Annotated in this window: 35 protein-coding genes, 2 tRNA genes, 1 pseudogene and 1 riboswitch (1 of these 39 running past the window's edge); of the genes and pseudogenes, 19 read left to right on the forward strand and 19 right to left on the reverse strand. The window is 74.3% G+C overall.

All coding sequences use genetic code 11. The features are described from left to right. Positions 1 to 153: 153 nt before the first annotated feature. Positions 154 to 714 carry a MarR family transcriptional regulator gene (locus ACMA1D_RS27430; protein WP_349996772.1) on the reverse strand — a complete coding sequence of 187 codons (561 nt, stop codon included), beginning with the start codon at positions 712 to 714 and terminating at the stop codon, positions 154 to 156. 172 nt (positions 715 to 886) lie between these two features. On the opposite strand from ACMA1D_RS27430, the gene ACMA1D_RS27435 reads away from it, so the two are divergent. After that, complete coding sequence (locus ACMA1D_RS27435; RefSeq protein ID WP_414726752.1) at positions 887 to 2,215, forward strand: MFS transporter; 1,329 nt, start codon at positions 887 to 889, stop codon at positions 2,213 to 2,215. 44 nt (positions 2,216 to 2,259) lie between these two features. Here the strand turns inward: ACMA1D_RS27435 and ACMA1D_RS27440 are convergent, their stop codons facing one another. Together ACMA1D_RS27440 and ACMA1D_RS27445 are read right to left on the reverse strand one after the other, a co-directional pair. After that, positions 2,260 to 5,622 carry a SpoIIE family protein phosphatase gene (locus tag ACMA1D_RS27440; RefSeq protein ID WP_414726692.1) on the reverse strand — a complete coding sequence of 1,121 codons (3,363 nt, stop codon included), beginning with the start codon at positions 5,620 to 5,622 and terminating at the stop codon, positions 2,260 to 2,262. Between the two features lie 239 nt (positions 5,623 to 5,861). Beyond that, positions 5,862 to 7,205 carry an NAD(P)/FAD-dependent oxidoreductase gene (locus ACMA1D_RS27445; protein WP_414726693.1) on the reverse strand — a complete coding sequence of 448 codons (1,344 nt, stop codon included), beginning with the start codon at positions 7,203 to 7,205 and terminating at the stop codon, positions 5,862 to 5,864. Between the two features lie 323 nt (positions 7,206 to 7,528). On the opposite strand from ACMA1D_RS27445, the gene ACMA1D_RS27450 reads away from it, so the two are divergent. Together ACMA1D_RS27450 and ACMA1D_RS27455 are read left to right on the forward strand one after the other, a co-directional pair. Beyond that, positions 7,529 to 8,365: a TetR/AcrR family transcriptional regulator gene (locus ACMA1D_RS27450; protein WP_414726694.1), complete on the forward strand. Its 837-nt coding sequence runs from the start codon at positions 7,529 to 7,531 to the stop codon at positions 8,363 to 8,365. Positions 8,366 to 10,812: 2,447 nt separating this feature from the next. Continuing rightward, complete coding sequence (locus tag ACMA1D_RS27455) at positions 10,813 to 12,645, forward strand: sigma-70 family RNA polymerase sigma factor (protein WP_414726695.1); 1,833 nt, start codon at positions 10,813 to 10,815, stop codon at positions 12,643 to 12,645. Positions 12,646 to 12,965: 320 nt separating this feature from the next. Here the strand turns inward: ACMA1D_RS27455 and ACMA1D_RS27460 are convergent, their stop codons facing one another. Beyond that, positions 12,966 to 13,340 carry a MerR family transcriptional regulator gene (locus tag ACMA1D_RS27460; protein ID WP_414726696.1) on the reverse strand — a complete coding sequence of 125 codons (375 nt, stop codon included), beginning with the start codon at positions 13,338 to 13,340 and terminating at the stop codon, positions 12,966 to 12,968. Positions 13,341 to 13,400: 60 nt separating this feature from the next. Between ACMA1D_RS27460 and ACMA1D_RS27465 the strand changes: the two genes are divergently transcribed. Further along, the gene (locus ACMA1D_RS27465; RefSeq protein ID WP_414726697.1) at positions 13,401 to 14,360 is read left to right on the forward strand and encodes an aldo/keto reductase; all 960 of its coding nucleotides are present in this window, start codon (positions 13,401 to 13,403) and stop codon (positions 14,358 to 14,360) included. Between the two features lie 71 nt (positions 14,361 to 14,431). Here ACMA1D_RS27465 and ACMA1D_RS27470 read toward each other — a convergent pair whose 3' ends face one another. Beyond that, positions 14,432 to 19,276, reverse strand: coding sequence for an AfsR/SARP family transcriptional regulator (locus ACMA1D_RS27470; RefSeq protein WP_414726698.1), 4,845 nt, complete (start codon positions 19,274 to 19,276; stop codon positions 14,432 to 14,434). 432 nt (positions 19,277 to 19,708) lie between these two features. After that, positions 19,709 to 22,042, reverse strand: a complete 2,334-nt coding sequence (locus ACMA1D_RS27475) for an asparagine synthase-related protein (protein ID WP_414726699.1) — start codon at positions 22,040 to 22,042, stop codon at positions 19,709 to 19,711. A 1,283-nt stretch (positions 22,043 to 23,325) separates the two neighbouring features. Between ACMA1D_RS27475 and ACMA1D_RS27480 the strand changes: the two genes are divergently transcribed. Further along, a complete protein-coding gene (locus tag ACMA1D_RS27480) occupies positions 23,326 to 24,786 on the forward strand; it encodes an MFS transporter (protein WP_414726700.1) in 1,461 nt (486 codons plus the stop codon). Positions 24,787 to 25,323: 537 nt separating this feature from the next. Then, positions 25,324 to 26,529, forward strand: a complete 1,206-nt coding sequence (gene lhgO, locus ACMA1D_RS27485) for an L-2-hydroxyglutarate oxidase (protein ID WP_414726701.1) — start codon at positions 25,324 to 25,326, stop codon at positions 26,527 to 26,529. Between the two features lie 419 nt (positions 26,530 to 26,948). Here lhgO and ACMA1D_RS27490 read toward each other — a convergent pair whose 3' ends face one another. Then, entirely contained in the window at positions 26,949 to 27,344 is a 396-nt protein-coding gene (locus ACMA1D_RS27490; protein WP_414726702.1) for a hypothetical protein, read from the reverse strand. A 489-nt stretch (positions 27,345 to 27,833) separates the two neighbouring features. Between ACMA1D_RS27490 and trmB the strand changes: the two are divergent. The 3 genes and pseudogenes from trmB to ACMA1D_RS27505 all read left to right on the forward strand — a co-directional run. After that, positions 27,834 to 28,763, forward strand: a pseudogene (gene trmB / locus ACMA1D_RS27495) (tRNA (guanosine(46)-N7)-methyltransferase TrmB); the annotation flags it as partial. Positions 28,764 to 29,027: 264 nt separating this feature from the next. Next, positions 29,028 to 31,328: a PrsW family glutamic-type intramembrane protease gene (locus ACMA1D_RS27500; RefSeq protein ID WP_414726703.1), complete on the forward strand. Its 2,301-nt coding sequence runs from the start codon at positions 29,028 to 29,030 to the stop codon at positions 31,326 to 31,328. A gap of 128 nt (positions 31,329 to 31,456) precedes the next feature. Next, on the forward strand, positions 31,457 to 32,071 hold the full coding sequence (locus tag ACMA1D_RS27505; RefSeq protein WP_414726704.1) for a dihydrofolate reductase family protein: 615 nt from the start codon (positions 31,457 to 31,459) through the stop codon (positions 32,069 to 32,071). Between the two features lie 125 nt (positions 32,072 to 32,196). Here the strand turns inward: ACMA1D_RS27505 and ACMA1D_RS27510 are convergent, their stop codons facing one another. Both ACMA1D_RS27510 and ACMA1D_RS27515 read right to left on the reverse strand, forming a co-directional pair. Beyond that, a complete protein-coding gene (locus ACMA1D_RS27510) occupies positions 32,197 to 32,667 on the reverse strand; it encodes an NUDIX hydrolase (RefSeq protein ID WP_414726705.1) in 471 nt (156 codons plus the stop codon). Positions 32,668 to 32,669: 2 nt separating this feature from the next. Then, positions 32,670 to 33,416, reverse strand: coding sequence for an XRE family transcriptional regulator (locus ACMA1D_RS27515; protein ID WP_414726706.1), 747 nt, complete (start codon positions 33,414 to 33,416; stop codon positions 32,670 to 32,672). Positions 33,417 to 33,783: 367 nt separating this feature from the next. Between ACMA1D_RS27515 and ACMA1D_RS27520 the strand changes: the two genes are divergently transcribed. From ACMA1D_RS27520 to ACMA1D_RS27535, 4 genes are all read left to right on the forward strand, one after another. Then, a complete protein-coding gene (locus ACMA1D_RS27520) occupies positions 33,784 to 34,083 on the forward strand; it encodes a hypothetical protein (protein ID WP_414726707.1) in 300 nt (99 codons plus the stop codon). 713 nt (positions 34,084 to 34,796) lie between these two features. Further along, the gene (locus ACMA1D_RS27525) at positions 34,797 to 36,323 is read left to right on the forward strand and encodes an ATP-binding protein (protein WP_414726708.1); all 1,527 of its coding nucleotides are present in this window, start codon (positions 34,797 to 34,799) and stop codon (positions 36,321 to 36,323) included. Then, complete coding sequence (locus ACMA1D_RS27530) at positions 36,320 to 37,366, forward strand: PD-(D/E)XK motif protein (protein ID WP_414726709.1); 1,047 nt, start codon at positions 36,320 to 36,322, stop codon at positions 37,364 to 37,366. The genes ACMA1D_RS27525 and ACMA1D_RS27530 overlap by 4 nt, the downstream gene beginning before the upstream one ends. A gap of 2 nt (positions 37,367 to 37,368) precedes the next feature. Continuing rightward, positions 37,369 to 40,335: a Z1 domain-containing protein gene (locus ACMA1D_RS27535; RefSeq protein ID WP_414726710.1), complete on the forward strand. Its 2,967-nt coding sequence runs from the start codon at positions 37,369 to 37,371 to the stop codon at positions 40,333 to 40,335. Between the two features lie 116 nt (positions 40,336 to 40,451). Here the strand turns inward: ACMA1D_RS27535 and ACMA1D_RS27540 are convergent, their stop codons facing one another. The 6 genes from ACMA1D_RS27540 to ACMA1D_RS27565 all read right to left on the reverse strand — a co-directional run bounded on the left by ACMA1D_RS27540 (position 40,452) and on the right by ACMA1D_RS27565 (position 49,005). Continuing rightward, a complete protein-coding gene (locus ACMA1D_RS27540; protein ID WP_414726711.1) occupies positions 40,452 to 41,084 on the reverse strand; it encodes a helix-turn-helix transcriptional regulator in 633 nt (210 codons plus the stop codon). Between the two features lie 838 nt (positions 41,085 to 41,922). Then, a complete protein-coding gene (locus ACMA1D_RS27545) occupies positions 41,923 to 42,894 on the reverse strand; it encodes an aldo/keto reductase (protein WP_414726712.1) in 972 nt (323 codons plus the stop codon). 184 nt (positions 42,895 to 43,078) lie between these two features. Then, positions 43,079 to 44,449 carry a M23 family metallopeptidase gene (locus ACMA1D_RS27550; protein WP_414726713.1) on the reverse strand — a complete coding sequence of 457 codons (1,371 nt, stop codon included), beginning with the start codon at positions 44,447 to 44,449 and terminating at the stop codon, positions 43,079 to 43,081. 11 nt (positions 44,450 to 44,460) lie between these two features. Next, positions 44,461 to 44,629: riboswitch (cyclic di-AMP (ydaO/yuaA leader) on the reverse strand. A 159-nt stretch (positions 44,630 to 44,788) separates the two neighbouring features. Further along, positions 44,789 to 45,943, reverse strand: coding sequence for a PP2C family protein-serine/threonine phosphatase (locus ACMA1D_RS27555; RefSeq protein WP_414726714.1), 1,155 nt, complete (start codon positions 45,941 to 45,943; stop codon positions 44,789 to 44,791). A gap of 746 nt (positions 45,944 to 46,689) precedes the next feature. Beyond that, a complete protein-coding gene (locus ACMA1D_RS27560; RefSeq protein ID WP_414726715.1) occupies positions 46,690 to 47,601 on the reverse strand; it encodes a DUF6227 family protein in 912 nt (303 codons plus the stop codon). Positions 47,602 to 48,351: 750 nt separating this feature from the next. Continuing rightward, a complete protein-coding gene (locus ACMA1D_RS27565; RefSeq protein ID WP_414726716.1) occupies positions 48,352 to 49,005 on the reverse strand; it encodes a GNAT family N-acetyltransferase in 654 nt (217 codons plus the stop codon). A gap of 630 nt (positions 49,006 to 49,635) precedes the next feature. Between ACMA1D_RS27565 and ACMA1D_RS27570 the strand changes: the two genes are divergently transcribed. The 5 genes from ACMA1D_RS27570 to ACMA1D_RS27590 all read left to right on the forward strand — a co-directional run bounded on the left by ACMA1D_RS27570 (position 49,636) and on the right by ACMA1D_RS27590 (position 52,615). Beyond that, entirely contained in the window at positions 49,636 to 50,127 is a 492-nt protein-coding gene (locus ACMA1D_RS27570; RefSeq protein ID WP_414726717.1) for an Asp23/Gls24 family envelope stress response protein, read from the forward strand. Between the two features lie 359 nt (positions 50,128 to 50,486). Then, on the forward strand, positions 50,487 to 50,723 hold the full coding sequence (locus ACMA1D_RS27575) for a hypothetical protein (RefSeq protein ID WP_414726718.1): 237 nt from the start codon (positions 50,487 to 50,489) through the stop codon (positions 50,721 to 50,723). Next, positions 50,720 to 51,058: a hypothetical protein gene (locus tag ACMA1D_RS27580; RefSeq protein WP_414726719.1), complete on the forward strand. Its 339-nt coding sequence runs from the start codon at positions 50,720 to 50,722 to the stop codon at positions 51,056 to 51,058. Before ACMA1D_RS27575 ends, ACMA1D_RS27580 begins: the two co-directional genes overlap by 4 nt. Beyond that, positions 51,055 to 51,996 (forward strand): DUF6286 domain-containing protein, encoded by a 942-nt coding sequence (locus ACMA1D_RS27585; protein WP_414726720.1) that lies wholly within the window; start codon positions 51,055 to 51,057, stop codon positions 51,994 to 51,996. Before ACMA1D_RS27580 ends, ACMA1D_RS27585 begins: the two co-directional genes overlap by 4 nt. Next, positions 51,989 to 52,615, forward strand: a complete 627-nt coding sequence (locus tag ACMA1D_RS27590) for an alkaline shock response membrane anchor protein AmaP (protein WP_414726721.1) — start codon at positions 51,989 to 51,991, stop codon at positions 52,613 to 52,615. Before ACMA1D_RS27585 ends, ACMA1D_RS27590 begins: the two co-directional genes overlap by 8 nt. Positions 52,616 to 52,960: 345 nt before the next feature. Here ACMA1D_RS27590 and ACMA1D_RS27595 read toward each other — a convergent pair. The 4 genes from ACMA1D_RS27595 to ACMA1D_RS27610 form a co-directional block, all read right to left on the reverse strand. Further along, positions 52,961 to 53,036: transfer RNA gene (locus tag ACMA1D_RS27595), tRNA-Lys, on the reverse strand. A gap of 165 nt (positions 53,037 to 53,201) precedes the next feature. Beyond that, positions 53,202 to 55,766 (reverse strand): DEAD/DEAH box helicase, encoded by a 2,565-nt coding sequence (locus tag ACMA1D_RS27600; protein WP_414726722.1) that lies wholly within the window; start codon positions 55,764 to 55,766, stop codon positions 53,202 to 53,204. 346 nt (positions 55,767 to 56,112) lie between these two features. Beyond that, the gene (locus ACMA1D_RS27605) at positions 56,113 to 56,745 is read right to left on the reverse strand and encodes a hypothetical protein (protein ID WP_414726723.1); all 633 of its coding nucleotides are present in this window, start codon (positions 56,743 to 56,745) and stop codon (positions 56,113 to 56,115) included. 220 nt (positions 56,746 to 56,965) lie between these two features. Further along, on the reverse strand, positions 56,966 to 57,316 hold the full coding sequence (locus tag ACMA1D_RS27610) for a metallopeptidase family protein (protein ID WP_414726724.1): 351 nt from the start codon (positions 57,314 to 57,316) through the stop codon (positions 56,966 to 56,968). 334 nt (positions 57,317 to 57,650) lie between these two features. On the opposite strand from ACMA1D_RS27610, the gene ACMA1D_RS27615 reads away from it, so the two are divergent. Continuing rightward, positions 57,651 to 57,671, forward strand: a tRNA-Glu gene (locus tag ACMA1D_RS27615) (it continues 52 nt past the right edge of the window).

Consider the following 57,671-nt stretch of genomic DNA (forward strand, 5'->3'; position numbering starts at 1 on the left):
AACCGAATTCCGGCATGCCGAAATCCATCCCGATAAGGGGCCGTGCAGTAGTGGTGTGCCGCCGGTGCGGCTCGATGAGCTGCCACAGAACCGTTACAGCGCCGTGGCAACTCGGAGAACACTACGGACGGGCGCAGGAGGTGTCAACTTGCGTCAGTCGAGGTCGCTGAGTCGCCCGCCGGCGTCCGGCTGCGCCTCCTCCACCCGGCGCAACAGCCGGGTCAGCAGCTCGCCGAGGAGGTGGCGCTCGACGGTCGTGAGGTCCTGCAAGAGGTCCTCCTCGAAGACCGTCGCCATGCGCATGGCCTCCAGCCACTGCTCCCGCCCCCGGTCGGTGAGCTCGACGATCACGCGTACCCGGTTGCTCTCGTCGCGCTCCCGCGTCACCAGCCCCTCGGCCGCCATGCGGTCGATGCGGTGCGTCATGGCCGCCGGGGTGAGTCCGAGCCGCTTGGCCAGGTCGCCCGGGCCCAGGCGGTACGGGGCACCGGAGAGCACGAGGGCCTTCAGCACCTCCCACTCGGTGTTGCTGATGCCGAGGGTGGCGGTCTGGCGGCCGTACGCGACGTTCATCCGGCGGTTCAGGCGCTGTAGAGCGGAGACGACCTGCTCGACCTGGGGGTCGAGGTCGCGGAACTCGCGCTGGTAGGCCGCGATCTGTTCCTCAAGGGTCGGCTCGCTCGCGCTGCCGCTCGGCGTGGGTGTCTCGGGCATGCGGCGCAGTATGGCACGCATCTCATTGGCATCGAAGTCCTTCCATGTGTACTCTTAAGCGTCGAACTTTAGGGCTGAAGTCTTCAGGCTTCAGCTCTTCCCTCGCCTTCCCGGCGAACCCCGATGACCTCTTCGACCTCTACGACCTAGGCAGGTGAGTGTGACCACCGCGATGGGCGCCGCGCTGCGCCGGATCCAGTTGGGCAACGCGTTGAGCGCGTTCGGCAACGGCTTCACGGTTCCGTTCCTGTTCGTCTACGTGGCGCAGGTGCGCAATCTGGGGGCGAGCACCGCGGGCGTGGTGCTCGCGACGTTCGCCGTTGCCGCGCTCGTCGTGCTCCCCTTCACCGGTCGCGTCATCGACCGGCGGGGGCCGTTGCCCGTTGCCCTCGCGGGGTCGGTCGCTGCTGCCACGGGCTCCATAGGGCTCGGGCTCGCGTCCCGCGAGCCGGCGGTAATCGCGGCAGCGGGGCTGCTCGGCGCCGGTATAGCGGTGATCCAGCCTGCTCTCGCCACGATGATCGTCTGGTGCTCGACGCCGACGACGCGTTCGCGCGCCTTCGCCACCCAGTTCTTCCTCAACAACCTCGGCCTCGGCCTCGGTGGCCTGCTCGGCGGGCTGCTGGTGGACACCTCGCACCCGGCGAGCTTCGTGCGCCTGTTCGCGATCGAGTCCGTGATGTTCCTGGTGCTGGGAGCGGCGGTGGCCACGGTGCGGCTGCCTCACGTGCCGAAGGTGGAGGACTCCATACCTACGGGTGACAGCGCCAAGGGTGGCTGGCGCGTGCTACTGGCCGACCGGGCCATGGTGCAGCTGTGCGTCCTGGGCTTCGTGATGTTCTTCGCCTGCTACGGACAGTTCGAGTCGGGGCTCTCCGCCTTCGCGGTGGAGGTCACCCGGATCTCGCCCGCGACGCTGGGGGTGGCGCTGGCCGCCAACACGGCGGTCATCGTGGTGGCGCAGTTCGTGGTGTTGAAGCTGGTGGAGCAGCGGCGGCGTAGCCGGGTGATCGCGCTGGTCGGGCTCATATGGACCGTCGCCTGGGTGGCGGCCGGGGCCTCCGGTCTGATCCACGGCAGCCAGGCCATGGCGACGGCCGCGATCATCTCGACGTACGCGCTGTTCGGGCTCGGTGAGGCGATGTTGTCGCCGACCGTCGCGCCGCTGGTGGCCGATCTGGCCCCGGGGGCCAGGGTCGGGCAGTACAACTCGGCGTTTGCCCTGGTCAAGCAGCTCGCCCTGGCGGTGGGACCTGCGGTGGGTGGCCTGATGGCCGGTGCGGGGCTGTATACGGCGTACATCGTGATGCTCATCGGCTGCTCGCTCGGCATCTCGGTGCTGGCGCTGCGGATGGGGCGGCGGCTCACGCCGGCTCAGGACAGCCCGTACCGGGCCGCTCTGGCCCGGGCGACCGCGCCGGTGCCGGCTCCCCGTACGGGTGGCGCGTCCCACGAGGCGATAGCCGAGCCCGGGCAGGAGGCCGTGACCACGGCCGCGTAAGACGGTGGTGGTCACGGCCCCTGCTGGGGCGGGGTGGTCGGGGGCTAACTGCGGGGTAGGGCGAATTCGCACCAGACGGCCTTGCCGCCGTCGGGGGTGCGGCGGGAGCCCCAGGACGAGGCGATGGTGGCCACGATCGAGATGCCACGGCCCGCCTCGTCCGCGGGCTCGGCGCGGCGGCGACGGGGCAGGTGGTCGTCGCCGTCCGTCACCTCGATGATCAGTCGACGGTCGGTGCGCCGGAGGCGCAGGCGCATGGGGGGTGTGCCGTGTTGGAGCGAGTTGGCGACGAGTTCGCTGGCGGCGAGGACGCCGAGGTCACGGAGTTGTGCGGGGAAGCGCCAGCTTGCGAGGACTCCGGAGGCGAAGGCGCGGGCGCGGGGCGCGGCCTCGATGCCGCCGAGCAGTTCGAGTGCGGCGTTGTGGAAGAGCTCCGCCTCGTGGCCGGTACGGGCCGGGTGCTGGAGTACCAGTACGGCGACGTCGTCGTCGTGGTCCGCGGTGATGCCGAGCGACCTGATCAGCCGGTCGCACATCACCTGGGGCGAGCCGGCGGCGCCCTGGAAGGCCCGTTCCAGATCGGCCACGCCTTCGTCGATGTCCCGGTCACGCCGTTCCACCAGCCCGTCGGTGTACAGCACAGCGCTGGAGCCGGGGCCGAGCGGTACCGAGCCCGAGGCGTGCAGCCAGCCGCCGGTGCCGAGCGGTGGTCCGGTGGGTTCGGCGGCGCGGCGCACCGTGCCGTCGGGGTCGCGGACCAGGATGGGCAGGTGCCCGGCGGAGGCGTAGATGAGGCGGCCTTCGTTGGGGTCGTGCACGGCGTAGACGCAGGTGGCGATCTGGCTGGCGTCGATCTCGGCGGCCAGGCCGTCGAGCAGTTGCAGCACCTCGTGCGGCGGCAGGTCGAGGCGGGCGTAGGCGCGTACGGCGGTACGGAGCTGGCCCATGACGGCCGCTGCACGCAGGCCCCGGCCCATCACGTCGCCGATGACCAGGGCCGTTCGGCCGGCGCCGAGGGTGATGACGTCGTACCAGTCGCCGCCGACCGCGGCGTCGGTGCCACCGGGCTGATAGGTGGCGGCCACGCGCAGGTCGTCGGGTTGTTCGAGTTCCTGCGGGAGCAGGCTGCGCTGGAGGGTGACGGCTGCCTCGCGCTGGCGGCGTTCGCTGACCCGCAGCCGTTCGACGGCCTCGACCTGGTCGGTGACGTCGGCGGCGTAGACGAGGACACCCCGGTGGAGCGTGGCGGGCGCGGGGGCCGGTGGGGCCGGTGCCGGGGTGACGGTTTCGGGGGTGGTCGCGGCTGCGGTGGGGTGGTGGCGGGCGGCGGCGGGGGCGGGGACGTCGGTCTGGTGGCCGTCGTGGTTCGCCGGGCGGTGGCCGTCGGCGGGGTCGCTGATGACCGTGGTGGGGAGTGCCGTGGGCGTGGCGGCGGGGGCGACTGTGGTGGTCGTCCCCGGTGGGCGGGGGTGCGGGCCGTCCGGGGCTGCGGTGACCTGGGGTGGTGCGTCCGCGGCTGGCCTAGGGACGGGTTCGGACTGGCTCGGTTCCGGCTGGCCCGGTGCGGTGGGTGCGGGGGCGGCCGGTACGGGTGTGGTGGGCGTCCCCGAGTGGGACGTCGGGTCGGCGGGCAGGGCCGCGGGGGTCTCCGGGGTGAGGTGGGGCGTCGAGGGGCCTGCCGGTGCCGGGGCGGGCTGGTGAGGTGGCGCTACCTGGATGGGGGTGCAGGTGAAGGTGTAGTAGCTGTCGCGGGTGCGGGGGCCGGGTGGAAGCGCGAGGGCGGTGGCGGCGCGCAGGTCGTGGCGGGACGTCCAGGGCCAGTGGGAGACCGCTGCGCGGGGGCCGGCGGTGCGCTCGTCGGTGGGTTGTGCGGGGTTGGCCGGCTCGGCGTGGTGGCCGAGGGCGGCGGCGAGCGCGATGTGGGGGTCGGTGGTCGCTTCCCCGGCCGCTCCCCCGATCGGGCCGACCGTGGGGTCGGGGTGTGCGGGGGCCGCGGGTTGGTCGACGGTGCCGGTGGGGTTGCCGTGGGCTGGGTGGGCCGCGGGCGGTGGCGTTGCTCCGTACGGCGTGGCCCCGTACGGGTCCGTGGCCGGGTTGGCCGGGGCCGGGTGGGGTGTGGCGTTGCCGGTTGTGGGGTGGACTGCGGTGGCTGGGGGCTCGGTGGGGCGGCCCGTGGTCGTGGGGCCGCTCGGGGTGGGGTGGCCTGCGGTGGGGTGGGCCGGGTGATGGCCGGTGGTGGGTTGGTTGGGGTGGGGGGTGTGGTCTGCGCCAGGTTTGGTTGGGGCCTGGTCGGCTGGGGCTGTGGCCCGGGCCGGGGTGGGCTGGCCTGGGGTGGGCCGGCCCGGGGTGGTCGGAGCCTGGGCGGCCGAGCCCTCGGTGGCCTGGGCTTGGGCGGCCGGGTTCTCTGCGGCCGGGCTCGCTTCGGTGGGGTTCTGGGTGGCCGGGTTATGGGTGGCTGCGGCCTGGGTGGTGGTGCTGGTGGGGGCTTCGGCAGTGGTGCGTACGGGGCTGCCCGTTGGGATCGGGGCGAGCGTCGGACCGGGTGCCGGGGTGGCGGAGGTTGTGGTGGCGGGGCGTGGGGTGGCGCCGAGGGGTGCGGGGTGGGTGGCGGCCTGGGTCAGGAGTGGTGTCGCGGGCGCGCCGGTGGGTGGGTTGGTGCGGGCGTTCGGCTCTGCTGGCGTGGCGGACGGCGGCTCGGGGGTGACGACCGGGGTGGCCGCGGCCGTGGCCGGGGTGGGTGCCCCCGTCGCCTGGGCTGGTGCTCCCGGGGTGTGAGCTGGCGCGCCCGGGGTGGGGGTCGATGGTCCCGGGGTGTGGGTGGTGGTGCCATCGAGGGTTGCTTGGGTGGCGGCCTGGGGTGCCGGTGCGGCGGTCGGGTGTGGCGTCTGTGCGGCGTCGGGGTGCATCGGCGGGTGGCCGGGGGCGCACGGTTCGCCGTGCGCGGGGTCGGCGGCGGGCGCGCCGGGGAGGGAGGGTGTGACGCCCCGTGGGATGCGGCGTGACTTCACCGTGCGGGGCTTGCCGCTCCGTAGCACCTGGTCCATCAGTGGGAGCAGGCCCACTTCGACGAGTTCGGGCAGCGCTTCGCGGGCGGGCAGGCCCGGGGTGCGGGTGCCGAAGAGGGCGGCGTAGGCGTCGTTGACGTACGCGATGCGGTGGTCGGGGCCGTAGACCACCGCCACCGGGGCCGGTACCTGGGTGACCAGGGCCTGCGCCGAGAGCGCTTCGAGGCTCGGGATCTCGCCGGGGTCGGGCGGGGTGCTCGGCGTGTCGGTGCCGGGGTCGCCGTCGCCGCGGGCTGCCGGCACCGCATGGGTGCTGGTGGGGGCCGAGCGTGCGGCGCGGTCGCCACGGGCCGTACGGCGCTGGTATCCGGGGAGTCGAACGCTCCAACGCGTGAAGTTCACAGAGGGTTACCTCGCGGAGTCGTGACAGAACGGCGCGCCGACGCGGGGCGGCGGGCAGCAGAGCGGGGGCCGGGCTCCTGGGGAATGCAGCAAACGTCCAAATCCTCGCGCTTGTCACTCTTCGTAGATACGAGTCCACCCATGGTCACACGTCCAGTGTGACCGACCGGACTGACATCCGTCAGACGCCAGTCGCGCCGGGGGAGTTCCCGGCTCCGCCGGAAGGGCGGCGGCAGGGGTCAACTGGCCCCGGGATGGCGGCCGGTGCCGGCTGCGAGTTCGAACTCGCCGCGCGGGTTCTCCAACGAGCCCAGGGAGACGATCTCCCGCTTGAACAGACCGGCCAAGGTCCACTCGGCCAACACCCGCGCCTTGCGGTTGACGGTGGGTACGCGGCTGAGGTGGTAGGCGCGGTGCATGAACCATGCGGGGTACCCCTTGAGCTTGCGGCCGTAGACGTGCGCCACGCCCTTGTGGAGTCCGAGGGAGGCCACGGAGCCGACGTAGCGGTGCGCGTAGTCGGTGAGCGGCTGGTCGCGCAGGGCGGCCAGGACGTTGCCGGCGAGCACCTTGGCCTGCCGTACGGCGTGTTGGGCGTTGGGCGCGCACAGCGCGTCGGGCGTGTCCGCCGTGGTGTCGGGCACGGCCGCCGCGTCACCCGCCGACCAGGCGTGTTCGACGCCTTCCACGCGCAGCGCCGCGGTGCACGGCAGGCGGCCGTGGTCGTCGGTGGGCAGGTCGGTCGCGGCGAGGACCGGGTGCGGCTTGACGCCCGCGGTCCACACCAGGGTGCGGGCGGGCAGCCGCGAGCCGTCGTTGAGGACGGCGACGCGCTTCTCGCACGATTCGAGCCGCGTCTCCAGGCGTACGTCGATGTTGCGGCTGCGCAGCTCGCGCACCGCGTACTGGCCCATCTCCGTGCCGACCTCGGGGAGGATGCGGTCGGTGGCCTCGACGAGCACCCATTTCAAGTCATCCGGCGAGATGTTGTGGTAATAGCGCACCGCGTACCTGGCCATGTCCTCCAGCTCGCCGAGTGCTTCCACTCCCGCGTACCCGCCGCCCACGAATACGAAGGTGAGCGCGGCGTCCCTGACGTCCGGGTCGCGGGTGGACGAGGCGATGTCGAGTTGTTCCAGGACGTGATTACGGAGACCGATGGCCTCCTCGACGGTCTTGAAACCGATCCCAAATTCGGCCAATCCGGGGATCGGGAGGGTGCGGGAAACGGACCCGGGCGCGAGTACCAGCTCGTCGTAGTGAATCGCGATCGCGCCGGCGCCTTCCTCGGCGGTGGCGAGAGTGCGCACGGTGGCGGTGCGCTTGGCGTGCTCAATGGACGAGACCTCGCCAATCACGACCTGGCATCTGGGCAAGATCCGGCGCAGCGGCACCACCACGTGGCGCGGGGAGATCGAACCTGCCGCCGCCTCCGGCAGAAACGGCTGGTAGGTCATATACGGCTCGGGGTCGACCACGATGACCTGTGCCTCGCCGCGCTTCAGCTTCCGCTGGAGGCGCAGCGCGGTGTACATCCCGACGTAGCCACCGCCGACAACAAGAATGCGCGCGGGTTCCTTCACCCTCCCATGACGCACCGGCGACCGGCCTTTGTCCACAGCCCCGACGAAATGTGTGACTGGCGGGCGTACCGAAAGCGGAGCCATTGGTTCGGTCGTGTGCACGTAAGGACCGCAGGTCAGCGCATGGTCACGGGGGATTGGGCCGGCAGCGAATCGGGAGGGAACGGCCGCGTACTCCGATCGGGGGGCGCTCTGGACGGAACTACCCCTTCATTCTTGACCTGGGCTCAACTATGTTCGTACTTCGTCGGGGTGTCGACACAGCCCCGGCAGCCAGGGCGGGGAGTCTCCGGGGGGAGACGTTCATTACCGGGGGATCGGTTATGCACATTCAGAGTTCGCATTGGTCATCCAACGTCGCCACGACGGACGGGGGCAATGGCCGTAATACGCCGCTGCGCGTGGACGCGCAGCGCAATCTTGAACATGTGCTACGCGCTGCCCGTGAGGTCTTCGGGGAGCTGGGTTACGGGGCGCCGATGGAGGACGTGGCGCGCCGGGCCCGAGTCGGGGTGGGGACGGTCTACCGGCGGTTCCCCAGCAAGGACGTGCTGGTCCGCCGCATAGCGGAGGAGGAGACGGCGCGCCTCACCGACCAGGCGCGCGCCGCGCTCCGCCAGGAGGAGGAGCCGTGGTCGGCGCTCTCCCGCTTCCTGCGGACCTCGGTCGCGTCCGGCGCCGGCCGGCTGCTGCCGCCGCAGGTGCTCCGGGTGGGCGTGGACGTCGACTCCGAAGAGGCGCGGGTGCCCCACCAGCGGCAGTCGCCGCCCGCCACGCCCGAGCTGCGGCTCGTGGAGCAGCGGAGCACGCCGGAGCCGGTGGAGGTGGCCGAGCACGGGCCCGTCGCTGGGGTCACCCCGGTCGTCGGGGCCAGCCCGGTGTCACCGGTGGCGGCTGCGCCGACGGGTCCCGCCGCGGTGCACGCCGCGGTCCAGCACGCGGACGACGGTGGCGCCTCGGCGCTGCTTGAGGTCGTCGGGGAACTCGTGGAGCGGGCGCGGGCGGCGGGCGAACTGCGGTCCGATGTGACGGTCGCGGACGTGCTGCTGGTGATAGCCACGGCGGCACCGTCGCTCCCCGACGCAGCGCAGCAGGCGGCGGCGTCGGCCCGGCTGCTCGACATCCTGCTGGACGGACTCCGTTCTCGTCCGGTCGGCTGACCTAGCACCGAGCTGAACCACCGGGCCCAACTGCGCGTCTGACTGACATTCCGCAGTTGGGCCCTTTGCGTGCGCGGGGGGTGGGTGAGTGGGGGCGGGTGGGGGTGAGTGGGTGGGTGTTCGTGGGGCGGCGTGGTGATGGGGTTACGTGGAGTGGTGTGGGTTGAGTGGGGGGTGCGGTTGTGGGGGCTTGGATTTTTGGGGTGGGGGTGGTTTCGCGGAGTACGGCTGCTGAGCGCGGTGAGGGCAGGCCCCGGTGGGGCGAGGGTGGGGCGGGGCGTTAAGTGGTGGGTGGTTGCGTGGGGTTGGGCGGGTTGGGGTTGGGGCGGGTTGCGAGTTGGGGGCGGCTGGGTGGGGGGTGGAGTGCGGGTGAGGGGTGGGTGGGGGTTGGAGGGAGTGGGCGGGTGCGTGGGGTGGTGGGTTAGTGAGTCGGTGGCTGGGTGGGGGGCTTGGCGGGTTGTTGGGTGGGGTGGGGAGTGGCTGGGTTCGGGTTCGTCGTGGTGGGGGTTGGCGGTGGGGGCTGTGCTGGGTGGGGTGGCCTCGTGGGGGGGGTGGAGTGGGCGCGGTGGGAGGGCGGGGCGGTGGTGGGGCGGGGTGCCGGGGTGGGGTGGCGGGTGGGGCGCGGGGCGTGGGCTGCGGGTGGGAGTGGGGGCGAGGGAGTGGGTGGGTGGTGGAGGCGGCGGGGCAGGGTGGTTGGTGGGCGGGCGTGGGGGTGGCAGGGGCGGGGGTGGCAGGGGTGAGGCGCGGGGGGTGGGCGGGCGTGGGGCGGGAGGTGAGCGGGGAGGGTCGGACGCGCTTCGGATGTCCGGGCCGTGGGGCGGGCTGAGTGTTTGCAGTCAGGTGTCTGGGGCCCCGTGGACGGGTGTGCAGAAAGGGTTCCCCATTCGGGTGAACCGTGGGGCTCACGCTTGCGAATCGGCCCCGGATGGGTGGTTGCTGGAGGAGATAAGGCTAGGTCAGCGACGGCTATGGCACTCTTTCCCGCGTGTTCGGGTCTGATGGTGCGTACGGGGGCTGTGGGTATGGGCGTTGAGGGGTCGGACGAACGATGCGACCGTGAAGACGACGGGGCAGCCGGCGCCGCGGGTCGGGGTTCTACCGAGGACCCGTCGGCTCGGCAGATACCTGGTCAGGGCGGCCCGTCGGAGCGCGAGTCCGTCAGTGGGCCGCCGGGTTCCGAGCCGCGTACGGCCGCTGGTGCGGGGGTGCCCGCCGAACCGCGGCAGGTCATCGAGCCTCGGCAAGCTGCTGAGCCGCGTCAGCCGGTCGAGCCCCGACAGGGCGCCGACCCGCGCCAGGTAGCCGAACCCCGGCAGCCCACCGCACCCGGACACGCCACCGACCCGCATCAGGTGGCCGAGTCACGGCAGGTCGCCGGCCCCCAGCAGGTCGCCGGCCCCCGCCAGCCCACCGAACCCCGGCACGCCACCGACCCGCACCGGGTAGCCGATCCCCCGCGGCCCAACGGCGACCCACAGGCCCGTGGCCCGCAGCGCGTGCGCGGCTCCCAGCAGGTGCCCGGTCCGCGGCCGACGGGGTCCAGTACGGCGGGTTCGAGTACGACGGGTTCGAGTACGACGGGTGCTGGGAGCGGCCCGCGGCCGACCGGTGCCGGTGGCGAGACGAGGGCGGCGGGTGCCGGCGGCGGCGCCGGGGCCGGTGCGCCCGCGGCTCGGGGGCCTGGGGCCGACGGTCGCGACGGACCCGGTGCGAGCGAGGGCGGGGAGGCCGGCGCCGCCGAGCCCAGCGTGCCGCAGCAGCGGGCCCGGCCCGACCGGCGGGGGCGGCGTTCCCGCGCTGCGGGCCCTGCCGCCGGCGGCGCGTCCGGGTCCCGCCGGAAGCCCGGGCCGGCCCCGGGGACCGGGGCTGCCCCGGATTCCGGCCCCCGTACGCCGCCGGGGCCCGGCCCGGATTCTCCGGCGGACCAGCCCCCGGGCCCCGCCGCGGCCACCTCTCCGCCCACGGCCGTAGATCCCACCGCGGCCCCCACCACTCCGCCCGCCGCATCCAGCGAGCCCGCCGCACCGCCCGCCGGTTCCACGCCGCCCCCTGCACCGCCCACTGGAGCCGCCGCAGGTCGGCGGCCCGCAGCAAGTCCGCAGCCCGCCGCAGGCCCCCGGGCCGGTACGGGCCCCGGGGGCGGTGCGGGCCCGCAGGTCGGCGCCGCCCCGCCGACCTGTGCGGGCGCGGGTCAGGGCCGTACCAGGGTCGGGGCCGACGGCGATCCGGGCGGGACCGAGGCCAGCGCGTACCCCCCGGGCGTCACCCTGCCGGACAGCACCCCCCACGCCAGCACGGCGAACGGCAGCACGCTGCACGACGGCACGCTCCACGACGGCACGACGCACGCCAACACGACGCATGACGGCACGACGCATGACGGCACGACGCATGACGGCACGGCAGGCGACGAACTCCCGCCGTCCGACATCGAGTTGCTGGCGCAGATGCGGGCCGGGGACGGGGCGGCGTACGGGAGTGCGTACGAGGAGCTCTACCGGCGGCACGCGCACGCGGTGCGGCGCTACGCGCGCAGTTGCTGTCGGGACGCGGACACCGCGGACGACCTGACGGCGGAGGTGTTCGCGCGCACGCTCCAGGCCGTGCGGGGCGGGGCCGGGCCGCGTACGGCGGTGCGCGCGTACCTGCTGACGACCGTGCGGCGGGTGGCCGCGGCGTGGACCAAGACGGCCAAGCGCGAGCAGTTGATCGAGGACTTCGCGGTGTTCGCGGAGACCGCGGCGCGGGCGTCGGCGCACGAGGAGGGCACGCCCGGTTCCGAGTACGACGTGGGTGCTGACGTACGGGCCATGCAGGAGGCCGAGCAGACGCTCGCCGTACAGGCGTTCCGCAGTCTGCCGGAGCACTACCAGACGGTGCTGTGGCACACCACGGTGGAGGACGAGCCGCTGCGCGAGGTGGCGCCGTTGCTCGGGCTCACCGACAACGCGACGGCCGTGCTCGCGCACCGGGCGCGCGAGAAGTTGAAGCAGGCGTACCTCCAGGCCCACGTCAACACCTCGCAGGCGACCGGCGGGGAGTGCGCGCGGTACGCGGACCGGCTCGGCGCGTACGCGCGCGGCGGGTTGCGGATGCGGGCCGAGCGCGGGTTGCGCAAGCACCTGGAGGACTGTGCCCAGTGCCGGATGGCGGCGCTTGAGGTGGCGGACGTGAACGCCAGGCTGCGGGCCGCGTTGCCGGTCGCGGTCATCGGCTGGTTCGCCGCCGGGTACGCGCTCAAGGTCGCCGGGGTCGCGGCCGGTGTCGCCGGGGCCGGTGCGGCCACCGGCGCGGCGGCAGCGGCCAGCGGCACCGTCAGCGGACTCCTCGGCACCGGGGCGGCCGGTGGCGGGGCAGCCGGTGGCGGGGCGGCCGGTGGCGGCGCCGCCGCGGCCGGCGCCGTGGGTGAGGGCCTGGGCACCGGGGCCAAGGTCGGGATCGTCGCGGGCGCGCTGGTCGTGGCCGGCGCGATCCTCGCGTACGCGCTCTCCGGCGGGTCCGAGCCGCACCGCGAGCCGGAGGCGCGGGAGCCCACCGAGGCGGTGCCGGGCGCCCCGCACCAGCCCCCGCCCAAGCCCAGCCCGCCCAGGCCCACGCCGCCGGCGCCCGAGCCGCCGGCCTCGCCCGCGCCGCCGCCGGCCAAACCCACGCCGAAGCCGACCCCGCCACCGAAGCCCACGCCCAAGCCCCCCGCCCCGCGGCCGTCCCCGAAACCCACGCCCCCACCCACGCCCGAACCGACACCGCCCAAACCCACCCCCAAGCCGACCCCGACCCCGACGCCGGAGCCCACGCCGCCCCCGAAGCCCACGCCCAAGCCGCCGCTCCCCAAGCCGCCTCCACCGCCGACCGTTTACCAGGTCAACCGGCTGGAGTACGGCGGCGTCGGCGACGGCACCAAGCCGGAGGTGCGGCTGCTCGGCAGCAGCCCGCTGTGGCAGCGCGACGACCTGACGATCGACGGCAAGCACTACGCGCACGGCGCGACGATGCACGCGCCGTCGTCGGTGACCATCGACCTGAACCGCACCTGCGTGTCGTACGAGGCGTTCGTCGGGCTCGACGACCTCACGCAGGGGGTGGGCGCGGCGAGGTTCGAGGTCTACGGCGATTCGGCGCGGCTGTGGCGCTCGGGCGTCGTCCGCGCTGGTGAGCCGGCCGTACCGGTACGGGTCTCGCTGGCCGGGCAGACCTCGATCCGGCTGGTCGTCGAGCCGCAGTCGGTATTCGGCTACGTCTCGCTCGGCGACTGGGCCGAGTCCCGCATCGGGTGCCGGTGAGGGGCTGCTGCGCGGGGCGCCAGCGGCGGCGGGAGCAGGGGGCGGCCCGGGGTGTTGGGGCGGGCTGGGATGCTGGGGCGGCCTGGAGCTACTGAGGTGGCCGCGGCTGCTGAGGCGGCGCGGGTGGCCGCGGCTGCTGAGGTGGCGCGGGGTGGTCGAGGCTGCTGAGGTGGTCGGGCCGGAGCCAGGAACCGGGGTCAGCGACCGGCCCCAGCCCCCGCCCCGTACCGACTCGGCCGACCCGTACCGACCCGGCCGACCCGGCCGACCCGGCCGACCGCCAGGTCAACCCACCCGAGTGGCGCCGGGCAAACCGCGGGTCACGCCGGCTCCCCACCCGTCGTGGCGACGAGATCCGCGAGGGAGGCGCGGGTCAGGGCGAGGCGGTCCATCTGCTGGTCGAGGTCGCGCAGTTGGTCGAGCAGGAGGGGGCCGAGGCAGGGTTCGATCTCTTCGTCGCTGCCGCAGACGCAGGTCAGGATCTCGCCGATGATGCGGGTGGAGAGGCCGGCGGCGAGGAGTTGGCGGATGCGGCGTACGACCTGTGGGGCGTCGGTGCCGTAGACGCGGTGGCCGCCGGGGGTGCGTTCCGATGCGAGCAGGCCCTGTTCCTCGTAGTAGCGCAGCAGGCGCACGTTCACGCCCGTACGCGTCGACAGTTCGCCGATCTTCATGGCACCGGTCACGGTCTCCATGGTGATCCCCCTCACAGCCGCTTGAATCTCTCATCGATGTCAGGTCATAGCGTCCCCGGCATGACGAACACCGTGCAAGAGACGACGACCGAAGCTACAACCCCGCAGCTCAGCCGGGTGTTCCGGATCGGTGGTGAGCTGCCGGTGCGACGGATCGGGTACGGGGCCATGCGGCTCACCGACTCGCCGGACGCGCCCGGAGGAATGGCGACACCCATCTGGACCGCGCCGACCGACCGGGCCGAGGCCAGTGCGCTGCTGCGGGCGGCCGTGGACCTCGGGGTGAACCTGTTCGACACGGCGGACGCCTACGCACTCGGCGCGAGCGAGGAGCTGATCGCCGAGGCGCTGCACCCGCGCCGGGACGACCTGGTGGTCGCCACGAAGGTCGGCGTGGTGCGGCCGTCGACCACCGAGTGGGTGCCGCTCGGGCACCCCGCGTACCTGCGCCAACAGGCCGAGCTGAGCCTGCGCCGGCTGCGGACCGACCGCATCGACCTGCTCTACCTGCACCGCATCGACCCGAACGTGCCGCTGGCCGAGCAGGTCGGCGCGCTCGCCCAGTTGCAGCAGGAGGGGAAGGTGCGGCACATCGGGCTGTCGGAGGTGACCGTGGCCGAGCTGACCGAGGCCCGGCGAACGGCGCCGATCGCGGCCGTGCAGAACGTGTACAACCTGGCGACCCGCGGCCACGAGGAGGTGGTGGCGCACACGGCGGCCGAGGGCATCGCGTTCGTCCCGTACTTCCCGGTCGCAACCGGCAGCCACGCGCGCCAGGACGGGCCGCTCGCCGAGGTCGCGGCGGAGCTCGGTGCCACGCCGGCGCAGACGGCCCTGGCCTGGCTGCTGCACCGGGCGCCCCACGTGCTGCCGATCCCGGGCACCAGGTCGGTCGCGCACCTCGCGGAGAACGCTGCGGCGCTCGAACTCGTCCTGAGCGACGAGCAGTTCGCCCGTATCGAGCGGGCCGCAGCGGGTGACGGGGAGGCTGCGGGTGACGCGGAGGCTGCCGGGCAGTGATCGCCGGCCCGGCCTGGGCCTCGCGGCGGCGGCCCGGGGCCGGGCCCGCGGATGCCCGTTGGCGGCCCCGGTCAGGTGTCCTCGCCGGTCGGGGCGGGTGGTTCCGGGGGCGTGCGCAACGCGATCGGCGCGCCCGGCTCGGGAGGTGGAGCGCCCGGCTCGGGAGGCAGAGGTGGCTCGGGCCGCTCGGGCGGTGGGGGTGGCCCGGCCGGCGGAAGTGGGGGCGGAGGGGGCCCGGCCGAAGGCCGCGGCGGAGGGGGCGGTGGCCCAGCCGGTGGGACGGCTGGTCGGTCGGCCGGTGGGGTGGCCGGTGGGGCGGCGAACTCGTCGACCAGCATGACGGCGGCGGCGACCGGAAGTTCCCGACTCCGCCGGCGCAGAGCGGCGAACTCCGCATCGCCCAGCGCGCGCCCGCCCGCGCGCGCGACCCGGTCCGCCAGGGCGCGGGCGAGCGGGGTACGGGGCAGGGCGCCGCGCCAGCCGTCGGTGAGGCCGAGCAGCCGGGCCGCGGCGGCGTGCTCGCCGAGCGCCGTGAGGAGGTACGCGCCGGTCTCGGCCGTACGGGCGAGCAGGAGCTCCGTGCAGTTGGCGGCGATGCCGTCGGACAGCGCGTCGCGCACCCGGCCGAGCCCGCCGCGTACATCGCCCGACGCCGCACTGACCTGGGCTTCGACGCCGCTCAGTGCGAGGGCGAACTGGGGCGGCGGCGAGGTGTTGCGGGCCGCCTCGCGGGCCAGCCGGCAGTAGGTGCGGGCAGCGGCGACGTCGCCGTACTGCAAGGCGATGGAGGCGCGCAGCGAGTCGTTGAAGGCACGCGCCTGTTCGCCGCCGAACCGACTTGCCGCCTCGTCCGACTGGTCGAGGAGTTTGCCGGCCTCCACCGGGTCGCCGCAGGTGTGGGCGAGGTCGCCGAGCCGGGAGATGAGGAACGGGCGTTCGGTGTGCGCGCCGAGTTCGGCGGCGAGCCGCAGCGCCTCGCAGAAGTCGGCGCGGGCCGCGGCGTAGCGGCCCTCCATCGCGGCCATCTCGCCGCTCGCCTCGTGGGTCTGGGTCAGCATCCACCGGTCGCCCACCCGTCGGCTGATGGCCCGCAACTCCGCCCAGTCCTGGTTGACCCGCCGCATTCCGCCCGTGGTGTCGATGGCCATGTGGGTGCGGAACATCAGCAGGACGCCGACCGCCCAGTCGTCGCCGTAGCGGCGCACGTTGGCCAGCGCCCGGTCGAGCAGCGCGGTCACGCCCATGTGCCCGTCGATGAGGTAGCCGGTGAACGGCCACAGCAGCCCGGGGAAGCGCGCGCTCCGCTTCCCCTCGTGGGCGTGGTACGCGTCCCGGATGGCGCGGGACGTCTCCAGGGTGGTCGGGTCCTGGAGGACGTCGGACGAACGGTGTTCGGAGAGCAGGAAGTAGCGGAGGAGGTGCAGGTCGAGCCGGCGCCAGTAGCGGTCGGCCGCTGGGCCGCCGTCCGGCGGGGTCGCGAAGTCGCCGTCCGGCGGGGCCACCGGGGGCTCCGGGCCGTCGGGTGCGGGGCTGTCGGGCTCGGGCCTATCGGGTGCGGGGCCCGGTGGGGCTGGCCGGTCCGCGGGGCCGGCGCCGGCCGGGGGCCCGGGATGCTGGCGGTGCTCCGGGTGGGTTGCCCTTGCGGGCCGTCGCGGGCCCGGGGCGGGGCGCGGGTCTTGGGCAGGGCGCGGGTCCGCGGGCTCCCGCGCATCGGTCGGCCGGGACGCGTCGACGTCCAGTACGCGGCGGACCCAGCCCGCGCCCTCGTCCCGGTAGTCGCGGAGCCACCAGAACCAGCCGAGGTCGAAGACGAGGTCGGTGGCGGTCGCCAGGTCGTCGATGCCATTGTCGTGCCGGCCGGGCTGCGGGGGCACGGGCTGGCCGGAACGGAGCGGGTTGGCGGGGTCGGGGGGCGTGGCCGCATCCGCCGTGCGGTGCTCGATCGGGGTGAGGCAGCGGTGCAGGGCCGTACGGAAGTTGTCGAGATCCACCTCAAGGCGGCGCAGCCACGGCAGTTGGTCGGCGGACCGCAGCTTCGGTTCGGCCGCCCGGGCGAGGCCGTGGAAGTAGCGGGCGTGCCGGCGGCCGGTGGCGATGCGTTCGGCGCGGCCCCGTGGGCCGGTCAGCGCCCGTTCGGTGAGCCGCTCGGTGACGTACTCGTGGATCGTCTCCAACATGCGGTACCGCGGAGCGCCGCCGCTGCCGTCGGGCGCGGCCGGGGTGTGCGTGACGACCAGGAGCGACTTGTCCACCAGCGCCCCGAGCAGGTCGAGCACGTCCCCCGGGTCGATGGGGTCGCGGTCGATGGGGTCACGGTCAGTGTGCGGAGTGCGGTCAGTGTGCGGGGTGCGGTCAGTGTGCGGGGTGCGGTCGGCGGGCGGGGTGCGGTCGGTGGGATGTGCGGGGCGGCTGGGGCCGTGCGGGTGGGTTTCGGCGCCCGGGGCGGACCGCGGGGAGGCGGGCGCGGTGCGCAAAGTGGCCGGCAGCGGGTCGTACGGGCCGTCGGCGCAGACCGCCTCGGCCGCCGGCAGGTCCCAGCCACCGGCGAACGCGGAGGCCCGCAGCAGTACGGTGCGCTCCCGCTCGTCGAGCAGGTCCCAGGACCAGTCGACGACCGCGCGCAGCGTCTGTTGGCGCGGCAGTACGGTACGGCTTCCGCTGGTCAGCAGCCGGAACCGGTCGTCGAGCCGGTCTGCGATCTGGCGCGGTGAGAGCATGCGCAGCCGGGCGGCGGCGAGTTCGATGGCCAGCGGCAGGCCGTCCAGGCGGCGACAGATCTCGGCCACGGCCGCCGCGGTCCCCGGGTCACCGGCCGGGTCGAACCCGGGGCGTACGGCGGCGGCGCGCTCCGCGAAGAGCCGGTGGGCGGGGGCGGGCGGCAGCGGTTCGACGGGCCGTACCGTCTCGCCCGGCACGCCGAGCGGTTCGCGGCTGGTGGCGAGCACCGTGACGTCGGGGCAGTGGGTGAGCAGGGTGTCGGCGAGCTCGGCCGCCGCCGCGATGACGTGTTCACAGTTGTCGAGTACCAACAACAGCCGCCGGTGGGCGCAGTGTTCGATCAGGCGGGCGGTGGGCGATGTGGAGTCGGGGCCGACCCGCGGTTCCAGGCCACCGGTGTGCAGGGTGGTGTCCCGTCGGCCCACGGCGCTGAGCACCGCCCCGGCGACGTCGGCCGGACTGTCGAGCGGGGCGAGTTCGGCGATCCAGACGCCGTCGGGGTAGGCGCCGGTGACGGTGGCCGCGGTCTCCTCGGAGAGCCTGGTCTTGCCGGAACCTCCCGGTCCGGTGAGCGTGACCAGGCGCGCGCCGTGCAACTCCTCCCGCAGTGAGCGGATTTCGGCACTCCGGCCGACGAAGCTGGTCAGCCGCGCCCGGAGGTTGCCCGGCTGCCCCTGCCAGCCTCGGGGTCCGGTACTTGGTGCGGCAGGCCGCGCGGCCGAGGGTTCGGCAGGGAGGGGTCCCGCGGGAAGCGGCTCCGTGGGGGGAGGTTCCGCGGGGAGAGGTTCGGCTGCCGGGGCGCCCGCCGTCTCGGCACCTGCGGCCGTGGCCGGGGCCGTGGTCCGGGCCGCGGGCGGAGATGGGGTCGGGGCCGCGGGCGGAGATGGGGTCGGGGCTGGCGTCGCAGGCGGGGCCGTAGGCCCCGCGTCGCCTTCCCGGGGCAGACCAGCACTAGCCTCAACTGCCGCTATCGATATGTCACTTGACGACGAAACCACGGCACCGTTCACCCGCCCGGCCGGTGCGCTGCCCGACGGGTCAGCCACTACGCCGGCCGTGGGGCGGGCCACGGGGTCAGCCGCCGGATCGGCCGTGGGGGCAGCCGCCGAACCGGCTGCCGGGTCGTCCCGTGGCGCTGCCGCCCGGGCAGCAGCGAGCCGAGCACCGCCCCGGGTACGCGCGCCGCCGCCATCGGACCCCGTACCCGTCGAGCCGATCGCGCCGCCCCGCCCCCCGGCCACTGCCCGCCCGTCACCGGCCACCGAACCCACGGCGCCGGCACCCGCACCCGTACCCGTACGAGCACCCGCACCCGTCCCCGTACCCGTACTCGTACGGACACCCGCCCTCGCACCCGTCCCCGTACCGGCACCCACGTCCGCGCGCGCACCCGCGCGCGTGCCCGCCCCGTCCCCCGGCCCCGCGTCCGTACGCGCGCCCGCGGCCCGCTCGTGCGGGCGGTTGCCCTCGGGGGCCAGGAGCGCGGCGTGGAGTTGGCGTAGTTCGCCGCCGGGGTCGGCGCCGAGGTGTTCGGCGAGGGTGCGGCGGGCGTCCTCGTACGCGGCGAGGGCGTCGGCAGGGCGGTCGGCGGCGCGCAGGGCGCGGATGAGTTGGGCGTGGAAGGGCTCGTCCAGGGGGTGCTGGGCGATGAGTTCGCGCAGTTCGGGGATGACGTCGACGCCGTGGCCGAGCGCGATCTCGGCCTCGATGCGCTGGTGGAGCGCGGTGAGCCGGAGGGCGTCGGCGCGGGCCGTGGCCACCGCGCGGCCTCGCAGGTCGGCGAGGGCCGGGCCGCGCCACAGGGCCAGCGCGTCGCGCAGCAGGGCGGCGGCGGACGCCGGGTCGCCGGCGCCCAGCGCCCGGCCGCCGGCCACGGCCCGCTCCTCGAAGACGGCGAGGTCGATGTCGTGCGGTGCGGCCGTCAGCCGGTAGCCGCCGGGCGCGGACTGGACGGCCGCCTTGCCCAGGTTGCGCCGCAGCCGGCCGACCAGCGCTTGCAGGGCGGCGGGCGCGTCGGCCGGCGGGCGCTCGCCCCACACCTCGTCGATCAGCGCGTCGACCGGGGCGAGGGCGGTGGTCGGGCGGGTGGCGTGCGCGGCGAGCGAGGTCAGCAGCGCACGCAGCCGCGGACCACCGACGGGCAGCGGCTGCCCGTCGTGGTCGTACGCCTCGGTGACGCCCAGGATCAAATAACGCACCGCACCATTCTCCTCACTCCCCCACCGCGAACCGCCGGGGCCGCTCCGTCGCCGCCCCGGCGCTCCCGCCCACTGCCCCGTTTTCCAGCGCTCTCTGCGTCCCGCGTCTCCCGCGTTCCCCGCACGTTCTCCCGTGCGCTTCCTCGCGCGCGTGCGCGCACGTACGGGGCCGTACCCGCGCACGTACGAGGCCGTGCCCGCGCGCGTACCGGTACGGATGGATGCGTACGGACACGTACGGGACTGAGCCCGAGCCCGGGCGCGTGCTGGCCCGAGCCTGGGCCCGGGCGCGTACATCGGAACGGCCCCACAGCCACGAGCCCGGCACGGCCACACCCCCCGAACACGGCCCCGCCGACCGCCGCCCCGCAAGCCGAGCCCCCCACACACAAGCCGCGCGCCACACAGGCCGCCTGGCGCAGAGAGCAGCCCTCACAAGCTGGGGCGCGGCACCACCCCGCCGGCCACCGCGCGTTGGCGGGGGGCCGCGGTGCCGGTCCAGCAGGTGCCGCGGCGGGCGAGCAGGCGGCGCAGCCAGACCTCGGTGGAGACGAGTTCGGCGAGGCCGTCGAGCGGGACGCGTTCGCCGTCGGCGGCGGCGCGCAGGGCCTTGCGGACGACGCGGGCCTCCACCAGGCCGGCGTCGGCGAGCAGCGGTGCGTCGAAGAGGGCCAGCAGGTCGTCGATGGCGTGCCGCAGGCCGGCACGGGCGGCGACGGTGTGCGTGGCGTGCGAGGGCGCGCCCCACCCCGGCGGCAGGTCGCGGATGCCCGCGCCGGCCAGGACGGCGCGCAGTACGGAGGCGCGCGCTCCCGGCTGCACCCGGAGCGCTTCGGGGAGCGCGCGGCAGGCGCGTACCACCTGGTTGTCCAGGAACGGTGCGTGCAGGCGCTGGCTGCGGATCTCCGCGGCCTGTTCGAAGACGCGGTGGTCGGCGGCGTGTCGGGCCAGGGCCGCGTCGGCGCGGCGTTCGCCGGGGCGGCGCAGCAGGACGGGGCGGGCCGCGGCGGCTTCCAGCCGAACCGATACTTCCGCCAGTGCCTCGCCGGTCAGCCAGCGCGCCGCGGGCCCCGGCCGGCACCAGGCGAGGGCGGCGAGGGAGGCGCCGACGGCCCCGTCGATGGCGTCGGTGCCGTCGCCGCCGGGGCCGCCGCCGGCCTCGACGAAGCGGGGTTCGAGCAGCCGGCTGGCGACGGCTTCGACGCCCTCGCGGTAGGGCGTGCGGGCCAGTTTGCGGGCGGCGCGGTAGACGGTGAAGGGGACGAAGAAGGAGTGCGCGGAGGGGCCGTCGGCGCGGGCCAGGGCGGTGGCGGGGCGCAGCAGGTGCCGCCGGCGGCGGTCGAGCAGCAGGTCGGCGAGGCGGGCCGGGTGGGCGTCGAGCACCTGCCGGGCGCCGTGGCCGACGAGGTGGTCGGCGCTGCCGGCGGCGAGTCTGCGGCGGTGGCGTTCGGCGCTGATGAGGGCGGGGCCCGGTTCGTCGGTGAGCGGGCCGCGGTCGAGCGCGGCGAACGGCAGCGCCTCGGGGCCGGCCGCGACCACGACGTGGTGCAGGCGTGGGTTGGCGGCGATGGTGCGGGCGCGTTCGAGTTCGGCCTCGCGGACGCGGCCGGCGACGGTCGCCCGGTCGTTGAAGGTGACGGCGAGCAGCCGTTCGCCGGCCTCGGCGGCGTGGCCGAGCGGGGTGCCCGGCACGCCGGGCAGTCCGGCGGCGAGGAGGGCGAGGGTGCCCGATGCGCTGCCGCCGGAGAGGTCGGCGCCGACGCCGGCGGCCGGTGCGCCGCGGGCGGCGCGGCGTTCGGCCGGGCCCATGCCGGGGACCGGCCCCGGGTCGAGTCCGGGCCCGTCGTGTTCGGGGGCGTGCCGGGGCGCGGCGAGGCGGACCCGGACGGCCTCCACGAGTGCGTCCCGTACGCCTTCCACGGCGAGGTCGGGGTCGAGTTGGGGGGCGGCGACGGCGAGGGAGGCGGTGGGTTCGTAGCCGATGATGTCGCGGGAGCCACCGCGCGAGCCGTTCCTGGGCGTGTGGTGCGGGCCGCGCGGGCCCGGGGTGGTGCGGTGGCCGTCGTAGCCGGCGTCGCGGTAGGGGCCGTCGCCGTACGCGGCGCCGTACGCGCCGTCGGCCGGCCGGCCCTCGTACGTGCCGTACGGGTGCCAGGTGGTGTCGCCCGGGCTGTCCCTGCCGTGTGCCCTGCCGTCCCGGTCGGCGGCCTCGGAGCCGTAGCCGCGCAGCACCAGGGCGTGGCCGGGCGGGACCCGGCTGACGCCGACGTAGGGGGTGCCGTCGCCGACGGCTTCGGGGGAGTCGGGGCAGGCCAGTAGGGCCGCGAGGTGGCCGATGTCGAGCCCGGCCTCGATGAGGTCGGCGAGGGGGAGGGCGGCGGTGGCGTAGGCGGTGCCGCCTTCCCAGGGGGTGTGGAAGACGGGGCGGGCGCCGGCGAGGTCGCCGGCGACGGTGACCCGGCGGCCGACCTGGGCGACGGCCGTGTAGCTGCCGGGCCAGGCGGTGAGGTGGCGCAGGGCGCCGCCGCGGGCGGCGAGCAGGCCGGCGCGCAGGGCGTCGTCGCTGGCGCCGCAGCAGCCCAGTACGGCGAGTCGGGTCGCGCCGTCGGCGTGCACCACGCGTACTTCGTCGGGGCGCCAGTCGCCGACCGCCCACAGCGGGTCGGGGCCGCCCCACACGAGTTGGGCGCCGACCGGCGACAGGGCGCCCCGTTGGGCGAGGAAGGGCGCCGAGGCGATGCTGCCCCACCCCACCAACCACCGCATCGTCGCCTCCACAGGCTGTGGACAACCAAGAAGGAGCAGTCACCGTGCACGGTAGTCCCGCGCCCTGAGCGTGGCCGTGGCCAACACGCGGGCGCCGAGCGTCACGGACGCGCCCCGACGGCCGGGCCGGCACCGCGTGCCGTCCCCCCGTCATGGCCAATGCTGCCACGCCGCCGCGATTCGGGCGGGGTGCGGTACCTGCGGTGACAGCCGAGCCCAGCGAAGCGAGCAGCAGGCGAACCCGGTCGCACGCGGCGGCCAACTCCGGTCGGAATCCAGCCATCTGACGCGCCCGTAACCACACCGCTCGGGCATCCTCCCGTCACCCTGCGTGTCCGTACGGGGCGGGTACGGGCCGGGGGCGGGGATCAAGCGGAGGGGCGGGGCGGGGCGGATCGACTACCGACCGTGGTCGCTCGACGGCCCGGGGCCGGCCGGGGGCGGGGAACGGCGGGCGGCTGCGGGCGGGTTGTGGCCCCGGGCCTCGGCCCCGACCTGGGCGCTCGCGCGCCGCGGGCCCGAACGCGCGGGCCAGGCCCTGGCGGTCGGCTTCCCCACCGCTCCCCCGACGGCTAAGCGGAATCCGCGCCGACGCCCCCGCGGGCGCCCCGTACCCGCCCCCGTCCGAAGAGTTGAAAATAAGCCAATCTCAAGCCGGCCGCGGAACCGTTGCCGACCCGCTCCGGGGCCGGTCGCGCGGGCGTGTCGGGCCGATGACGCGGGCGCTACGGGCACGTGGCGCGGGCACGAAGGGCGCACGGCGGCGCGGATCGCGGGGGTGCGCCGGGGCGGACGGAGCGGACGGCGACGGGCACGAGCGGGCATCCGCGAGCCCCAGCGGGCACCGGCGAACGCCAGCAAATCGCCGCCAACGAGGGCGGGTTACGGCAAAGGCCAGCGAACAGGGTGGAAACGCGGCGCCCGACCGGGGTGCGTGCGGTGGTCCGGGAGGCGAACCGCACCTCCCGGACCAGTCCGCCGCCCGCGGGGAATGAGGCGGCGGCGTCCCCCAGCCCACCCGGTCACAGCACAGCGGGCCGACCCACGCACCCCCAAGGGAAGCGCTCCCACCAGAACCGGTGCAGAGCGCACGCATAGGCGCACGGCCACACGCGGCGGGAGCACGTCCGCGGGCCCGCACCCCGGCCCGGGCCTTGGCACGGACCAGATTCCCGCCATCCAGCACAGCACCTCTTAACGGTCGGGATGCAGCGAACTACGCTGGGTTTACGAATGCCCCGTGCCTATGCCGGGGCGGCCGTCGCTGCTGTCGAGGGGTGCGCATGTCCAGGGAGCTCCGCGGGCCGAACGAGAAGCTCGGCACCGTTCTCGCCCTCGCGGGAATCAGCAATGCCGGGCTGGCACGCCGGGTCAACGACCTTGGCGCGCAACGGGGTTTGACTCTCCGCTACGACAAGACGTCCGTGGCCCGATGGGTCTCGAAGGGGATGGTGCCGCAGGGCGCGGCCCCGCATCTGATCGCGGCGGCCATCGCCAGCAAGCTCGGCCGCCCGGTCCCGCTGCACGAGATCGGCCTCGCGGACGCCGATCCCGCGCCCGAGGTGGGGCTCGCCTTCCCACGCGATATCGGCCAGGCAGTGCGCTCCGCAACGGACTTGTACCGGCTGGATCTCGCCGGTCGCCGCGGGGGCGGCGGCATTTGGCAGAGCCTGGCCGGATCGTTCGCCGTCACCGCGTACGCCACGCCCGCCTCGCGCTGGTTGATATCGCCGGCCGACAGCTCGGTGGCGCGCGAGCCCGCGGCGCTGCCGCGCACCGCCCCCGCCGCGCGCCAGGCGCCCGCGCCCGCGCAGGAGGCGGCGCCGCAGCGGGTGGGCCACAGCGATGTGAAGAAGCTACGCGAGGCCGCCGAGGACGCCCGCCGCTGGGACTCCAAGTACGGCGGCGGCGACTGGCGTTCCTCGATGGTGCCCGAGTGCCTGCGGGTGGACGCGGCGCCGCTGCTGCTCGGCGCGTACAGCGACGAGGTGGGCCGGGCCCTGTTCGGCGCGGCGGCCGAGCTGACCCGGCTGGCCGGCTGGATGGCGTTCGACACCGGCCAGCAGGAGGCCGCCCAGCGCTACTACATCCAGGCGCTGCGGCTGGCCCGCGGCGCCGCCGACGTCCCCCTCGGCGGGTACGTGTTGGCGTCGATGAGCCTCCAGGCCACCTACCGGGGCTTCGCCGACGAGGGCGTGGACCTCGCCCAGGCCGCCCTGGAGCGCAACCGCGGCCTGGCCACCGCGCGCACCATGAGCTTCTTCCGACTCGTGGAGGCGCGCGCCCAGGCCAAGGCGGGCGACGGCCCGGCGTGCGGGGCCGCGCTGCGCGCCTCCGAGGGCTGGCTTGAGCGCGCCAGAGGCGGCGACCCCGACCCCTCCTGGCTCGACTTCTACACGTACGAGCGGTTCGCCGCGGACGCCGCCGAGTGCTACCGGGACCTGAAGCTGCCCCGCCAGGTGCGCCGCTTCACCGAACGCGCGCTGGCCTGCCCCACCGAGGAGTTCGTGCGCTCGCACGGGCTGCGGCTCGTGGTGTCGGCCGTCGCCGAACTGGAGTCCGGCAACCTGGACGCGGCCTGCGCCGCGGGCACCCGCGCGGTGGAGGTCGCCGGCCGCATCTCCTCCGCCCGCACCACCGAGTACGTACGGGACCTGCTGCACCGCCTCGAACCGTACGGCGACGAACCCCGGGTCGCGGAGCTGCGCGAGCGGGCCCGGCCGCTGCTGGTCGCCCCGGCGTGAGAGGGGGCGACGGCACCCGCGGACCAGCGGCCCGGCCACCGGTCGGACCGCGGTCCGCGCTGCCGGCGCGACTGGGGCGATCGGGGCGACTGACGCGGCGGGACGCCGGGCTGCCGGCCACCGGGCCGCCCGGCGCGCTGCCCCGCGGCAGGGTGCCCGGCCCGCCGCCCGCTCGACCGGCTCCCCGCCCAGCCGTGGTGCCCGGAGTTCGGGCGGTGTTCACCGGCCGGCCGTGCGGCGCCGGGCCGGTCGGGGCGGCCAGCCGGCGCACCGCCGGCCCCCGCCCCCGCCGGGCACCGCTCCGTCACGCCGGCGTCGCTTATCGCACACCCGGTCGGAACGGGGGCGACGCTTTGGTTTCGGCCCGTTGTCAGTGGCGCAGGTCATGATGGTGAGCGTCGGTGAAGTGGGCGGATATTGCGGCGGCGTTTTGCTCCGCATGGACGAGGATGCCCCGGTTCGTACGGCCCATGCGGTCCGCGCGGACCGAGCTGATCGGGGAAGCTGGGCCATGACCGGGTGCGCTGGGGAGGTGACGTGGTGAGGTACGACGCGGACGTGTTGGTGATCGGGGGCGGGATCATCGGCCTGTCGACGGCGTATGCGATCACGCGTGCCGCGCCGGGGACCCGGGTCACGGTGCTGGAGAAGGAGCAGGGCCCGGCCCGCCACCAGACCGGGCGCAACAGCGGCGTCATCCACAGCGGCATCTACTACCCGCCCGGCTCGCTCAAGGCGGCGTTCGCCGTGCAGGGCTCGGCGGAGATGGTGAAGTTCTGCGCGGAGTACGACATTCCGCACGAGGTGACGGGCAAGCTGATCGTCGCCACCGAGCGCGCCGAACTGCCCCGGCTGCACGGCCTCGCCCAGCGCGCCAGGCAGCACGGCATCCCGGTGCGCGAGCTCGGCCCGGCCCAGATCTCGGCGTACGAACCGGCGGTGCGCGGCCGGGCCGGACTGCACGTGGGCACCACCGGCATCTGCGACTACGGCGCGGTCTCGCGGCAACTCGCCAGCCTCGCCCAGGACGCCGGCACCTCGGTGCGGTACGGCGCGCAGGTGTCGGTCATCGGCCGGCGCGCCACGGCGGTCGCGGTGCGGACCGCGGCCGGCGAGGTGCTGCGCGCCCGCGCCCTGGTCAACTGCGCGGGTCTGCACAGCGACCGGGTGGCCAGGCTCGCCGGCGACGACCCGGGCATGCGGATCATCCCGTTCCGCGGCGAGTACTACGAGCTCCGCCCCGAGCGCACGGACCTGGTGCGCGGCCTGGTCTACCCGGTGCCCGACCCCGCCTTCCCCTTCCTCGGCGTCCATCTGACCCGCGGCATCGACGGCGGCGTGCACATCGGCCCCAACGCGGTGCCGGCGCTGGCCAAGGAGGGGTACGGCTGGCTGACCGTGCACCCCCGCGAGTTGGCGGCCACGCTGGCGTACCCGGGCTCCTGGCAGATAGCCCGCCGGCACTGGAAGTACGGCGTGGGCGAGCTCTACCGCTCGCTCTCCCGCCGCGCCTTCACCCGCGCCGTGCGGCGCCTGCTGCCCGACGTCACGGCCGAGGACCTGATACCCGCGCCGGCGGGGGTGCGCGCCCAGGCGCTGCTCCCCGACGGCACGCTGGTCGACGACTTCCTGTTCAAGGAGTCCCCCCGCATGGTGCACGTGCTCAACGCCCCGTCCCCCGCGGCCACGGCCTCCCTCGCCATCGGCCGCGAGGTCGCCAGGCGCTCCCTGAAACACCTGTGAAGCTCCCTGAAGCACCGGTGAACCGGCCGCGCGCCGGGGAGCGGACGGGCTGCTGGGCGTATGGGTCCGGGTCCGGATCCGGGTCCGGGGCAGCCTGAGCCGTGCGGGGCCGGCCTTGGGATGCGTTGATCCCGGAGTGGGTTGTTCCCGGGGCGGGTCGCCTGGGGTCGGTCATTCCGGGGGCGGGTTGATCACGGGGCAGCTCGACCCCGGGGTGGGTCGGTGGTCCCGGAGTGGGTCGTTCCCGGGTGGGTCGGCCCCGGACGGGGTTGGCCCGCTTCGTGTCCGCCTGGCCGTGCGGTGTGCGGGGGGGGGCGGTCCCGCTGGCGCGGATCGACACCCACGAAGGCAGCCGCCCACGGCGGTCACCGCCCGCGGTCGCGGGCGCCGGCTGGGGTCGCGGGCGCCGGCTGGGGTCGCTAACCGTGGTGGTCGCCGGGCTCGGCGGGGAGTGGGTGACTTGGCGCTGCGGTGGGTGCCCCGCCGGGTGTGCTGTCGGGTGTGCTGTCGGGTGTGTCGGCGTACCACGGGTGGGGGCGGTGTGGTGGGCCGTCGGGTGGCTCGGTTGGCGTGGGGCGGGCGGCGTGGCCACCGCCAATGCGGCGGGCCGGATCGTGCCGTTCCTCGCCGAACGCGTCACCGGCCGCGCCCAGCAGCGTGGTGGCGAGCGCACCCGCGATCAGTGCGGTGATCAGGCGCGGCCAGCGCGGCCGACCCGGGCTGATCACCGGGATGGGCCGACGCTCGGGCCGTGGACTGAACCACAGGCCCCCACGCCGACCGTGTTCGGGTACCTCAACCGGGTCCCAGGTCATCCCTCGCTCCCGTGCGCTCGTTCTCAACTGTCAACGTCACACATGTTCCTGACAAACCCTGTGTCTATGGTCGCCTCACGAGGCCACTTTTGTCACAGGCGTACCGCAGCCTTTGTCAGACCGCCGTCAGACCGCAGTCTTCGTACGGCGGTGGCCCTCGCCCGGCGCACCGGATCCGTACGCCCCCGAGGCCCCGCCCGACCGCAGTCTCCCTACCCCCGCGGCCCTTGGCCAGCCGCCGTCGTCCGCCACGCCCGCCCCCACGGTCTTCGTGCGCCCCGCAGGCCCTTGGCAGGCCGCCGGCCCTCGCCCGGCCGCAGCCCCTTGTCCGGCCGCCGGCCGCGTACCGACCGCACCCCCTGCGCGCCCGGACACACCCGCCCCGCACACCCTTCCGGCATGTGCGCCCGGCCAGTAAACCCCGGTCGCGGTGGGACCCCTACCGACACGCCGGGCCGGTGTGGGCCGGGCCCGTAGAATCGAACCACTGTGTCCGAGAATCACACTGCCCCGCAGCACCCGCAGCCCAGCCCGAGCACCTCGGGGCCGACGCCCGACGCCGCGCCCGCCACCCCGGCGAGCCCCGCGCCCGCCGCGCAGGCCGTACCGGCCGAGCCCACGACGAGCACGACGCCCGCGACGGCCGCACCGGCCGAGACGGCTGCGGCGGACACCACCGGTGCCACGGCGCAGCCCCGGGTGCCGCGGTTCCCGGAGGGGCCGGCCGTCGATCCGGCCGGTTCGCACCACGAGCGCCGCATCCGCTCCTTCCGGCCACGCCGCGGCCGGGTGACCCCCGGCCAGGGCACGGCGCTGCGCCGGCTGTGGACCACGTGGGGGCTCGACATCGACGGGCTGCACCGCATCGACCTGGGCGAACTCTTCGGCGACCCGGCGTTGCCCGTGGTGCTTGAGATCGGGTTCGGGATGGGTGAGGCGACGGCGCAGATGGCGGCGGCCGATCCCGGCACCGGCATCATCGCCGCCGACGTGCACACCCCCGGCCAGGGCAATCTGCTCGCCCAGGTGGACCGGGCCGGCCTGTCGAACGTCCGGGTGGCCAACGGCGACGCGATCATCCTGCTCCGCGAGATGCTCGCCCCCGAGGCGCTGTCCGGGCTGCGCGTCTACTTCCCCGACCCGTGGCCGAAGAAGCGGCACCAGAAGCGGCGGCTGATCCAGCCGGAGTTCCTGGCGCTCGCCGCGTCCCGGCTGAAGCCCGGTGCGGTGCTGCACTGCGCCACGGACTGGGAGCCGTACGCGGACCAGATGCTTGAGGTGCTGACCGCCAGCCCGTACTTCGAGAACACGCAGCCCGACGGCGGTTTCGCACCCCGGCCCGCGTTCCGGCCACTGACCAAGTTCGAGGGTCAGGGCATCGCGAAGGGGCATGCGGTACGGGACCTGCTGTTCCGGCGCGCCGCGGACGTACCGGCGGTCGACACCACCGGAGCGCACCCCGCGCGCCCTGGAGCACACCTCCCGTACGCCGGGCGCACCGCAGCAGAGGCCGGTCGCACCGCCTCCGACGAGGCACGTCCGGCGGCCGACGGCGGCGTGACGGAGCGTGCGGCGTCCCGCACGGCGTCGGATGCCGTCGACGCCGCCGACCGCCCGGCACGACCGTGAGCGGCCGGGCATAATCCGGAGAGCCACCACTGCCCCCTTCGTTAGGGTCGCCGAGTGCACGAGTCCCCGTCCCCGCACCACCCCGCCGCACCAGGCCACGCAGGCCAGGAGCCGGCCGCGGCCCCCGTGGAAGGGGTGACCGACGGGACGCAGCAGGCCAGCGCGGCCCGGGCCGAACGGGCTGCGCAGCCGGCGCCGGCCGACCCACCCGGGCAGAGCGAACCGGCCGAGCCGGCCGGACAGGCCCAGCAGGCCGGGCAGGCCCAGCAGCCCGAACCGGCTGCGCCGACGGCCCCGGCGCCCCAAACCGAACCGGTCACGGCCCCCCAGGCCCACACGCCACCCGGGCCCCTGCCCAAGCAGCCGGCCACGCCCCCACTCCAGCCCCCACAGCCACCCGAGCACCAGCCCCCGGCCCCGGACTCGTACGCAGCCACGACCCCGGCCACAGCCGCGGTCACGGGTACGGCCACACACCCAGCCCCGCACGCGACCCCCCACCCGAACCCACAACACCCACACCCACACCCACACCCACACCCGAACGACACCGCCGCCTACGCGCACACGTACGCCCCCAAACCACCCCCCAGCGGTGGCTACGGCGCCACGGGTGACGCGCACGGCGGGCGGTGGCGGCGGAAGTGGGCCGGGGGCTGGGAGAAGTGGGAGCGGCTGCGGGACAGCCGGGCGGTGCGGGCCGCGGCGCTGATCGTGCTGCTGGCGCTGTCCGGGCTGGTCATCCTCGCGCTGGTGCGGGAGCAGACCGGCACCAAGGGCTTCCTCGTCGGCCTCGGCCTCGCGATCCTGCCCGTACCGCTGCTGATCGCGGCGTTCCGCTGGGCGGACGGCGTCGAGCCCAAACCCTGGCGGAACCTGCTGTTCGCCTTCGCCTGGGGGTCGTGCGCCGCGACGCTGGTCGCGCTGTTGGCCAACGGCCTCGCCACCGACTGGATCATGACAACGGTCGCCGAGTCGTCCTCGCACGACCGGGACACCTGGGGTGCGACGCTGGTCGCGCCCGTGGTCGAGGAGTCCGCGAAGGGCGCCGCCATCCTGCTGCTGTACCTGTTCCGGCGGCGCGACTTCCACGGGGTGGTCGACGGGGTGGTGATAGCCGGCATCACGGCGACCGGCTTCGCCTTCACCGAAAACATCCTCTACCTGGGCAATGCGTTCGTCAGCGACCAGGAGTTCGGCTACTCCGGGTTGCAGTCGACGACCGCGGCGACGTTCTTCATCCGGGCCGTGATGTCGCCGTTCGCGCATCCGCTGTTCACCGCGGTCACCGGCATCTGTTTCGGCATCGCCGCGGCCTGCCCGCCACGACAGCGGGTGCGCCGCGTGCTGATCCCGATCGCCGGGCTGCTGGCGTCGATGGGCCTGCACGCCACCTGGAACGGCTCGGCCTCGATGGGCGGCTACGGCTTCCTCGCCGTGTACGGGCTGTGCATGGTGCCGCTGTTCGCGCTGCTGACCTGGTTCACGATCTGGTCCCGCGGCAAGGGGCTGCGCGTCATCCGCGCCCAGCTCCCGGCGTACCAGGTGACGGGGTGGATCACCCCGCCCGAGCCGGTCGCGCTGTCCTCGATGCGGGCCCGTGCGATAGCCCGCGACCTGGTCCGCCGCACCCGCGGCCCGGCGGCGGCGCGCGCGGTCGCCGAGTACACCGCCTGCGCCACCTCGCTCGCCTTCCTGCGCCAGCGCGCCTACCGCGGCACGGCCGGCCCCGACTTCGCCACCCGCGAGCGCGACCTGCTCGACCGCCTCTGGCAGCGCCGCGAGATCGCCCAGCCCGCACTGGCCCACGCGGCCCTGACGGTCCCGCCGCCCCCGCCGCCCTGGGGGTACGCGCCCCCGCTCGGCCACCCGCGCCCCGGATTCCCGGTCCCCGGCTACGCGCCGCCACCGACGTACGCGCCGCCACCTGGTTACGCGCCGCCGCCGACGTATGTTCCGCCGCCCGGCCACGGCACCCCCGGCCACCCGGCGCCCGCCGGTCACCCCGCGCCGACGGGCTACCCCGTACCCACGGGCTACCCGACCCCGGGTCACGCGTACCCGGCCGCCGGCCCCGCGTACGGCACCGCCCCCGCGCCGGCTCCCGGCTCCGGTTACGGCACGGGGTACGGCACGCCCTGGCCCCCGCCCCCGGCCGCCGGCTGGCCGCAGACCCCCCAGCCGGTCCCCGCCCCGCCCGGCTGGCGCCCCCCGCACCAGCCGCCCCATCAGCCACCACCCCACCAGCCGGGAACCTGGCCACCCCAGGCGCACGGCCCAGGCCCCAGCCCCGCCCACGGCACCGGCCACGGCCCGGCCAACGGCTACGGGAACCAGCCGCCGGGACGGCCGTAACACCCGCCCACCATGCGGACCGTCGGTCAGGTGATCGCGCTCCCACCGCGTCTAGGGTGAGGGGACCTTCAACGTTCCCCGACCCCCGCGGTCGCTCCGGATGTCACAGCCGAAAAGAGTGGTGCTCGATGAAGCTGGTCGTACAGGAATTCCTGACCCTCGACGGAGTCTCGCAGGGCCCGGGCGCCCCGGACGAGGACACCAGCGACGGCTTCACCCAGGGCGGCTGGTTCGTGCCGCACCTGGATGAGGAGTTCATGCAGGTCGCCAGCGAGTGGCTGAGCCAGGCCGACGCGTTCTTGTTCGGCCGCCGTACGTACCAGAACTTCGCGCGGGACTGGCCGAAGATGGCGGACCACCCGAACGCCGCGATCCTCAACGGCCTGCCGAAGTACGTCGCCTCGCAGACCCTGACCAGCGCCGACTGGAACCCGACCACGATCCTCTCCGGCGACGTCGCCGCCCAGGTGGCCGAGTTGAAGCAGCAGCCCGGCCGGGAACTCCAGGTCCACGGCAGCTCCGACCTCGCCCAGTCGCTGCTGGCCGCCGGCCTGGTCGACGTCATCCGGCTGGCGATCGCCCCGGTCGTGGTCGGCCAGGGCCGCCGCCTGTTCCCCGTCGGCGGCGCCCCCGCGGGCCTGCGCCTGGTCCACCACCAGACCACCCCGGCCGGCCTGTCGATCCACACCTTCGAGGCGGCGGGCCTCCCGCAACACGGCACGTACGGGGGCGCCACGGAGTAACCCCGAACCCACCAGCCAGCCGGCCCGGGCCCGCTGGGACGACCCATACGCGGTCGCCCGGCGTGCCCGGGCCGCGGTGCGTTCAGGGCGCGGCCGGCAGTGGTACGGCGCGGGTCGGACGCGGGTCAGCCGAGGTACGGCGCCGGCCGGTCTTCGAGAAAGTGCCCCAGCCGCAGCCGCTGGGTGTGATGCATGGGCAGTGCGTCGAACTCGTCCGGGTGGACGAAGCGCACCTCGGTCGACTCGTCAGAGACGGCCAACACCCCGCCGATCACCCGCGCGCGGAAGCACACATTGAACTGCCGACGCACTTCGCCATCGGTGTACGCGATGACGTGCCGCGGATCGGTGTACGTCCCCACCAACCCGGTGATTTCCACATCGAGCCCCGTCTCCTCCTTGACCTCACGCACCGCGCACCCGGGCAGCGAGTCGGTGAAGTCCATCCCACCACCGGGCAGGGCCCACAGCTCGTTGTCCCGTCGCCGCTGGAGCAGGATGCGGCCCTCGCCGTCTGTGACGACGGCTGACGCGGCGACCACCATGCTGTTCGGCTGCGGTGCGTGCGGGTCGTCGTAGTACTCGGTGCGCGCCATGGTCAGCCTTTCGCCGAGATCGGGGTTCCGGTCGCCCAGACAGCATTGAAGCTCTCCGCGTAGGTGTCGAAAACGCCACCCGCACCAGTTCGCTGGAGATGCCACAGCGGAGCCCGGTATGCGTTCGTGCCCCACACGTGAGCGTTGACCAGCATCTGGTCATCCGCTTGGTAGATGCTGTTGTACAGGGTCGTGCCATGCGTCCGGAGCTCGATGCCAGGAACCCCAAGCAGAGGTTGATAGTGCAGGAGGGCAAGGCGGCAGCGGGACTCGATGCCGTGGCCGAACTGCTCTTCCTCTCCGCGCTGTTGCACGTTCGCGCTGTCGGCATCACCGATGGCAATGCGCACCGCACAACCGGCCGTTGCACGCTCCTGTAGGAGGTTGTTCAACCTGGGGTACGCCTCGTGGAGGAACACGGCGGCGTACACCAGGATGGAAACGTCACGCTGCGCGGATGCCAGCAACTCGACATACGTCGAGACCGGCACGTCCGCTCGGGCGTCATGGAGTGCGACCAGTTCTGCACTACCGGCGCCGCCGCGCCGCGGCTGTCGCAACGTCGGCCAAAGGGCGTGCACGTCTTCCCCAAGGATCTCGGCGGCGCGCAGGGCTGTTGTGCGACGGGGCACGCGGCCGAGGTTGACCCAGCGTTCGACGCTCTTCGGGTCGACGTCGACCTGTTGCGCGAAGCTGCCGTGAGTCCAACAGCCGGCCACAAGCGCGTTCCGCAGCCGCTCGTTTGACACGCAGTGTCCCCTTTGCCGGTCGGACGTCGCTACGGACGTTTTACCACCACAGGGACGTCCGAAGCGTCCCTTGCGGGAGGTTCCAAGATCCCCAGCAAGCAACAACCCTCAGTGACGTGACGAATACAGCAATCACGCCACCGCGCGGCTGCCCGCTCTGCGAAGCGTTGCGCGCTGGGATGGAACGCGCTCGCCCCGTTCATGCACGAGGTCGATTCCAGGAACTGTTGACCGTTCTTCGCATCCACCGTGACCGTGACCACCGGGCCGTGCGCGACCTCTCCAACCTCACCGCCCCGGGCGGGGGCGATGCCGTGTGATGCCACACGTGGCGCTCACCGGTCGGCTGCGGGTTGTAGTTGAAGGGGTGGCGCATCGGTTCTACGTCGTCTCGTTCGGCTCCCTAGGTACGCCGGATGTGGTGTGGGCCCCCGTCACCGACACCGCGTTCCAGCTCGACTTCGAGGAGAGTTTGTGGTGCCCCAAGGCTCTGATCAACGACGTGTTGACCGCCAACCGTCTTCGTCTCCGGGTCGCGTCCAGGCACGGGTGGGCGTGGGCTGACGGGTACGGCCGAGCAGGGGTCAGCACAGTGAGGGACCGCACCCCCGAGGAGACCGACCTTCCGGCGCGGCTGATCGAAGGGGGCGCGCGCGATGGCGCATAGCCAGACCTGGGTCAACCTCTTGATCTGGTTACCGACCGACTCTCGGAACCCGCTCGACACGTCGTACGGCTGGCCTCGGGTTCTCCAAGTCCGATACGGACAGAGCGAGCCTGAGCCCCCGGCCGTGATCGTCAGGCACGGTGAGGACGTCCAGCAGGCCACGGAGCGGGCAGCAGCAGCACTCGGTTTGTCGTGCGCCGCGCCGCCACGTCTGTTGGCGATGGACCAGCGACCGGCCACGAACCCTCTAGAGGCGGATCAGCTCGTGTTGGTCTTCGACGGCGGACCGCTTCCCACCGCGACCTTGCCGAAGTGCGGCGAGTGCGGAGACTCGCACTTGCTCTGGGTGCCCCTGCTCGACCTGGCCGACGTGACCCTTGTGGAGGCGATGCACGCGAGGATGAGCAACGCCCCGCCGCCAGTCCTGTGGCAGGGTGAGCGGTGATGGGCATCAACCCCCTCGGCGTGGCACTCCCCCGTCGCCGTCGAGGGCGGTGAGCACACGCCGGCGGGCGAACCGCACACAGTGCTCGGCGAGAAGCCCCCCAAACCCCCCAGCCCCCCAAAACTGACTTTCCCCGACTTCTCCCTGTTCCAAGGCCCATCCGATACAGTCTCTTCCGATCCCAGAAACCCTCCGACGTGCGCCTCACCCCCCACCGCCTCCGTCGGGCGGGGAACGTTGCGAGCAGTGTTTCTGAGGTAGGCACGCCATGAGCGACTGGCACTTTGAAGTTCCCATCACCGGCAGCAAGCAGTTGCCCCCGGACCCCCGCTACATGGACGCGTTGAGCAGTCAGGGGTACGGGTTCGAGGTCGCGTTGGCCGACCTCATCGACAACTCGATCGACGCGGGCGCCAAGGACGTCGTCATCCACGTCTTACGCAACGGGGACGAACTCGTCAGCCTGCTCGTCGTGGACGACGGGCGGGGGATGGACGAGGACGCGCTCGACGTCGCGATGACCGTCGGCGGGCGGCGCGAGTACGACGAGAAGTCGCTCGGCATCTTCGGTACGGGGCTCAAGGCCGCCTCGCTCAGCCACGCCGACTCGGTGACCGTCATCAGCAAGACCAAGCGGACCCGGGCGGTGGGCCGGCGGTGGGTGACCGCGCACGCCAAGGAGGGGTTCCACTGCGACATCGTGGACCCGGGGTACGCGCAGGACCTGATGGACCGCTACCACGGGCAGCCCATCACCTGGCAGGGCACCATCGTCCGGTGGGACGGGGTGCGCGACTTCCCCAAGCACGGCGGGGGCGGGCAGACCGACCGGTACCTGACGCGGATGATCCCGCGGCTCGGCCTGCACCTCGGGCTGTTCCTGCACCGGTTCCTGGCCCGCGAGGACTTCAACATCACCATCGCCGTGGAGGACGTGCAGACCCGCACCGTGTACATGGACTTCGGGGTGGAGTCGCTGGACCCGTTCGGCTACCCGGTCACCGGGTGCGCCGGCTTCCCGCGGGTGTTCACGGCCGATGTGGAGGGCGTCGGCGGGGTGCCGCTGACCGGCCACGTGTGGACGCCCAAGTCCAACCTGGACGAGTACCGGGCGGTCGGCACCGTCCTGGACAAGCAGGGCTTCTACTTCTACCGCAACGACCGGCTGGTGCAGGCCGGCGGCTGGAACGGGTTCCGGCAGCCCGAGGCGCACCTCGCGCTCGCCCGGGTCGCCGTGGAGCTGCCGGCCGACGGGGGCGACGCGTTCCGGCTGACCGTGAAGAAGGCCGGCGTGGAGGCGTCGCCGGCGTTCGCGACCTCCCTCAACGACGCCAAGGACGCCGGAGGTTACGCGTTCAAGGAGTACCTGGACGCGGCGGAGGCCACCTACCGCGAGGCGCGCAAGCGGGCCGGTGTGGACCGCAAGCCGGTGATCGGCCCCGGCAAGGGGATGCCCGCCGAGGTCAAGCGGACCGTGGAGGAGGAGCTGCCGCTGCTGCCCGGCGAGGAGCCCATCGCGCTGCGCTGGGAGAAGCTGGGCAGCGACGTCTTCTTCAACATCGACCGCGAAGAGCGCGCCATCCTGCTCAACAAGGCGTACCGGCCGGCGCTGCTCGGCGGCCGGCGCGGCGGCCTCAACGACGCGCCGATGGTGAAGTCGCTGCTCTACCTGCTGCTGCACCAGGTCTTCGAGAAGGAGTACAGCGGGCCGCGCGAGAAGGACAACCTCCAGCTCTGGCAGAGCATCCTGCTCTCCGCGGCCCGTACCGAGCTGGACCGCATGGACGAGCAGTGACCGGCGCTCCCCCGGTCGGCACGCCGCACGTGGAGTGGGCGACGGTCGCCGGGTACGTGGACGACGGGACGCCGGCGCTGATCCCGCTGGCGGGCGAGCCGCGGATCGAGTTCTTCGTGGACGCGTACGGGGCGCGCACCGGGCTGCGGATCGCGCTCGGGCCCACCGACCGGGTGCCGCTGTCGGGGCTGACCGCGGTCGTGGTGCGCCCCGTGGAGGCGCACGGGCGGCGGATGTTGGAGGTCGCCACGGCCGAGCGGTCCCTGTTCCGCGACTTCCACGACCTGCTCCAGGGCATCGCCGACCGGGTGCGGCGCGAGGGGTACGGGCCGGCCAGGGCGTTCACCGAGACGCTGGCGTCCTGGACCGAACTCCTGGCCCGCACCCGCCGGGTCGGCGAGGAGCAGCGGATCGGGCTGCTCGGCGAGTTGTACGCGCTGGAGTGGTTCGCGCACCACGTCGGCTGGCCGGTGGCGCTCACCTCGTGGCGCGGGCCCGACAGCGAGGAGCACGACTTCGGGCTGCCGGAGTACGACGTCGAGGTGAAGAGCACGGCGGGCGAGCGGCGGGTGCACAGCGTGCGCGGCACCACCCAGTTGGTGCCGACCGGCAACCGGCCGCTGTGGCTGCTCTCGCTCCAGTTCACCCGGGGCGGCTCGGCCGGCCACTCGCTGGGCGAGCGGGTGCGGGAGGTGCGGGAGCAGGTGGCCCAGCACGCGCCGGAGCTGAGCCAGCGCCTGACGGAGCTGCTGGCCAGGTGCGACTGGCTGGGGCCGCTGGCGGCTGCGCCCGACCCGGAGCGGTGGTCGCTGCGGAGCGCGCCGCTGGTGCTGAGCGCGGCCGACCCGCGGGTGCCGCGGCTGGGGCCGCAGGCGCTGGCCGCCCTCGACGGCGAGGCGCGGCAGCGGCTGGTGGCGCTCAGCTACGGCATCGACCTGACCGGGCTGCCGGACGCCGTGGACGCGCCGCCGGCGCTGCGGTTCCCCGACGACCCGGGGCCGCCGGACGCGGGCGGACCCGCCCCCACGCATCGGAGCACCTGACCATGAGCGACGACCCCACCGAGCGGCTGCACTCCATCGTCCTGGCCGGGCTGCGGCAGGCCGGGCCGCAGCCGCTGGCGCACGGCCTGCGCGCCTGGGCGCAGGGGGTGAGCCCGGCGCCCGACACCAGCGAGGAGGGCTTCCGGACGCGGCTGCTCGCCGGGTACGCGGGGCATCCGCTGGTGGAGATGTGGCGGCGGGCGGTGACGGCCTGGGACTTCGCGCAGTCCCCGGCGTGGTCGACCGCGCCGCCGTGCACCGAGGCGCGGCGCGCGGACATCTACGAACTGTTGGCGCTGGCCGCCGAGACCCGCACGGTGCTGACCGAGTTGGTGCCGGTGGCCGTCGCGGACGCGCCGACGGTGATCAGTACGGAGTTCACGCCCTGGTACACGCCGGCCGCGCAGCAGAGCCGTACCTGGTACTGGCCGGCCTACCAGCGGGTCCTGGAGCGCAAGGGGTGGCCGGCGGCGGCGCTGGCCGCGCTGGACGAGGCGACGGACCGGGTCGTGGAGCGGCTGGCCGACCCGGCGACCAGCACCGTCTACCAGTCCAAGGGGCTGGTGGTGGGGCACGTGCAGTCGGGCAAGACGGCCAACTTCACCGGCGTCATCGCCAAGGCCATCGACTCCGGGTACCGGCTGGTGATCGTGCTGGCCGGCACGCTCAACCTGCTGCGCCAGCAGACGCAGCGGCGCCTGGACATGGAGCTGGTGGGGCGGGAGAACATCCTGCGCGGCGGCGACGAGATCGAGTCGGACTACGCGGACGACCCGGAGTGGCACCGCGGCGGGTTCCTCGCGCACGGCGGGGTGCCCTCGGTGCTCGGCGCGTTCGACATCATGCGGATGACGACCCGCGACAACGACTACAAGCGGCTGCTCCAGGGCATTACGGCGTTGGAATTCGAGAAGCAGGAGCCGGCGCTTCCGCTGTACGACCCGCGGAATCTGCACCGGAGTGCGGCCCGGCTGATGGTGGTCAAGAAGAACAAGACCGTCCTGACGAAACTCCTCAAGGATCTGAAGAAGATCCGTACGCCGCTGGCCGAAATTCCGGTCCTCATCATCGACGACGAATCCGACCAGGCGTCGGTCAACACCTCCAACCCGCGGAAACTGCGCGAGGGCAAGGCCGAGCGGACCGCCATCAACGGGCTGGTCTCCAGCCTGCTTGCGCTGCTGCCGCGGTCCCAGTACGTGGGGTACACGGCCACCCCGTTCGCCAATGTCTTCATCGACCCGAGCGATACCGCGGACATCTTCCCGAAGGACTTCATCGTCTCGCTGCCGGCGCCGGCCGGATACATGGGCATCCGGGCCTTCCACGACCTGGACTCCGACATTCCGTGGTCGGAGCGCACGTACGCCAATTCGCAGGGCAAGGCCCACATCCGCGATATCCCGCCGGCCGCGGGCGAGGACGACGACTCGCTCCAGCAGGCGATGGACGCCTTCGTGCTCTCCGCCGCCATCAAGCTCTACCGGGAGGAACACGACCCGCGCGGGGTGACCTATCCGCACCACACGATGCTGGTGCACGAGTCGGTGCGCACGGCCGACCACCGGGCGCTGGCCGAGCGGCTGACCCGGCTGTGGCACTCCGCCGGCTATCTGGGCCCCTCGGGGCACGCCCGGCTGCGGGCGCTCTTCGAGTCCGACTTCGCGCCGGTTTCGGCGGCCCGGGCGGACGGGTACGCGACGCCGGGCAGCTTCGCCGACGTGGCCGCGCACGTCGGGGCGGCCTGCATCCGGATCGGCGGCGACGAGAACCCGGTCCTCGTCGTCAACAGCGACAAGGACATCGAGCAGGGCGCCGCCGACTTCGACAAGCGCTCGCTGTGGAAGATCCTGGTGGGCGGCGCCAAGCTGTCCCGTGGCTTCACCGTCGAGGGCCTGACGATCTCCTACTACCGGCGCACCACGACGCAGGCCGACACGCTGATGCAGATGGGCCGCTGGTTCGGCTTCCGCACCGGCTACCGGGACCTGGTGCGGCTGTACATCAGCCGCGGCGAGGCGCACGGACGCAAGGAGATCGACCTGTACGACGCGTTCGAGGCGGTCTGCCGGGACGAGGAGAGCTTCCGCGCCGAACTGAACCGGTACGCGCCGCTGATCGACGGCAAGCCGCAGGTCACGCCGGCGCAGGTGCCGCCGCTCGTGGCGCAGCACCTGTCCTGGCTCAAGCCGACGAGCGCCAACAAGATGTACAACGCGGAGCTGATCGAGATCCGTTCGCCCGGCGCCTGGATCGAGCCGTCCGCGTACGCCGGCGCGCCGGCCGCGGTCAAGCGCAACGCCGAGCGGTGGGAGCCGCTGCTGAAGGAGTTGAGCGAGGGCCCCGAGCAGGAGTTCACCAACCCGCCCGACTCCACCAGCCAGTTGACGCGCAGGTTCCGGGCCCGTACGGCGGTGCTGCCGCACGGGCTGCTGGTGAGCGTGTTGGAGCAGTTGGAGTGGAACCGGCCCGATCTGTTCCAGCCGCACCTGACCTACCTCAAGCAGTTGGACGGCCGGCTGGCGCGGGTGGACGACTGGCTGTTGCTCGCGCCGCAGCGGATGTCCAGGGAGCGGCTGGCGGCGACCATCCTGGGCTCCTCGCCGCTCTCGCTCGTGGAGCGCAGCAAGGCGCCGTACCGGGACGCGTTCAGCCGGGTCACCGGCTTCGAGCACCGGGTGGCGGCGGAGCGGCTGGTGGCCGCGGCGGGCACGGCGGCGTCGCTGGTCACGCCGTCGCGCGGGGTGGCGCTCGTCTATCCGGTGCTCGACATCACCGGTGACCGGGACGTCAGCGACGTCATCACCGGCGGCAAGGCCGACGCGACCCGGGTGATCATGGCCTTCGCGCTGCTGCCGCCGAAGAGCGCCATCGACACCAAGCGCCGCCTGGTGCACTTCCGCGCGAAGGTGTCCGCGCTGCGCGACGCGCCGATCGTGGACGTGCTGGCGGCGCCGGCCGAGCGGTGAGGGGGCCGCGCCTGCCCGGGCGGTGAGCGGCGGGGCTGCGGTCCGCCGCACCGGCGTGGTGTGCCCGGTGCGGCGGTACGCACCGTACGGCGCGGCCCCGTACGGCGCGGCCCCCGTTACAGCGGTACGGTCGCCCGCGCCGCGACGTCGTAGGTGTGGAAGACGGCGGCGAGTTGGGCGCGGCTGCGGCAGCCGAGCTTGCGCAGCACGTTGGAGACGTGGAACTTGACGGTGCTGAGCTCGACGTTGAGCCGTTCGGCGATCTCCGGGTTGGACAGGCCCTCGGCGACGAGGCGGGCCACGTCCTCCTCCCGGCCGGTGAGCCGGCCGGCCGCCGGGGGCGGTGGTGCGGTGGTGCGCTGCTGCGGGCCGTCGGGCGTGGCCAGCGCGCAGGACACCAGCTCGGGTGAGATCCAGCCGCGGCCGTTCAACACCTCGCGGACCGCGGCGACATAGCCCTGGTCGGGGTCGTCGCGGTCGACGACGCCGGCCACCGACTGCCGCCACGGCGACCGCCAGAACGGGTCGCCCACGCCGTTCACCAGCGCTATCACCCGCATTCCGAGTCGGGCGAGGGAGGGTTCGGCGGCGAGTGCGCGCGATTCCACGACGGCCACGTCGACCGCGGGGGTCTCCCGGCCCCGGGCCGTCTTGGCCCAGGACGCGACGCCCCAGCCGGGCGCGGTCAGCGCGTCGCCGACGCGCCGGTGCAGCGAGGGTGAACTGATGACGAGAACAATGCGACCCATGGCATATCCCCTTGCCTGGAGTCAGCTCGACGGCGAACCGCCGATGCGCCTGAACAGGGACGGCCGAGCCAGCGGAGACGCCCGGCGATTCGCACACGTTCCGTAGCCGAACGATCCCATCACTTCAGCGCGTGGCGCCCCTTCGACGTTGGTCAGACGTCGATCGGCACCGGCCCTCAGCAGCCCTATCGAGTAGCCGGAACTTAGCACACGTACTCGTCACTTCTTAAGCCGGCTAAGCAATGTTCGAACCGCGTAAGTGAACGCTTCCCAGGCGGAATGGAGAGGTTCACACTAAGGTCCCACTGGAAGCCAAGTACGCGTCCGCTGCGCGTAATCCGGCCGCTATACGGCGCATTGCGGCCAGGCCAGCCGGGCTTCTCCGGCCAGTGATTGCCGCTTTCCCTTTGCCCGTATGCCAGTTGGGCTGCCCGGTTGCGCGGCCCCGCCGGTCGGCGACCGGCCCCCCTCCCCCAGCAGGGGAAGAAGTCTTGTCCCCGACGCTATCCAACAGTGCCCCCAAGGCCCCGCCGGATTGCCCTTCAACCACGTCGAGTTGCCCGTTGCTGAGAAATGCGGACAGTCCCGGTGCCCGTTTTTCACTTCGCCGTACGCATCGGGGAAACGTGGCGGAAAGGCACCGGACGCGACGGGTTTCCCGAGCCGGTGCGACCCGGGGCGCGGAAGCGGCCCCACGCCGCCCCGCCGCGGCCCGCTGCCCCGGCGGCAGCCTCGTACCCGCCGTGCGCCGCGCGCCCCGCACCCCACACCACGCACGCGCCCCCGCCGGCCGCGCACCCCCCACCACGCACGCGTCCCGCCGCCCCGCCACCCACCACTAAGCGGAAGCCTCGTCCAGCGCCGCCAGTTCCGCGGGCGTGAGTTCCAGGTCGGCGACGGCCAGCAGGGGCGGGAGTTGTTCGGGCGTGCGGGCGCTGGCGATGGGGGCCACCACCGTCGGCTGGGCGGCGAGCCAGGCCAGGGCGACGGTGCTGACCTCGACCCGGTGCGCGGCGGCGACCTCGTCGAGCGCGGCGAGCACCCGCGGCCCCCGCTCGCCGGTCAGGTACTGCTCCACGGCCGCTCCCCGTACGGAGTCAGCGGCCGGGCGCCCGGGCCGGTGCTTGCCGGTAAGGAACCCGGCGGCCAGCGCGAAGTACGGCACCGCGACCAGGCCGCGGTCGGCGACCACCTGGGCGAGTTCGCCCTCGTAGGTGTCGCGGGAGACCAGGTTGTAGTGCGGCTGGACGGCGACGTAGCGGGCCAGGCCCTCGCGCTCGGAGGCGTCGAGCGCGGCGGTCAGCCGGGCCGGCGAGATGTTGGAGGCCGCGATCTGCCGCACCTTGCCCGCGCGGACGAGTCCGTCCAGCGCGCCGAGGAACTCCTCGACCGGCACCGACTCGTCGTCGTAGTGCGTGTAGTACAGGTCGATGTGGTCGGTCCGCAGCCGGGTCAGCGACGCCTCGACGTCCGCCGTGATCACCTCGGCGGACAGGCCGCGCCGCGTGCCGTCCGGGCCGCTGGCGCCGCCGACCTTGGTGGCGATGACGACCCGGTCGCGGTTGCCGCGCGCCGCGAGCCAGTTGCCGATGATGGCCTCCGACTCGCCGCCCGAGTTGCCCGGCACCCAGGCCGAGTACACGTCGGCGGTGTCGATGAAGTTGCCGCCGGCGCCCGCGTAGGCGTCCAGGATGGCGAAGGACTGCGCCTGGTCGGCGCCCCAGCCGAAGACGTTGCCGCCCAGCGAGAGCGGGAAGACCTCGACGTCGCCGATCAGGCGGGCCCGTGTGCTCGGTACGTGTTCAACCATGCCCGTGGCCAACGGCCCCGCCCAGCGCCCTATTCCCGCCCCGCCCCGCCGATCCGCCGTACGGGTCACCCACGCCGTACGCGCCGTACGCGCCCTGCGGACCAACCGGCCGCACGAGCCGGACGCGCCACCGCGCCGCACGCCCCACCCACCGGCCCGCGGGCCCCGCGGCCCCGCCGGCCCGCTACGGCTGGAGGCCGTGTTCCCGCAGCCACGCCACGGGGTCGATCGGCGCGCCGCCGCCCGGCCTGACCTCCAGGTGCAGGTGCGGCCCGGTGACGTTGCCGGTCGCGCCCACCCGGCCGATCACGTCGCCGGTGCCGACCTGGCCCGAGGTCTGCGTCATGGAGGACAGGTGGCAGTACCAGACCTCGGTGCCGTCGGGGAGCGTGAGGACGATGCGGTAGCCGTACGAACCGGCCCAGCCCGCCTGCGTGATGGTGCCGCCGTGCACCGCCTTGACCGGGGTGCCGGTCGGGGCGGCGAAGTCCTGGCCGGTGTGGTTGGCCGACCACATGTCGCCGGCCTGGCCGAACGTGGAGGTCAGCGTGTACGAGCCGACCGGCAGCGCGTAGCTGGCGGCGAGCTTGGCGCGGCGTTCGGCCTCCGCCTTGCGCGCGGCCTCCGCCGCCTTGGCCTCCGCGGCCCGCTTCGCCTCCTCGGCCTTGCGCTTGGCCTCGGCCTCGGCGGCCCGCTTCTTCGCCTGCTCCGCGGCCTGTTCGGCGGCCTTCTTGCGCGCCGCCTCGGCCGCGGCCCGCTCCGCCGCGACCCGCTCGGCGGCCTCGCGCTCGGCCGCGTCCGCCGCGTTCTGCTGGTTCTCGGCCTGCTGGAGGATGCGGGCGCGCAGCGCCTCGCCCGCGTTGGCCGTGCCGTTGGCCGTCTCCTCGACGGTCAGCCCGGCCTGGCTCAGCGGCGTACGGTCCGCCGGGTGCACCGGGGACGCCGGCTGCCCGCCGCCGTCCGCCAGCAGCGGCCCGACGCCGGGGATCTGGTCGGCGTCGGGCAGGGAGTCGACGAGGGCGTCGGCCGCGGCCCCGAGGTCGGGGACGGACAGCGCGGCCTGCGGGCGGTCCTTGGCGCTCGCCATGCCGCCGGCGCCGACCGCCGCGATGACCCCGACGCCGAGCACGGCACCGCTGCGGGCCATCGAGCCGCCGCGCTGCTTCACCACCCGGTGCCGGCCGCGGACCGGGGCGACGCTCTCGGCGGTGGGGTTCCACTCCTCCCCGGGCGCGCTGCCCGGGGCTTCGTCCTCGGACGCGCCCCAGGGTGGCGGGTCGCCCCAGGGCGCCGGCTCGGGCGCCGCGCCGGGCGCCGTCCCGAGCGTCATCTCATCCGTCATCTCGACTGCCGCGCCGGGGAGTTCGTCCGTACGGCCGGCGAAGGGGAGCCCGCCGGGATGGCCGTCGGGGTGGCCACCGGGGTGCGCCGCGACCTGGCCCCCGGGGTGCGCGGCGAACTGCCCGCCGGGGTGCCCGGCGAAGGGACCGCCGGCATGTTCGGCGGGGTCGGCCGCGGGAGAAGCCGGGCCGGAGGCAGACCTGTTGGACGCCACGGAGGCGTGCTCCTTTCCTTCCTTCTCGCCTACCGGGTTAGCTGACGGGTTCGGAGCAGGAAGGTCTCCTACGGGCCGTGGACGACCCGATTCACCCCAAGGGTTGGTTCCCCGGTTCCCTCGTCTCGGCCCCGCCGGGAACGGCGGTGTCGTGCCTGAGGAATTCGGCGACGGCGCACGGAGCCGCCTCTTGCGGCGGCGGTGACGACCGCGCTGCGTTATCGAACGTTAATAGAGGCTCGGGTGTGATTCCAAGCTGTTCTGGGGAATAGGGCACCGCCTTTGCCGGACCGCCTACCGAACTTCAGCAGCCTGGTCAAGATCGACTACCCAGCGCAGTCAACGGCCATCGCCGCGCCCGCCGCGCCGGGCCAGCCCCGGGCCCGACCGGCGCAGCGCGAGCAGCGCCATGTCGTCCACTCGCTGCCCGTGCGTATGCCGCGTCACGTCGGCGATCAGCGTGTCCAGGAGCCCGTCGGGGCTGGCGAAGCGCCGGCCGCCGAGCCGCTGCGTCGGCTCGTAGAACCGGCCGGTCTCGTCGCGCGCCTCGGTCACCCCGTCCGTCAGCATCAGCAGCGTCGCACCGGCCGGGAACGCCGTCTCCGTCACCGTGTCCTGCCAGGCCGCCAGGTCTCCCATGCCGAGCGGCAGCGCGCCCGCGGCCGGCACCAGTTCCCGTACGTTGCCGTCGGGCAGCAACAGGAGGGGCGGCGGGTGGCCGCGGTTGATGAGCCGGAGCCGGCCGCTGCCGGCGTCGTCGATCTCGCCGATGACCGCGGTGGTGAACCCCTCGAACTGGTCGAGCCCGGCCCGCCGGTCGCCCTCCCGGTCCAACGCCCGCTCCAACCGGTCGACCACGCCCTCCAGCGCGGGCTCCTGCTCCGCCGCCTCGCCGAACGCCCCGACGACCACGGCGACCGCCTCCACCGCGTCCAGGCCCTTGCCCCGTACGTCCCCGATGAGCACGCGGGCGCCGTACGGGGACTCCTGCACCGCGTACAGGTCGCCGCCGATCCTGGCGTCGGTCTGCGCCGCGACGTACCTGGCGGCGATCCGCAGCGCGCCCGTCCGGGCCGGCGGCGCGGGCAGTACGGCGCGCTGCGCGGCCTCGGCGACCACCCGGACGGTGGCGAGCTGCCGGTAGTTGCGCCGCACCACCCGGTTGATGGCCAGCGCGAACAGGGCGACGGTCGCCACGGTCGCCACCTCGGTCACCGACAGCGCCCGGTCGGCGGCGCTGTGCGCGAACGCCAGCAGGACCGCGGTGGCGACTGCGGTCGCCGCCACCACGCTCGTCCAGCGCAGCGAGAACAGCGGGGCGGCGATCAGCGAGGCGGCGGTGAGGAACGGCGACGCGGTGTAGTGCGAGGGGGTCAGCAGGTCGAAGACGACACCGCCGGCGAGCAGGACGGCGGGGAGCCAGCGCAGGACATTCCGGGCATGCGCGGCGCGCGGCGACTCCGCTTCCGCTCCGTCCCACCCGGGGTTCCCCACGCGCTGCTCCCGCTCTCGGCTGGCCCGCACCCTACACAGCCCCCTTCACCCGCATCCGTCACACCTTTCCCACCACCACCCCGAACCTCCCCACCCCCACCCCTCGCGAGCGACCCCAGCCCCCCAAGCGGCCTATTCACCCCCCGGGACGGAACCCGTACGAGGCAGCGTCCCGCGCCGGAAGCCAGCGGCTCACCGCCGGGGCGGAGCGCGTACGCAGCGGCGGACGAGGCGGGCGTACGGAATGCGCGTACGGAACGGGCGTACGGATCGGAGGGGGCCGGGAGGCAGAAGGGGGCGGGGCAGCCGCGGGGCGGGCGGGATACCAGACAGCCACAGCCACGATCGCGGGGCCGGCCGCAGCCGGCCGCAAGCCCGGTCCCGCACGCGAACGGTCGGGGCCGGCCGCGGTCGGTGACGACGGGCGGTGACGACGATCGTGCCGACGGACGCCGACCGGGTGGCGCCACCCACGGCCGGCGGATACGCACACGAGGCGAGCCGGTACGCGCGCGAGGCGATCAGGTACGCGCACGGCGGCCGGCCGGGCAGAGAGGCAGGGCGAGGCGGGTGTGCGCGGGTCCGGCAGCCGGACGCGCGCACGGGTCCGGCAGCCGCCTCAGTCGGGAGGGGCGGCGGTACCCGAGGCGGGGAACGGGGGCGGCCTTCGCGGGCGGCGGGGGCGAGGCCGCTCCGCCCTGCGACGGGCCGTCACCCGCCCCCACCGGCCCACGACTTCCTGGTCGCTAGAGCTCGACGCCCAGCGCGCGGGCGTGGCGGTCGGCCGCGCACTCCGCCGCCGCCTCGTCCAGATACACCTCGCACACCAGCCGGCCGTCCGACGTCAGGTTGTGCTCCAACTCCCACAGCACCACCTCGTCCCCGCCCACCAGCAAGAACGCGTGCTCGTAGTAGCGGCACCAGGTGGTGTCCGGGTTGCCCGTACGCAGCCTGGGCTTGGTGGCCAGGGCGATGTCGTGGGCGAACGCCGTGGTCAGCAGGGCGCGTACGTCCTCGCCCGGACGGTCCGGGTTCTCCGCGCGGCGCAGCACCCGGCGGGCGTGGTCGGCGGAGTCGTCTATCGCGTACGCGCGCTGCGGCGCGAACGAGCCGACCGGCGTACGTAGTTGCTCCGGCAACCAAAAGGGGATGCTCTCCAGCTCGTCCCAGAGCACCCCGCCGATGCGCTCGTGGATCCGCCGCTCGGCGACTTCGAGCGAGCGCTCGTCCGCGTACAGCTCGTAGCTGACCGGGGCCGGGGCGGCCGGGGTCGGGTCCGGGGCGGTCACCGCGGCCGGGGCGCGCTCGGTGGCCGGGGCCTCCGCGCCGCCCGGCCGGTCCTGGCGCAGCTCGCCGTCCAGCGGCTGGGGCAGCGCCGCGGGGCCCGCGTCGGACACCGGCGAGGTGTTGTGCTCCAGCTCCCACAGGAGTTCGCTGCTCCCGTCCGGCAGCAGGAAGACGTGGCGGTAGGTGTTGCAGCCGACCGGCGTCGAGCGCCCGTTGCACTGGCGGCAGGAGCGCAGCTCCGACTGGTGCATCAGCGCGCCGCGCAACCTGGCGGCCAGCGCGTCGTCGATCTCGAAGCCGTTCTGGGCGCGGGCCAGCAGCCCGTCGAGGTGCTCAGCGGGATGTTCGCCGCCCGGTGTTGCGTGCCCCACGTTCCTCTCCTCCCGACCATTGCCACGCCGCGCCCCCCAGCGACCCCCTCGCCACTTACGGTAGCGAAGTGGATACGAGCCACGGGACGGGTTTTCCGGAAGCCATCGCAGGTTCGCCACCGTGCGACGGTTCCGCGCCATGGCTTGCGCCACCCCTACGCCCCGCCCGCCCGGCGCCCCGTCACCCCCTTGCGACGGGTTCCGGATGCGCCGGCGTGCGCCCCGGCCCCGGCATATGCCGATCGGGCCCGCCCGGCGTTTGCCCGTGCTCACCCGCAAATTCCGCCCCCGGGCGCGCGGCGGAGGCCGATCAAGACTGACGCGAAATCGGTGCTCCGCCACCCGCCCGGATCGCGTGGGGTGTAGTACGCCCGCCCCGGGGCCTGCCGCACCGCCATCCGCGCACCACCGCCCCGCCAGCACCGCGCCACCACGCCGACCACCAGGCCCCACGGCCGCACCAGGGGTTCATCGCCCCTCGGCGAAGCCCAGGACCGTACGGGCGAAGCGCCCCGCCACCGGACCCTTCGGCGCCCCGCCGCCAAGCCCTTCGCCACCCCGCCACCGGGCCCCGTCGCCCTCGCCGCGGGGCCGTCCGGCACCCCGCCACCGCACCGTTCCGTGCGCCCGCCGCGACCGGCCGGCCGCCCTCGCCCGCGCAAACCCGCGCCAGGGCGGCGCTCCTGGCCGCTTCCGCCGACCACCCGCCGGCCCACCCGGGCTCCCCCGCCCGCGCCCCCACCCCCTACTTCACAGCCGACGCTCGAAGCACCAGGACGCGTTACCTCCCGCGTACGGGCCGAAGTTCGGTATCCGGACATAGCCGCAGCGGGTGTAGAAGCGCACCGCGGCCGGCTGTCGGTCACCGGTCTCCAGGCGCAGGGCGCCCCAGCCCCGCCCCCGCGCCCACTCCTCAAGCCCGCCGAGCAGCCGGCCGGCAACTCCCGTACCGCGCCGGTCAGGTACCACGTACATCCGCTTGACCTCGCCCACCCCGGCGCCGAGCGCACGCAGCCCGCCGCAGCCCACGGGCGCACCGCCGGGCCCGTACGCCACCAGGAACACAGCGCTGTCCGCGGCGGACGGCGCGGGCCCCGGCTCGCTGTCCGGGGTGCCGTAGAGCCCGGCGATCTCGGCCCGCTGGCGGGCACGCAGCGCGACCGCGTCCGGATGCGCCCAGGGCACCTCGGCGAGCACCACGCCACCGGCCTCGCCGGCCGCACCGGCCGCGTCATCGACCGCGCCGGCCGCTCGACCGGTCGTACCACCAGCCGCACCACCGAGCGCACTGCCGACCGAGCCCCGGGCCGTACCACCCGCCGAGCCCCCGGCCGCGCTACTCGCAGTGACGCCCCCGCCCACACCCGTACCGCTCCCCGCACCCGTCTCCGTATCGATCTCCATGCGGCGCGATTGTGTCGAACACGTGTTTCCTGCCGGTAAAAATACGAGCGGGACATCGCACGGACCTGCGGCCGGTGACCGGTACGGGTGCCACGGCGCCGCAGGACCGGCGCGGACCGGATGCCGATCCGGACACCGGCGCCCACCGCCGCTCCCGGACGCCGACCTGACGCCGCGATCCCGCCGGAGACGGGGCGAGGCGGGCGGGGACGGGCCGGGGGCAAGGCGCAGGGCCGGGCGGCCGAGCCCGCGGGCGGCCGGCGCGTGACCCGTCCTCAGAAAATTCTCGATTCCTGCGTGACGTTCGGGGCAAAGGGGGTTCCAAGTACCCGTCAGCGTCCCGTCGTCCGGGCGCACCGGCGGTTGCCTCCCCGGGGGCCCGCGGAGCGACCGACGGCGGCTCACGGCGGCGTACGGAGGCGGGTGGACGAACGCAAGACGAACACCGGACGGCGACCGTCCCAAGACGCCCCGGCACCCACCGCGGACGACGGACAACAGAACCACGACCCCGCACGACCAGGCACCACCGCAGCCGCAATGACCCAGCAAGCCACAGCAACCACAGCAACCCGCAAGACCTACGCACACCCACGCACACCAGCAAAGATCCGAAGGAGAGCAACCCTCATGACGACGAAGACGGCCACCGCCGCGATCAACGAGCCCCGCACCGGTGAGACCAAGCCGACCGCCGGTACCACGCTGGAGAGTTCGTCCGGTGCCGACAGCCAGCCCGCGACCCGAGGCAAGACCTCCATCGCCGACGGCGTCGTCGAGAAGATCGCCGGCATGGCCGCCCGCGAGGTCGCCGGCGTGCACGCCCTCGGCGGCGGTCTCGCCCGCACCCTCGGCGCCGTCCGCGACCGCGTCCCCGGCGGGCGCCCCAACGTCGCCCGCGGCGTCAAGGTCGAGGTCGGCGAGCGGCAGACCGCGATCGACCTGGACATCGTCGTGGAGTACGGCGTCCCGATCACAGACGTCGCCGGCGACATCCGGGAGAACGTCATCGCCGCCGTCGAGCGCATGACGGGCCTCGAAGTGGTCGAGGTCAACATCGCGGTGATCGACGTGCACCTGCCGTTCGACGACGAGGATGACGACGAGGCCCGCGTCCAGTAACCGGGCCCAGTAACCGGTCAGGTAACCCGTCCCATAACCCCCGCCCGGCCGCCCCGTCCCCCACGCTCACCGCGACCGGCCGGCTGACCGACCGGCCACAACCCCGCCCGACGCCCCGTACGACGCCCCGCGGCAGGCCGCACCACCCGGCAGCAGCACGCCGCCAACACAGCACCACACGCGGCACGCAGCAGCCAGCAGCCAGCGGCGCAGCGCCCCACCACGGCAACCCGCCGCGGCCAGCGGCTCGCCGCACCCCGGGCGTCCCGCAGTCCCCGTCCCACGCCGGCCCACGTCCCCCGGGCGCCCAGCCCGGGGGCCCGGGCCCGCCCCGTCCCCGCACCCCCAAGGAGGAGGCCATGAGCAACGCGATCGTGGGCCTCGCCGTCGGCATGGCGCTCGGCTTCGCCGGTTACTTCGGCGGATTCACCGCCTTCCTGCTGGTCGCCGCGCTCGGCGCGGTCGGCTTCGTCGTCGGCCGGCTCGCCGAAGGCGACCTGGACTGGAGCCAGTTCGCCCGCCCGGGCCAGGGCCGCGCCCCCCAGGACCGTCCGACCACCCGTACCCGAACCACCCAACGCAGCAGGCTCAAGTGACCATCCCCGCAGCCCAACGCGGCGCCCTCAGCATCGCCGACCGCGTCATCAGCCGTACCGCCACCGCGGCGGCCCGCGAGGCCCTGCACGACCTCGACCACCCGACGGCCACCGCCCGCGCCACCGCCGTCACCCGGCGCGGCAGCGCCCGGTTGAACCTCGCCCTCGACCTGCCGTACCCGATCGACATACCCGCCACCACCGACGCCGTCCACCACCACGTCGCCCGGCGCACCGAAGGGCTCGTCGGTCTGCCGGTCGCCACCGTCCGCATCCGCGTCGAGCGCCTCCACCTCCCGCAGGCCGAGGCCGGCGACGACGGGCGGGTGCGGTGAGCACCACGTCCGAGGAGAAGCCGACCGGGGTGCCCCGCGGCCACACGCCCCGCCCCTGGTCGGCGCGGCGCGGCCCGGCCGCGGTGCTCGCCCTGCTCGGCTCCGCCGCCTGCGGCATGCTCCTGTACGACCAGGTGGCCGTGTACTACGGGCGGCCCGCCGCCCCCTGGCGCACCCACACCCGCGACTGGCTCGCGGACACGCCGGGCACCAGTGGCTGGGTGATCGGCGCCGCGGCCGTACTGGCCCTGCTCGGCCTCTACCTGATGTTCCTGGCCCTCACCCCCGGCGGCCGGCGCCGGCTGCCAATGGCCCCCGCAGGCCCCTCCGTACGGGCCGTGCTCGACCGCGCCGGCGCCGCCACCCTGCTACGGGACGCGGCGCTGCACACCCCCGGAGTGACCGCGGCGCAGGTACGGATGCGCGGCCGGAGCCGGGCCGTGGTGTGGGCCACCCTGTCGTACGGCGACGGCCGCTCCGTCCGCGCCGCCCTCCACACGGCCCTGCTCGAAGCGACCGACAGCCTCGGCCTGGCCCACCCACCCCGCCTCACCCTGCACATCACCACCCCACCCCAGCCCCGCACCCCCGCGCCCGCAACGGCGCCAACGCCTACGCCGACGGCAGCGCCAGCAACGAACACCGTCGTGGCCGAGACAGGCACGGTCGCCTCAAGTACGGGCGGGACGGGCCGGGGCGAGACAGGTACGGGCGGGTCGGGCACCGGTGGGTCAGCCGCGGCCACCCCGGACACGGCCGAGAGGCGCGGGAACGAGCCGACCACGCCCACCCCAGACACCGGCGAAACACCCACGACCAACCCAGGTCCGACCACCCCGAACACACCCCAGCCACAACACCACCCGCAAACCCGCCCCCAAACCCAGCCACCAACCCACCCACCGACACCCGGAGGAGAGGAGCCAGCCGATGGATGACCGCCCCGGCAGCCGCCTGTTGAACCGGGCCCTGCTGGCCGTGCTCGGCCTCTCCGGCCTCACCGCAGGCACCTGGATCGCGGGGACCGGCCTGGCCGCCCGCGGCGACCTCCCGTACGAGCTCCCCGCCTGGTGGCCCCGCTGGCACCCGCGCGCCGAACTCGTGGACTGGCTGGCCGCCACCGAGGTGCGCGACCGCGGTTGGTGGCCGGCGGCCGTGCTGGCCGCGCTCGCCCTCGGCCTCCTCGCCCACGCCTGCTGGCTGCTGGCCCAACCACCGCGCGCCCCCCGCAGCCTGCCCGTCCCCACGCCCACCCCCGACGATGCGGCGGAAACTCCCCACCACACCCTGCGGACGTCCGCCCTGACCCAGGTGATGACCGCCCAGGCGGCCGGCCTCCCCGGCGTGCGGCGCGCCCGGGTGCGCCTCACAGGCAACAGGCGCCGCCCCCGCGCCCGCCTCACCCTGGTACTCGCCCCGGACGCCAGCCCCCGCGCCGTCCTCACCGCCCTGACCCACGGCCCCCTCGCCGACGCCCACCACAGCACCGGCCTCCCCGGCCTCCGCTCGGGCCTCCACCTCAGCGTCGCGAGCCGCACGGCACGCCGAGCACGCTGAAACCGGCCCCACGACGGCCGGACCAGAAGACGACGGAGCCTGGCGGGCGTGCCCCCACCCATCCCGGGCAGGCTCCGGCATGACCGCTAACGCCCTCTGTATCGAGCAGATCAGTTCCGCAGCGGGGCAGGTCTAGAGACCTTCTACACGCGCCTCGGCTGGCGGGAGGTCAGCCGCTGGCCAGCGGCCCTACGGCTTGGCCCGGGCGCGGACCGCGACGAAATCCTGCTGTTCCGCAGGCTCTAGCTGGGGCGCAGCCCGCCCGTCGGGCGCACCAGCAGCCCGGCAACGGCGCGCCACCGCGCCCCTCGCACCCGCACGTACCAGGTGCGACCTGGTCTTTCCTGGTGGGCCATCAGGGGCTCGAACCCTGAACCAATGGATTAAAAGTCCACTGCTCTGCCAATTGAGCTAATGGCCCGCACCACGCAGCATAGCCCGGCGCTCCGCCGGGCCCCGAGCGCATAAGGAGTTCGGGGCTCTCACCCGCCCGGCGCGGAGGCGCGCGGCCGGTGCGTACGGCAAAGCGGCGGGGCCCGTACGACACGTCGTTCCGTGTCGTACGGGCCCCGCTCACCGTGCTGCGTCAGCCGTTGCGCTTCCAGCGCGGCTTGTCGTCGCGGCGGCCGAAGGAGCCCGTGCCGGCGCCCCGGTGGTCATCGCGACGGCCGTGCGGGCGGTCGCCGGCCGAGGGGCGGTGGCCGCCGGCGGGGCGGTCGTCCCGACGGTCGCGGTTGTACGGGCGGTCCGAGCGGAACCCGCCCTGCGGGCGCTCGTCGCGACGGAAGCCGCCGGAGGGACGGTCGTCACGGCGGAAGCCACCCGAGGGGCGGTCGTCACGACGGTCGAAGGAACGGCCACCACGGTCGTCACGACGCTCGTCACGACGGAAACCACCCGACGGACGGTCATCGCGACGGAAGCCGCCAGAGGGACGGTCATCCCGCCGGAAGCCACCCGAGGGACGGTCATCCCGACGGTCGAAGGAACGACCACCACGGTCATCCCGACGCTCATCACGACGGTCGAACGAACGGCCACCACGGTCATCCCGACGCTCGTCACGACGGAAACCACCCGACGGACGCTCGTCCCGACGGAAGCCGCCAGAGGGACGGTCATCACGCCGGAACCCACCCTGCGGACGGTCATCCCGACGGTCGAAGGAACGACCACCACGGTCATCCCGACGCTCATCACGACGGTCGAACGAACGGCCACCACGGTCATCCCGACGCTCGTCACGACGGAAACCACCCGACGGACGCTCATCACGACGGAACCCACCCTGCGGGCGGTCATCGCGCCGGTCGCGGCGCTCGAAGTTGCCCCGCTCGTCGCGGCGCTCGTAGCTGCCGCGCTCCTGCTCCTGCTGGGCCGGTACGGCGCTGTCGGCGGCCGGCGCGGCCTCCGGGGTCGCGGCGGTCGGCGCGGCCTCCTGCGTACCGGTCGGCTGCTCGCCGGCCTCGGCGGTGGCAGCGGCGGCGCTCGGGGCAGCCGCAGCGGCGGTCACGGCCGCCGCCGGGTCCTCGCCGCGCTCGCGGGCCGCGCGGGCCAGCAGCCGGTCGGCCTCCTCGCGCAGTTCGGTCGCGCGCCGCTGCACCTGCTCCAACTGACGGGTGAGGTCCTGCACGTCGCGCTCGGCCTGCTTGGCCGAGTTCGCCGCCGACTCGGCCTGCACCTCGGTGAGCGAACGGGCACCAGTGATACGCGCCACATCGTCGTCGAAGGCGCCGGCGCCACCGACGATGTGCCGCGAGGCGTCCACGCCCGCGTCCTCCATCAGGCGGAAGATCTGCCGGCGCTGGTGCGGCAGGGCCAGCGAGACGACGGTGCCGCTCTGCCCGGCGCGGGCGGTACGGCCCGAGCGGTGCAGGTAGTCCTTGTGGTCACCGGCCGGGTCCACGTTGAGCACCAGGTCGATGCCGTCCACGTGGATGCCGCGGGCGGCGACGTCGGTGGCGACCAGGACGTTGACGTAACCGTCCTTGAAGTCGGCCAGCGTGCGGGTGCGCGCGCCCTGCGTCATGCCGCCGTGCAGCGCGTCCGCCCGTACGCCGGCGTCCACGAGCTGCTCGGCCACCCGGTCGGCGCCCATCTGGGTGCGGACGAAGATGATGGTGCGGCCCTTGCGCGCCGCGATGGCCGCGGTGACCGGGGCCTTGTCCTTCGGCTTCACGACGAGCACGTGGTGGCTCATGGTGGTCACCGCGCCCTGCGCCGCGTCCACCTCGTGCGTGACCGGGTTGGACAGGTAGCGCTTGACCAGGGTGTCGATCTCGTTCTCCAGCGTCGCGGAGAACAGCATCCGCTGGCCGCCGGTCGGCACCAGGTCGAGGATCTCGGTGACCTCGGGCAGGAAGCCCATGTCGGCCATCTGGTCGGCCTCGTCGAGCACCGCGACCTGCACCTGGTCCAGCGTGGCCGCACCGCGGTTGATGATGTCGCGCAGTCGGCCCGGGGTGGCGACCAGGATGTCGACGCCGCGTTCGAGGGCGTAGATCTGGTTGCCCATCGAGGTGCCGCCGCAGACCACCTTGAGCTTGAGGCCGAGCACGTCGCCGTACGGCTGGAGCGCGTCGGAGACCTGCATGGCCAGCTCGCGGGTGGGGGTGAGGATCAGGCCGCGGGGGCGCTTCTTCTCGGTGAAGCCGCCGGAGAGTTGGGCCAGCAGCGGGAGGCCGAAGGAGAGCGTCTTGCCGGAGCCCGTACGGCCGCGGCCGAGGATGTCCTTGCCGGCCAGCGCGTCCGGGATGGTCGCGGCCTGGATCGGGAACGGGGTGGTCACACCGTTCTGCTTCAGCTTGCGCACGACCTGCTCGGGGAGGCCGAGGTCGGCGAAGGTGAGGGTCTTCTCGGCGGGTTCGTCGGCGCCGCCGTCGAACTCTTCGCCCGCGGCGGCGGTTTCGGCCGGCTCGGGGGCGGTTTCGACCTGCTCGGCGGCGGGGGCGACCTGCTCGGCAGCCGCGGCGGCGGGGACGTCCCCGGCTGCCGCAACGGACTCGGCGGGCTCAGCCGGCTCGACGACCGCAGCGGGCTCGACCGCGGCGGCGGACTCGGCGGACTCGGTGGTGAGCGCCGCGGCGCTCTCGGGGGTCACGCCGACCTCGTCGAGCTCGGGCATGACGGTGTGCTCAGCAGAAATGGACATGCGAAACGCGAAACCTTCCGGAGTTACGGCACGCGCCCAGACTCCGTGTGATTTCGCAAACGACCGCCTCAATGCGGTCAGCCACGGCAAGGAAAGGAACGCGCCACGCGGCGCGCTCCGGGAGGGTTCTCCGAAGTCGGCCGGGCAAATGGGATCAAACGATCTACCACCATACGCACCCCGCCCCCCGGAAGGCAAATCCCGCCCCCGGGCCCCGGCGCCTGCGGCGACCCTGACACCTGCGGCGGCCCCGGCACCTACCTCCGACCACCGGGGCCGACGCCCCCGATCGGCATCCGGGCTACCCGCTGCGGCCGGCCCCGGCGGCCGGCACCCGTGACCGACGTCACCGCTCCCGCAGCGGCTTGGCTTGCGGCGGCGGCTCCGTCCCCTCCGCCGGCGGCGGGGTGGTCGTCGGCGGCACGGTGGGCGGCTCGGTGGTCGGCGCCGGCACCGTGGGCTCCGGCGGCGGGCTGCTCGGCCGCGGCGCGGTCGGCCGGGGCCCGGGCAGCGTCACCGTCGGCGCGGGCTCCGGAGTACCGGGCTCCGGCGGCGGCTCGACCGCGGGCGGCGGACTCTGCGACGGGCTCTGCACCGCCCCGGGTCTGCCCTTGCCCTTGCTGCCGCCGGGCCCGGGGGTCGCCTCCCGCTCCTCGTCCCCGTCCCGATCCGCCCCGCGGGACGGGCCGCCCGAGGCGTTGGGCCCCGCCTGCGGGTGGGCCCGCCGCTCCCCGTCCGGCAGTACGGCACTGCCACCCGGCCCCGGCGCCACCCCGTCCGGCCGGCCGTCCCGCCCCGCGCCACCGACCGGATGAGACCGCTCCGGTTCCGAGACGTTCATGCAGCCCCCCAGCGCCACGGCGGCGAGCACGGCAGCCGCGACCCGGGCCGGAATACGGACCGGCGCACGCGGTACGCGATGGGGTACGGCGCCCGAGCGGCGGCGGACGCGAGCGGCGCAGTCAGACATTGCAGACATGGGGGAACTACCTTCCAGCGCGCGACGAATGAGCCTCCTGCCCAACTGGCCCCGCCCCGCCCAGGACACGCGCCCCACCCATGAGACACACCTCACCCACCCCGTTCACACCGTACGGGCCAGCGGCGCCGTACGGGCCAGAGGCCACGGGCCAGCACCGGAGAGACCGGGGCCAGCGACCAGAGCCGGGGATCAGAGGATCAGAGGTCGAGGCCCCGGATCAGCCGTACCCCAACGCGTGCAGACGGTCATCGTCGATCCCGAAGTGGTGCGCGATCTCGTGGACCACCGTCACCTCGGTCTCCGCCACCACTTCCTCGCGGCTGCCGCACATCCGCAGCGTGGGGCCGCGGTAGATGGTGATCCGGTCCGGGAGCACGCCCGCGTACCACTCGCCGCGGTCGGTCAGCGGCGTCCCCTCGTACAGCCCGAGCAGCTCCGGGTCGTCCGCGGGGGGCTCGTCCTCCACGAAGACCGCCACGTTGTCCATGAGCCGCGTCAGCTCGGGCGGGATGCGGTCCAGGGCCTCGGCGACCAGTTCCTCGAACTCCTCGCGCGTCATTTCCAGCACCCCGCCATTGTCGACCAGCCCCCCGCCGTACGCCCCACCCGCGCACCACCCGGTCCGCGCCCCCGGCCGGCCCCTGCCCCCGCGACCACGGCCCGCCACCGCCCCCGACGTCCACCACACCCACCCCATCCGCCCACACCGCCCCGTACGCACCCCCGTACGCCCATCGAACGCCCTCACCGGCCGACCACCACGCGCCACCGCGCCCCACGACACCCGGACGGGTCACACCCGCGCGGAGCCCGGCGGGAAACCGTTTTGGCGATCCCTGTCGGCATCCCATATGCTTCTCACGTCCCCGAAGGCGCCGGAAGGCGCACACGGTGGGCCATCAGCCCTCATCGTCTAGTGGCCC

It is taken from the genome of Streptomyces sp. 796.1, assembly GCF_047525675.1.
Taxonomy (GTDB): Bacteria; Actinomycetota; Actinomycetes; order Streptomycetales; family Streptomycetaceae; genus Streptomyces.

Bases quoted from the DNA above. Each gene is read 5' to 3' on its own strand.
- ACMA1D_RS27460 (WP_414726696.1), bottom strand. From the start codon at position 13,340: ATGGAGACCGTGACCGGTGCCATGAAGATCGGCGAACTGTCGACGCGT.
- ACMA1D_RS27535 (WP_414726710.1), top strand. From the start codon at position 37,369: ATGAGCGACGACCCCACCGAGCGGCTGCACTCCATCGTCCTGGCCGGG.
- ACMA1D_RS27510 (WP_414726705.1), bottom strand. From the start codon at position 32,667: ATGGCGCGCACCGAGTACTACGACGACCCGCACGCACCGCAGCCGAAC.
- ACMA1D_RS27600 (WP_414726722.1), bottom strand. From the start codon at position 55,766: ATGTCCATTTCTGCTGAGCACACCGTCATGCCCGAGCTCGACGAGGTC.
- ACMA1D_RS27475 (WP_414726699.1), bottom strand. From the start codon at position 22,042: ATGCGGTGGTTGGTGGGGTGGGGCAGCATCGCCTCGGCGCCCTTCCTC.
- ACMA1D_RS27570 (WP_414726717.1), top strand. From the start codon at position 49,636: ATGACGACGAAGACGGCCACCGCCGCGATCAACGAGCCCCGCACCGGT.
- ACMA1D_RS27450 (WP_414726694.1), top strand. From the start codon at position 7,529: ATGCACATTCAGAGTTCGCATTGGTCATCCAACGTCGCCACGACGGAC.
- ACMA1D_RS27525 (WP_414726708.1), top strand. From the start codon at position 34,797: ATGAGCGACTGGCACTTTGAAGTTCCCATCACCGGCAGCAAGCAGTTG.
- ACMA1D_RS27465 (WP_414726697.1), top strand. From the start codon at position 13,401: ATGACGAACACCGTGCAAGAGACGACGACCGAAGCTACAACCCCGCAG.
- ACMA1D_RS27490 (WP_414726702.1), bottom strand. From the start codon at position 27,344: ATGACCTGGGACCCGGTTGAGGTACCCGAACACGGTCGGCGTGGGGGC.
- ACMA1D_RS27430 (WP_349996772.1), bottom strand. From the start codon at position 714: ATGCCCGAGACACCCACGCCGAGCGGCAGCGCGAGCGAGCCGACCCTT.
- ACMA1D_RS27575 (WP_414726718.1), top strand. From the start codon at position 50,487: ATGAGCAACGCGATCGTGGGCCTCGCCGTCGGCATGGCGCTCGGCTTC.
- ACMA1D_RS27455 (WP_414726695.1), top strand. From the start codon at position 10,813: ATGCGGGCCGGGGACGGGGCGGCGTACGGGAGTGCGTACGAGGAGCTC.
- ACMA1D_RS27605 (WP_414726723.1), bottom strand. From the start codon at position 56,745: ATGTCTGCAATGTCTGACTGCGCCGCTCGCGTCCGCCGCCGCTCGGGC.
- ACMA1D_RS27505 (WP_414726704.1), top strand. From the start codon at position 31,457: ATGAAGCTGGTCGTACAGGAATTCCTGACCCTCGACGGAGTCTCGCAG.
- ACMA1D_RS27480 (WP_414726700.1), top strand. From the start codon at position 23,326: ATGTCCAGGGAGCTCCGCGGGCCGAACGAGAAGCTCGGCACCGTTCTC.
- ACMA1D_RS27435 (WP_414726752.1), top strand. From the start codon at position 887: ATGGGCGCCGCGCTGCGCCGGATCCAGTTGGGCAACGCGTTGAGCGCG.
- ACMA1D_RS27590 (WP_414726721.1), top strand. From the start codon at position 51,989: ATGGATGACCGCCCCGGCAGCCGCCTGTTGAACCGGGCCCTGCTGGCC.
- ACMA1D_RS27545 (WP_414726712.1), bottom strand. From the start codon at position 42,894: ATGGTTGAACACGTACCGAGCACACGGGCCCGCCTGATCGGCGACGTC.
- ACMA1D_RS27540 (WP_414726711.1), bottom strand. From the start codon at position 41,084: ATGGGTCGCATTGTTCTCGTCATCAGTTCACCCTCGCTGCACCGGCGC.
- ACMA1D_RS27565 (WP_414726716.1), bottom strand. From the start codon at position 49,005: ATGGAGATCGATACGGAGACGGGTGCGGGGAGCGGTACGGGTGTGGGC.